Annotated in this window: 54 protein-coding genes and 2 pseudogenes (2 of these 56 cut by a window edge); 27 read left to right on the top strand and 29 right to left on the bottom strand. The window is 73.8% G+C overall.

The genetic code is table 11. The features are described 5' to 3' along the window. Both OG715_RS02625 and OG715_RS02620 read left to right on the top strand, forming a co-directional pair. Positions 1–384 carry the end of a lipase family protein gene (locus OG715_RS02625; protein ID WP_327063854.1) on the top strand. The gene continues 438 nt to the left of window position 1, outside the view, so only the last 384 of its 822 coding nucleotides appear in the window; its start codon lies off the left edge, out of view; its stop codon occupies positions 382–384. Positions 385–488: 104 nt separating this feature from the next. Further along, positions 489–1,208, top strand: coding sequence for a hypothetical protein (locus OG715_RS02620; RefSeq protein WP_327063853.1), 720 nt, complete (start codon positions 489–491; stop codon positions 1,206–1,208). A 44-nt stretch (positions 1,209–1,252) separates the two neighbouring features. On the opposite strand, the gene OG715_RS02615 is transcribed toward OG715_RS02620, so the two are convergent. From OG715_RS02615 to OG715_RS02605, 3 genes and pseudogenes are all read right to left on the bottom strand, one after another. Then, a complete protein-coding gene (locus OG715_RS02615) occupies positions 1,253–1,846 on the bottom strand; it encodes a TIGR03086 family metal-binding protein (protein WP_327063852.1) in 594 nt (197 codons plus the stop codon). 183 nt (positions 1,847–2,029) lie between these two features. Next, a pseudogene (tnpA, locus tag OG715_RS02610) lies at positions 2,030–2,272 on the bottom strand (IS200/IS605 family transposase); the annotation flags it as partial. Between the two features lie 45 nt (positions 2,273–2,317). Then, positions 2,318–3,349, bottom strand: coding sequence for a medium chain dehydrogenase/reductase family protein (locus OG715_RS02605; protein ID WP_327063851.1), 1,032 nt, complete (start codon positions 3,347–3,349; stop codon positions 2,318–2,320). 261 nt (positions 3,350–3,610) lie between these two features. Between OG715_RS02605 and OG715_RS02600 the strand changes: the two genes are divergently transcribed. Next, positions 3,611–4,342 (top strand): dienelactone hydrolase family protein, encoded by a 732-nt coding sequence (locus tag OG715_RS02600; protein WP_327063850.1) that lies wholly within the window; start codon positions 3,611–3,613, stop codon positions 4,340–4,342. Between the two features lie 172 nt (positions 4,343–4,514). Continuing rightward, a complete protein-coding gene (locus tag OG715_RS02595; protein WP_327063849.1) occupies positions 4,515–5,714 on the top strand; it encodes an FAD-dependent monooxygenase in 1,200 nt (399 codons plus the stop codon). 266 nt (positions 5,715–5,980) lie between these two features. Here the strand turns inward: OG715_RS02595 and OG715_RS02590 are convergent, their stop codons facing one another. The 8 genes from OG715_RS02590 to OG715_RS02555 all read right to left on the bottom strand — a co-directional run bounded on the left by OG715_RS02590 (position 5,981) and on the right by OG715_RS02555 (position 15,777). Further along, positions 5,981–6,403: a GlcG/HbpS family heme-binding protein gene (locus OG715_RS02590; protein ID WP_327063848.1), complete on the bottom strand. Its 423-nt coding sequence runs from the start codon at positions 6,401–6,403 to the stop codon at positions 5,981–5,983. A 30-nt stretch (positions 6,404–6,433) separates the two neighbouring features. Then, a complete protein-coding gene (locus OG715_RS02585; RefSeq protein WP_327063847.1) occupies positions 6,434–7,636 on the bottom strand; it encodes an MFS transporter in 1,203 nt (400 codons plus the stop codon). Positions 7,637–7,856: 220 nt separating this feature from the next. After that, entirely contained in the window at positions 7,857–8,324 is a 468-nt protein-coding gene (locus OG715_RS02580; protein WP_327063846.1) for a MarR family winged helix-turn-helix transcriptional regulator, read from the bottom strand. A 91-nt stretch (positions 8,325–8,415) separates the two neighbouring features. Next, positions 8,416–9,573: an RNA polymerase sigma factor gene (locus OG715_RS02575; protein ID WP_327064213.1), complete on the bottom strand. Its 1,158-nt coding sequence runs from the start codon at positions 9,571–9,573 to the stop codon at positions 8,416–8,418. A gap of 8 nt (positions 9,574–9,581) precedes the next feature. Next, positions 9,582–9,989, bottom strand: a complete 408-nt coding sequence (locus OG715_RS02570; protein WP_266315444.1) for a YciI family protein — start codon at positions 9,987–9,989, stop codon at positions 9,582–9,584. A gap of 166 nt (positions 9,990–10,155) precedes the next feature. Beyond that, complete coding sequence (locus OG715_RS02565) at positions 10,156–12,246, bottom strand: galactose-binding domain-containing protein (protein ID WP_327063845.1); 2,091 nt, start codon at positions 12,244–12,246, stop codon at positions 10,156–10,158. Between the two features lie 213 nt (positions 12,247–12,459). Next, positions 12,460–13,860 (bottom strand): MFS transporter, encoded by a 1,401-nt coding sequence (locus tag OG715_RS02560; protein WP_327063844.1) that lies wholly within the window; start codon positions 13,858–13,860, stop codon positions 12,460–12,462. Positions 13,861–13,935: 75 nt separating this feature from the next. Next, entirely contained in the window at positions 13,936–15,777 is a 1,842-nt protein-coding gene (locus OG715_RS02555; protein WP_327063843.1) for a glycoside hydrolase family 15 protein, read from the bottom strand. A 226-nt stretch (positions 15,778–16,003) separates the two neighbouring features. Here OG715_RS02555 and OG715_RS02550 point away from each other — a divergent pair, with 226 nt between their 5' ends. After that, on the top strand, positions 16,004–16,204 hold the full coding sequence (locus tag OG715_RS02550) for a hypothetical protein (protein WP_266309134.1): 201 nt from the start codon (positions 16,004–16,006) through the stop codon (positions 16,202–16,204). A gap of 21 nt (positions 16,205–16,225) precedes the next feature. Here OG715_RS02550 and OG715_RS02545 read toward each other — a convergent pair whose 3' ends face one another. After that, the gene (locus OG715_RS02545; RefSeq protein WP_327063842.1) at positions 16,226–19,054 is read right to left on the bottom strand and encodes a LuxR C-terminal-related transcriptional regulator; all 2,829 of its coding nucleotides are present in this window, start codon (positions 19,052–19,054) and stop codon (positions 16,226–16,228) included. Positions 19,055–19,318: 264 nt separating this feature from the next. On the opposite strand from OG715_RS02545, the gene OG715_RS02540 reads away from it, so the two are divergent. Continuing rightward, complete coding sequence (locus OG715_RS02540; protein WP_327063841.1) at positions 19,319–19,867, top strand: hypothetical protein; 549 nt, start codon at positions 19,319–19,321, stop codon at positions 19,865–19,867. Between the two features lie 45 nt (positions 19,868–19,912). Here OG715_RS02540 and OG715_RS02535 read toward each other — a convergent pair whose 3' ends face one another. From OG715_RS02535 to OG715_RS02525, 3 genes are all read right to left on the bottom strand, one after another. Further along, on the bottom strand, positions 19,913–21,532 hold the full coding sequence (locus OG715_RS02535; RefSeq protein ID WP_327063840.1) for an MFS transporter: 1,620 nt from the start codon (positions 21,530–21,532) through the stop codon (positions 19,913–19,915). A 2-nt stretch (positions 21,533–21,534) separates the two neighbouring features. After that, on the bottom strand, positions 21,535–21,816 hold the full coding sequence (locus tag OG715_RS02530) for an SHOCT domain-containing protein (protein ID WP_327063839.1): 282 nt from the start codon (positions 21,814–21,816) through the stop codon (positions 21,535–21,537). 61 nt (positions 21,817–21,877) lie between these two features. Continuing rightward, positions 21,878–22,363 carry a DUF6325 family protein gene (locus OG715_RS02525; protein WP_327063838.1) on the bottom strand — a complete coding sequence of 162 codons (486 nt, stop codon included), beginning with the start codon at positions 22,361–22,363 and terminating at the stop codon, positions 21,878–21,880. 320 nt (positions 22,364–22,683) lie between these two features. On the opposite strand from OG715_RS02525, the gene OG715_RS02520 reads away from it, so the two are divergent. Beyond that, a complete protein-coding gene (locus tag OG715_RS02520) occupies positions 22,684–24,114 on the top strand; it encodes a hypothetical protein (protein ID WP_327063837.1) in 1,431 nt (476 codons plus the stop codon). 34 nt (positions 24,115–24,148) lie between these two features. Here the strand turns inward: OG715_RS02520 and OG715_RS02515 are convergent, their stop codons facing one another. Next, positions 24,149–24,547, bottom strand: coding sequence for an SHOCT domain-containing protein (locus tag OG715_RS02515; RefSeq protein WP_327063836.1), 399 nt, complete (start codon positions 24,545–24,547; stop codon positions 24,149–24,151). A gap of 180 nt (positions 24,548–24,727) precedes the next feature. Continuing rightward, a complete protein-coding gene (locus tag OG715_RS02510) occupies positions 24,728–25,366 on the bottom strand; it encodes an HD domain-containing protein (protein WP_327063835.1) in 639 nt (212 codons plus the stop codon). Positions 25,367–25,483: 117 nt separating this feature from the next. Here OG715_RS02510 and OG715_RS02505 point away from each other — a divergent pair, with 117 nt between their 5' ends. From OG715_RS02505 to OG715_RS02475, 7 genes are all read left to right on the top strand, one after another. After that, the gene (locus OG715_RS02505; protein WP_327063834.1) at positions 25,484–26,461 is read left to right on the top strand and encodes a GlxA family transcriptional regulator; all 978 of its coding nucleotides are present in this window, start codon (positions 25,484–25,486) and stop codon (positions 26,459–26,461) included. Between the two features lie 260 nt (positions 26,462–26,721). Continuing rightward, positions 26,722–28,089, top strand: a complete 1,368-nt coding sequence (locus OG715_RS02500) for an ABC transporter substrate-binding protein (RefSeq protein ID WP_327063833.1) — start codon at positions 26,722–26,724, stop codon at positions 28,087–28,089. Next, positions 28,086–29,027, top strand: coding sequence for a carbohydrate ABC transporter permease (locus OG715_RS02495; protein WP_327063832.1), 942 nt, complete (start codon positions 28,086–28,088; stop codon positions 29,025–29,027). Before OG715_RS02500 ends, OG715_RS02495 begins: the two co-directional genes overlap by 4 nt. Then, on the top strand, positions 29,027–29,875 hold the full coding sequence (locus OG715_RS02490) for a carbohydrate ABC transporter permease (protein ID WP_327063831.1): 849 nt from the start codon (positions 29,027–29,029) through the stop codon (positions 29,873–29,875). The genes OG715_RS02495 and OG715_RS02490 overlap by 1 nt, the downstream gene beginning before the upstream one ends. Continuing rightward, positions 29,872–31,788, top strand: coding sequence for a glycoside hydrolase family 36 protein (locus tag OG715_RS02485; protein ID WP_327063830.1), 1,917 nt, complete (start codon positions 29,872–29,874; stop codon positions 31,786–31,788). Before OG715_RS02490 ends, OG715_RS02485 begins: the two co-directional genes overlap by 4 nt. 49 nt (positions 31,789–31,837) lie before the next feature. Further along, entirely contained in the window at positions 31,838–32,857 is a 1,020-nt protein-coding gene (locus tag OG715_RS02480; protein ID WP_327063829.1) for a LacI family DNA-binding transcriptional regulator, read from the top strand. 84 nt (positions 32,858–32,941) lie between these two features. Continuing rightward, positions 32,942–33,382 carry a hypothetical protein gene (locus tag OG715_RS02475; protein WP_327063828.1) on the top strand — a complete coding sequence of 147 codons (441 nt, stop codon included), beginning with the start codon at positions 32,942–32,944 and terminating at the stop codon, positions 33,380–33,382. 183 nt (positions 33,383–33,565) lie between these two features. Here the strand turns inward: OG715_RS02475 and OG715_RS02470 are convergent, their stop codons facing one another. Further along, entirely contained in the window at positions 33,566–34,147 is a 582-nt protein-coding gene (locus OG715_RS02470; RefSeq protein WP_327063827.1) for a TetR/AcrR family transcriptional regulator, read from the bottom strand. A gap of 71 nt (positions 34,148–34,218) precedes the next feature. On the opposite strand from OG715_RS02470, the gene OG715_RS02465 reads away from it, so the two are divergent. From OG715_RS02465 to OG715_RS02455, 3 genes are all read left to right on the top strand, one after another. Next, complete coding sequence (locus OG715_RS02465) at positions 34,219–34,704, top strand: FBP domain-containing protein (RefSeq protein ID WP_266309119.1); 486 nt, start codon at positions 34,219–34,221, stop codon at positions 34,702–34,704. Between the two features lie 228 nt (positions 34,705–34,932). Further along, a complete protein-coding gene (locus OG715_RS02460) occupies positions 34,933–36,171 on the top strand; it encodes a tetratricopeptide repeat protein (RefSeq protein WP_327063826.1) in 1,239 nt (412 codons plus the stop codon). Positions 36,172–36,249: 78 nt separating this feature from the next. Further along, entirely contained in the window at positions 36,250–36,744 is a 495-nt protein-coding gene (locus OG715_RS02455; protein WP_327063825.1) for a hypothetical protein, read from the top strand. Between the two features lie 61 nt (positions 36,745–36,805). Here the strand turns inward: OG715_RS02455 and OG715_RS02450 are convergent, their stop codons facing one another. Continuing rightward, positions 36,806–38,101: a YncE family protein gene (locus tag OG715_RS02450; protein WP_327063824.1), complete on the bottom strand. Its 1,296-nt coding sequence runs from the start codon at positions 38,099–38,101 to the stop codon at positions 36,806–36,808. Between the two features lie 282 nt (positions 38,102–38,383). Between OG715_RS02450 and OG715_RS02445 the strand changes: the two genes are divergently transcribed. The 3 genes from OG715_RS02445 (at position 38,384) to OG715_RS02435 (ending at position 40,603) form a co-directional block, all read left to right on the top strand. Beyond that, entirely contained in the window at positions 38,384–39,094 is a 711-nt protein-coding gene (locus OG715_RS02445) for a Tat pathway signal sequence domain protein (protein WP_327063823.1), read from the top strand. A 193-nt stretch (positions 39,095–39,287) separates the two neighbouring features. Further along, positions 39,288–39,938, top strand: a complete 651-nt coding sequence (locus OG715_RS02440; RefSeq protein ID WP_327063822.1) for a hypothetical protein — start codon at positions 39,288–39,290, stop codon at positions 39,936–39,938. 53 nt (positions 39,939–39,991) lie between these two features. Continuing rightward, on the top strand, positions 39,992–40,603 hold the full coding sequence (locus OG715_RS02435; protein WP_327063821.1) for an RICIN domain-containing protein: 612 nt from the start codon (positions 39,992–39,994) through the stop codon (positions 40,601–40,603). Positions 40,604–40,714: 111 nt separating this feature from the next. On the opposite strand, the gene OG715_RS02430 is transcribed toward OG715_RS02435, so the two are convergent. Then, complete coding sequence (locus tag OG715_RS02430; RefSeq protein WP_327063820.1) at positions 40,715–41,689, bottom strand: hypothetical protein; 975 nt, start codon at positions 41,687–41,689, stop codon at positions 40,715–40,717. A gap of 159 nt (positions 41,690–41,848) precedes the next feature. Further along, complete coding sequence (locus tag OG715_RS02425) at positions 41,849–42,271, bottom strand: hypothetical protein (protein ID WP_327063819.1); 423 nt, start codon at positions 42,269–42,271, stop codon at positions 41,849–41,851. Between the two features lie 479 nt (positions 42,272–42,750). Between OG715_RS02425 and OG715_RS02420 the strand changes: the two genes are divergently transcribed. Further along, the gene (locus tag OG715_RS02420) at positions 42,751–43,107 is read left to right on the top strand and encodes a VOC family protein (RefSeq protein ID WP_327063818.1); all 357 of its coding nucleotides are present in this window, start codon (positions 42,751–42,753) and stop codon (positions 43,105–43,107) included. Between the two features lie 108 nt (positions 43,108–43,215). Here OG715_RS02420 and OG715_RS02415 read toward each other — a convergent pair whose 3' ends face one another. From OG715_RS02415 to OG715_RS02405, 3 genes are all read right to left on the bottom strand, one after another. After that, a complete protein-coding gene (locus tag OG715_RS02415; protein ID WP_327063817.1) occupies positions 43,216–44,277 on the bottom strand; it encodes a methyltransferase in 1,062 nt (353 codons plus the stop codon). Between the two features lie 150 nt (positions 44,278–44,427). Beyond that, entirely contained in the window at positions 44,428–45,090 is a 663-nt protein-coding gene (locus OG715_RS02410; protein ID WP_327063816.1) for an SGNH/GDSL hydrolase family protein, read from the bottom strand. A 67-nt stretch (positions 45,091–45,157) separates the two neighbouring features. Continuing rightward, complete coding sequence (locus tag OG715_RS02405) at positions 45,158–46,609, bottom strand: MDR family MFS transporter (protein WP_327064212.1); 1,452 nt, start codon at positions 46,607–46,609, stop codon at positions 45,158–45,160. Positions 46,610–46,818: 209 nt separating this feature from the next. Between OG715_RS02405 and OG715_RS02400 the strand changes: the two genes are divergently transcribed. Beyond that, positions 46,819–47,391: a TetR/AcrR family transcriptional regulator gene (locus tag OG715_RS02400; protein WP_327063815.1), complete on the top strand. Its 573-nt coding sequence runs from the start codon at positions 46,819–46,821 to the stop codon at positions 47,389–47,391. A gap of 141 nt (positions 47,392–47,532) precedes the next feature. Further along, complete coding sequence (locus OG715_RS02395) at positions 47,533–47,967, top strand: VOC family protein (protein WP_327063814.1); 435 nt, start codon at positions 47,533–47,535, stop codon at positions 47,965–47,967. Between the two features lie 179 nt (positions 47,968–48,146). Here the strand turns inward: OG715_RS02395 and cspE are convergent, their stop codons facing one another. After that, positions 48,147–48,359, bottom strand: coding sequence for a transcription antiterminator/RNA stability regulator CspE (cspE, locus tag OG715_RS02390; protein ID WP_327063813.1), 213 nt, complete (start codon positions 48,357–48,359; stop codon positions 48,147–48,149). 414 nt (positions 48,360–48,773) lie between these two features. Between cspE and OG715_RS02385 the strand changes: the two genes are divergently transcribed. Then, complete coding sequence (locus OG715_RS02385) at positions 48,774–49,268, top strand: DUF4232 domain-containing protein (protein WP_327063812.1); 495 nt, start codon at positions 48,774–48,776, stop codon at positions 49,266–49,268. 80 nt (positions 49,269–49,348) lie between these two features. Continuing rightward, a pseudogene (gene ligA / locus OG715_RS02380) lies at positions 49,349–51,416 on the top strand (NAD-dependent DNA ligase LigA). A gap of 9 nt (positions 51,417–51,425) precedes the next feature. Here the strand turns inward: ligA and OG715_RS02375 are convergent. After that, on the bottom strand, positions 51,426–52,328 hold the full coding sequence (locus OG715_RS02375; protein WP_327063811.1) for a phosphatidylinositol-specific phospholipase C: 903 nt from the start codon (positions 52,326–52,328) through the stop codon (positions 51,426–51,428). Between the two features lie 100 nt (positions 52,329–52,428). Between OG715_RS02375 and OG715_RS02370 the strand changes: the two genes are divergently transcribed. Continuing rightward, the gene (locus tag OG715_RS02370) at positions 52,429–52,707 is read left to right on the top strand and encodes a VOC family protein (RefSeq protein WP_327063810.1); all 279 of its coding nucleotides are present in this window, start codon (positions 52,429–52,431) and stop codon (positions 52,705–52,707) included. Between the two features lie 60 nt (positions 52,708–52,767). On the opposite strand, the gene OG715_RS02365 is transcribed toward OG715_RS02370, so the two are convergent. From OG715_RS02365 to OG715_RS02355, 3 genes are all read right to left on the bottom strand, one after another. Beyond that, positions 52,768–53,304 (bottom strand): hypothetical protein, encoded by a 537-nt coding sequence (locus tag OG715_RS02365; protein WP_327063809.1) that lies wholly within the window; start codon positions 53,302–53,304, stop codon positions 52,768–52,770. Positions 53,305–53,320: 16 nt separating this feature from the next. Then, positions 53,321–54,124 (bottom strand): class I SAM-dependent methyltransferase, encoded by an 804-nt coding sequence (locus OG715_RS02360; RefSeq protein WP_327063808.1) that lies wholly within the window; start codon positions 54,122–54,124, stop codon positions 53,321–53,323. A gap of 122 nt (positions 54,125–54,246) precedes the next feature. Further along, positions 54,247–54,516: a hypothetical protein gene (locus tag OG715_RS02355; RefSeq protein WP_327063807.1), complete on the bottom strand. Its 270-nt coding sequence runs from the start codon at positions 54,514–54,516 to the stop codon at positions 54,247–54,249. Between OG715_RS02355 and OG715_RS02350 the strand changes: the two genes are divergently transcribed. After that, a protein-coding gene (locus OG715_RS02350) for an ATP-binding protein (protein WP_327063806.1) crosses the window boundary here: on the top strand, positions 54,476–54,671 show its start. The gene runs 2,555 nt beyond the window's last position; only the first 196 of its 2,751 coding nucleotides appear in the window; its start codon is at positions 54,476–54,478; its stop codon lies beyond the right edge, outside the window. The genes OG715_RS02355 and OG715_RS02350 overlap by 41 nt on opposite strands.

The raw sequence follows: 54,671 nt of genomic DNA, 5'->3' as shown, positions 1-54,671 counted from the left end.
GCGCTGGCCATGCTGGCCGCCGCCCGGCTCCTGCTGGAGGACCCGCGGGTGGCGGTCGACGGCGTGGTCACCTTCGGCCAGCCACGCACCTGCGACCGCCTGCTGGCCGAGGCGTACAACAAGGGCCTCAGGAACCGGATGTACCGCTTCGTCAACAACAACGACCTCGTCCCCCAGTTGCCGCCGGAGCCCGCCTACACCCACGTCGACGCGCTGCGGTACATCGACTCCGGCGGGAAGCTGCACGACTCGGTCGGCCTGCTCGGCGGCCTGGCGGACCGGGCGAAGGGCCTGACCGCCGATGCCTTCGCGCCGGCCAGTGACGGCATGCGGGACCACTTCATGCGCAACTACCTCGCCGCGCTGGAGAAGAACCTCGCCTGACGGCGGCGGGAATCCGCCCTCCCCGCCGACGAGTTCTGGAAGCATCGACCTCGTTCCGGACCGAGCCCGTTCCGGGAGGTGCGGTAGGAGAGGGGCCCGGGACCATGAGTGCGACGCGCAGGAGCCGGTCGGGAGCGGCGGTCCTCGCCGGGGCGGTGGCCGCCGCCCTGGGGATCGCGGGCTGTACGTCCGGCGGCTCCACCGGGGCAGCGGGAACGCCGTCGCCCCCGGGCACGGTGAACACCTCGGCACCCGAACCGACGGCCACCCCGACGGCAGCGACCGCCAGCTCCTCGCCGCCCGCAGCACCGGCGCCGAGCCCGACCTGCTTCGACACCACCATGGTCGGCGACACGACGGTGGCCGGCTACCTCGCCCGGCTCCCCGGCTCCGCGCGGATCATCGATCCGGGAATCTTCATGGCCCTGGACGGTCTGCATCTGGACACCACGGGGGACCAGCGGCCCTGCGGACCGGTGACCGTGCGGATCACCCGGTTCACCGTGCGGCTGTCCCACACCGGTTCGGACACCGTCACGCGCCCCTCGTACGCCTACAGCCCGCTGGACAGCACCGAGGTGACGGTCGGTCCGGCCAACGGCCTCGCCCCGGGCAGCGCGCCCCCGGCGACCTCGCACTGCTCGGGGGTGCTCTCCGTGGTCCAGCTGGGCGCGCCGGTCAAGGACACCGACCTGCCGCAGCAGCTGAATCTGGTGACCCCGAGCCCGGCGCCCACCGGGCCGTACCACCAGAACGTGAAGGTGATCGGCGAGCGCCAGGTGGCCGCCGGCCTGGCCCTCCCGGCCGACGCCGCCACCTGCTGAGGTCTCCACCTGCCGGCGCCGGCCCGTCCCCTGTCGCAGCGGTACTACGCGGCCGGCGGCGCCCACTGCGGGTCGCGGCCGGTGAAGCCGAGCAACTTCGCCGCCGGGCCCGCGTCGGCGGGTACCTCGACCACGGGGCCGAACTTGCCGAAGCTGTCCCGGACGAAGTCCACGATCCGGTCCGCCGGGCTCTCCAGCCCCTCCGCCAGGGCATCGGTGAGCGGGGCGTCCTGACCGGTCGCGCGGGCGATGTCCCAGGCGTGCACGGCGGCGTCGAGCGCCGCGACCGCGGCCCCGGCCCCCGCCGGCATCGGCCCCATCGGCGTCGGCACGCTCTCGGCGTCCCGGACCGACTCCCAGGCCTTCGCCGCCCCTTCCAGCAGTGCCGCCAACTCGGCCGCCACGTCGCCGCCGCCCGCCGGAGCGTCCGCCGGGTCGAACGGGTCCCCCGCGGGGGCCTCCTCGGTGATCTGCATGACCAGCGCCTGCTGGTCGAGCCGCGCGTGGTTCAGCACCTGACGCACCGTCCACTCGCTGCACGGCGTCGGCGCCCCCCAGGCGCCCTCCGGCACCCCGCGCACCACGGTCAGCAGGTACTCGTGCGCCTCGGCCAGCAGCGTGAAACCGTCGACGGACATCCGGAACTCCCCCAAGAATCGTTCGGCACCGACCCCGGCGGCAGCACCGGCCGCCCCGAAGTCGTTCACCCTCAACTATCTCTTGATCTTCGCAGAGAATCCCGGCCTTTGGGTCGGGCGGGAATGCGATCCCTGGCAGGAGGGCGCTGAGCGACGTAGGTCTCTGCGCCTCGATGGTGACGATCAGGTGGGCCGCTTCTGGCTCTCGATGTAGTCCTTGACGATGCTCAGGGGCGCTCCGCCGCAGGACCCCGCGAAGTACGAGGGTGCCCAGAGGACGGACCCCGTGCCGATGCGGTCGATGCGACCGGTGTACTCGGCGTGCAGGTAGCGGGAGCTGACGCCCTTGAGGGAGTTGACGAGCTTGGAGACGGAGATCTTCGGCGGGTAGTGCACCAGCAGGTGGACGTGGTCGCCCTCGCCGTTCGGCAGCTCCGGCGGTTCCGGGCGGCCGGGGGCCGCGCGGGCCGCTCAGGGCGTCAGGACGATCTTGCCGCCGACCGTGCCGGACTCCGCGAGGCGCAGCGCCTCCGCGGCCCGGGTCAGCGGGAGTTCGGCGGCGACCCGGGCCGTCACCTCGCCGCGGCGCACGGCGCCGAAGACCTCGCCGAGGTCGGTCCGCAGCCGGGCGCGGAAGCGGTCCTTGCCCAGCCCCCGGCCGGCCCAGATGTTGTAGAAGTGGGCCCGGCGGCCGTTCGGCAGGGTGTTCCAGAGCCAGGTGCGGGCCAGGATCTTGAGCACGGGCCACTGCTTGGAGCCGCTGTCGTCCCGGGTCGAGGCGCTGCCGTAGGCGATCAGCGTGCCGCCGGGGGCGAGCAGGCCCCAGGAGTCGATCACGCTGCGCCCGCCGACGTGGTCGAACACCGCGTCCACCCCGTCCGGTGCCAGCTCCCGGACCCGGGCCGCGACGTCGCCCGCCCGGTAGTCGACCGGCTCGACGCCGAGCTCGCGCAGGGCCTCGTGGTGGCGGGCGGAGGCGGTGCCGATCACCCGGACGCCCGCCGCGCCGGCGAGCTGGACCAGCACGGAGCCGACGCCCCCGCTCGCGCCGTGCACCAGGACGGTCTGTCCGGCGCGCACCCGGGCCCGGCGGTGCAGCATCTGCCAGGCGGTGATGCCGTTGACCACCACGGTCTCCGCCTCGGCCGGGGTGAGGCCGTCCGGCACCGGCACGGCGTCGGCGGCGTCGACCACCACGTGGCTGGCCCAGCCGCCGACCTTGACCAGTGCGGCGACCCGCTGTCCGAGCAGCCCCGGGTCGACGCCCTCGCCGGTGGCCAGCACCCGGCCGACCAGGTCGTAGCCGGGTACGAAGGGGAAGGGCGGCTGGTCGTAGTACCGGCCGCGGCGCATCTGCTGCTCGGCGAAGGAGACGCCGGTGGCCTCGACGCCGACCACGATCCGGCCGCGCTCGGCCTCCGGCACGACCCCGTACCGGAGCTCCAGGCCCTCCGGGGCCACGACACCCGGCAGTACGACCTCAAGCAGGCGCTCGTTACCCATGATCGTGCTCTCCTTCTTCGTTCGGCAGATGCTTTCGCGTTCGTTATAAGTTATAACTCCATCGGGTCGTGAGCGTCAAGAGCGAACGTGAGACCCTCTAACTGCGTGCACCGTTCAAGATCGCCGTGATACTTTCGCTCCCGCCGTGCACCGCTGCGACCCGAGGAGGTGGGACCGATCAACACTGCAACCCGTCGGGCACCCCTCCCTCGCATGGCTTGAGGGCTGCCCGTACCAGGCACCCCGAAAGGCCCGAACGCTATGCACTTCACCTCCGAGACCTCCTCCGACGGCATCCGCGAGCAGCTCTTCGTCGTCGACGACACCCCCGCCGCGCTGTGGACGCCGGACGGCCCCGTCGCCACCCGCCCGCTGGTCCTGCTGGGCCACGGCGGCGGCGAGCACAAGAAGGAGCCCGGCATCCTCGCCCGGGCCCGCCGGCTCGTGACCGAGTGCGGCTTCGCGGTGGTCGCGCCGGACGTCCCCGGACACGGCGACCGCCCGGCCGTGGAGGAGTACAACCGGCTCGCGATCGCCAACCAGGAGCGGATCGCGGCCGGCGCGGACCCGGGGCCGCTGCTCGCCGAGTTCCACGCCCTGGTGGCGCGGCGGACGGTGCCCGAGTGGCGGGCCGTCCTGGACGCCGTCCAGCGGCTCGACCACGTCGGCGCCGGACCGGTGGGCTACTGGGGGGTCTCGCTGGGCTGCGGGCTCGGCGTGCCGTTCGTCGCCGCCGAACCCCGGGTCCGCGCGGCGGTCCTGGGCCTTGGCGGGGCGCTGGCCTCGGCGGCGGAGGCCGCGCGGATCACCGTCCCGGTGGAGTTCCTGCTGCAGTGGGACGACGAGCGGGTGCCGCGCGAGGCGGGCCTCGCCCTCTACGAGGCGTTCGGCTCCGCCGAGAAGACCCTGCACGCCAACCCCGGCGGGCACGGCGACCTCCCGGCCTTCGAACTCGACAGCACCCTGCGCTTCCTCGCCCGCCACCTCGGCTGACCGAGCCTCCGCCGACCGCTGTCGGCATGCTGTCGGCGGACCGACAGCGGCACCGGCGAGCTGCCGGTGGACCGACAGCGGCACCGGCGAGCTGCCGGTGTCCTGACGGTGCGCCGACGGCGGCCGGGAGCAACCTGGTTCGTGGCAGCACACGAACCAGGGGAGGCCCGCCATGCCGAACAGCACGCGACCGCAGCACTCGCGCCCGACCACGGTCCTGATCTCCGGTGCCGGGATCGCCGGCACCGCCCTCGCCCACTGGCTGGACCGCTACGGCTTCCGCGTCACCGTGGTCGAGCGCGCACCGTCCCTGCGCGGGGGCGGCCAGCCGGTGGACATCCGCGGCAACGCCCTCGAAGTCGTCGACCGGATGGGCCTGTTGGCCGAGGTCGCGGAGCGACGGACCGGCCTGCGGGGGATGTCCGTGGTCGACGGCGACGGCCGGGAGCTGAGCCGCACCACCGAGCGGACGGCCAGCGGCGGCCCGGTCGACGGCCCGGACGTCGAGATCCTGCGCGACGAACTCGCCGAGCTGATCGCCGGAGTGGCGGGCAGCGGCGTCGAGTACCGCTTCGACGACTCGATCGACACCCTGGTCCAGTACGAGGAGGGGGTCCAGGTCCGGTTCCGCGACGGCGAGGAGAGCTCCTTCGACCTCGTGGTGGGCGCCGACGGCCTGCACTCCAACACCCGCCGGCTCGTGTTCGGGCCGGAGGAGGACTACCTGCACCCGATCGGCATGTATGTGGCGGGCTGGAGCGTGCCCAACCACCTCGGGCTGGACCGCTGGGAGGTCGTCCACCGGCCGGGCGACTCCTCGGAGCGGATGTGCATGGTGATGACCGTCCGGGACAACGCCGAGCTGCGCGTCTTCGTCGGCTTCGGCTCGGACGAGCCGGTCGGGCGGATGCTCCCGCGCGACCTCGCCGAGCAGCGCCGCCTGGTCGCCGGGATCGCCGCAGACCTGCGCTGGGAGGTGCCGCGCTTCCTGGCGGCCCTGGACGACACCGAGGTGTTCCACTACGACGTCGTCGCCCAGATCAAGATGGACCGCTGGTCGAACGACCGGGTCGCGCTGCTCGGTGACGCCGGGTACTGCTGCTCGCCGCTGACCGGGCAGGGCACCAGCGTCGCCCTGACGGCGGCGTACGTCCTGGCGGGCGAGCTGCACCGGGCGGACGGCGACCACCGGGCCGCCTACCCCGCCTACGAGCGGCGGCTGCGCGAGCACGTGGCCGCCAACCAGGCGATCCTCGAACTCACCGGCGACCGGCTGAAGGCGGACGGCGCGGAGGGCGGCTTCGAGGAGATCGGCCCGGAGCTGGACGCGGTCTACCGCGCGGCCACGGTCTTCGACCTGCCGGACTACTGACGGACTGCTGGACCCTGGTGGACCACTGACGGACTGTGCACCGGTGGCCCCGGCCCGCCGAGGAGGCGGGCCGGGGCCGCGGTGGGCTTCGGCTCACGGAACACTTTGCAAAGTCGCCGACGACTTTGCAAAGTGTTCTGCTTTGCAAAGTGCGCTGCGCGCGAGGGGGTGCGAGGGGTGTGAGGGACTCGGTGCGCGGCCCCGAGTGCGCCCCCGGCCCCCGGCCCCCGGCCCCCGGCCCCTCGGCAGGGGAGCGGGAGCGCCCGTCAGCCGGCGAGTTCCCGGAGGGCGGCGGTGGCGAAGCCGTGGTCCTGCTCGGGGGCGCCGCCGCCGATGCCGAGGGCGCCGATCAGTCGGCCGTCGCGGTGGACGGGGACGCCGCCGGCGATGAACAGCAGCGGCCGGTCGAGCGCGGTCGGCAGCGAGTGGAACGGCCCGTCGGGCTTCACCAGGTCGACCAGGTCGGCGGTCGTGGCGTTCAGCTGGAGCGCGGTGTAGGCCTTGCGGGTGCTGGTCTCGCCGGAGACGAGGACGGCCCGGTCGTCGCGGCGGAAGGCCAGCAGATGGCCCCCGGCGTCGAGGACGGTGACGCTGACCGCGACCCCGGCCGCCTCGGCGGCGGTGCGGGCGGCGGAGACCAGGGTCTCGGCGTCGGCGGTGGTCAGCGGGGTGACGGCGGTGGTGCTCATGGTTGCGCTGCTCCTTGGAGGAAGTGGGGGTCAGTGGTGGACGGGAACGGGGGTCGGGGACGGCGCGGTCACGGCCGTCGGGGCCCCGGCGGTGCGGCGCTCCAGGGCGGCGGACCAGAGGGCGAGCAGCAGGGCCGCGGCCGCGAGCAGCGCGCCCACCCAGTTCGGCGCGGTGTAGCCGAGGCCGACGGTGATGACCATGCCGCCGAGCCAGGCGGCGAGGGCGTTTCCGAGGTTGAAGGCGCCGATGTTCACGGCGGAGGCGAGGGTGGGGGCGCCGTGCGCCTGGTCCAGCACCCGCTTCTGCAGCGGCGGGACGGTGGCGAAGCCGAGCGCCCCGACGAGCACGACGGTGATCGCGGCGAGGACCTTGTTGTGGGCGGTGAGGGTGAACAGCGCGAGCACCAGGGCGAGGCCGCCGAGGGTGGTGTAGAGCAGCGGCATCAGCCGCCGGTCCGCGAACCGGCCGCCGAGCAGGTTGCCGAGGAACATCCCGATGCCGAACAGCACCAGCAGCCAGGTCACCGCGCCGTCCGAGTAGCCGGCCACGTGGGTCATCATCGGGGCGATGTAGGTGATCGCGGCGAAGACGCCGCCGAAGCCGAGCACGGTCATCGCCATCGCCAGCAGCACCTGGGGGTTGCGGAAGGCGGTCAGCTCGCGGCGCAGGTGGGCACCCTCGGGGCGGGGCTGCTCCGGGACGAGCCTGGCGATCCCGGCCATGCCGACCAGGCCGAGGGCGGCGACGATCACGAAGGTGGTCCGCCAGCCGACGGCCTGCCCGATGTACGTGCCGAGCGGGACGCCGACGATGTTGGCGACGGTGAGTCCGGTGAACATGGTGGCGATGGCGCCGGCCTTCTTGTCCGGGGCCACCAGCTCGGCGGCGACGACGGAGCCGATGCCGAAGAACGCGCCGTGGGCGAGCGAGGCGACCACCCGGCCGGCGAGCATCGTCCCGAAGGAGGGGGCGGCGGCGGACAGCACGTTGCCGACCACGAACAGGCCCATCAGCAGCATCAGCATCCGCTTCCGGCTGACCTTGGTGCCGAGCACGGTGAGCAGCGGCGCGCCGAGGACCACGCCGAGGGCGTAGCCGGTGACCAGCAGGCCCGCGGTCGGGATGGAGACGCCGTAGTCGGCGGCGATCTCGGGCAGCAGGCCCATGATCACGAATTCGGTGGTGCCGATGCCGAAGGCGCCGACGGCCAGAGCGAGCAGTGCGAGTGGCATTGGGCTCGACCCTCCTGTGATTGCTTGAGTGAGCTCCTTGCGTGTCTTCACAATAGTTGCAGACGCGCGATAACTGCAAACGCGGGATGTCGCTGTGATCTGGATGTCGGCTGGCGCAAGCCGTGAAGCGGGCCCACGACGCGGAGGACCGGTCCCAGCGCAGTGCTGGAACCGGTCCTCGGGGTGCCGATGGGAAAAGCGGCCCTGAAAAGCGGGCGGGCTACCGCGCTGCCGCCGGCGCGTCCACGGCCTCGACGGCCTCGACCAGCGAGGCCAGCTCGGGATTGCGGGCCGCCTCGGTGAGCGCCTCGCGCAGGGCGGCGTCGTTGGTCGGCCGCGCCTCCGCCAGCAGCTTCAGCCCGGCCTCGCTCACATTGGTGTAGATCCCGCGCCGGTCGGTGGGGCACAGGTAGCGCGCGAGCAGGCCCCGGTCCTCCAGTCGGGTGACCAGTCGGGTGGTGGCGCTCTGGCTCAGCACGACCGCGTCGGCGACCTGCTTCATCTGCAGGTGGCCGCCCTCGCCGTCGTGCTGGCGGCTGAGCACGTCGAGCAGCGAGTACTCCCGCACGCTGAGGTCGTGCCCGCTCTGCAGGGCGCGTTCGATGTGCCCCTCGATCCGGCTGTGCAGGAGGGAGAGCGCGCCCCAGCCGCTGGCCAGGGCGGTGAGCGCGGGGTCCGTGGCGGTCATGGGTCCGGGTCTCCTTCCGGGGGTGGCCGTTCCAGGATAAGCCATCGGAGTAAATACCAGCCAGGGCTGCTAGAAGGCGGATGCAAGTATTTCAGGGGCGGCTGTCCCCGTCCGACGCCGTGTTGAGCCGGGCCGCCTGCCGGGTCAGATGGTCCCGCTCGGCGAGGTTGGACGCCGCCCGGGCCGCCTCCGCGTACAGCCGGGCCGCCGTCGCCCGGTCGCCCGCGCGCTCGTGCAGATAGGCCGCCGCCGCCGTGCGGCGCGGCACCGCCGCGTCGACGTCCGCGAGCGCCGCCAGCCCCGCGCGCGGCCCGTCCGCCTCGCCGACGGCGACCGCCCGGTTCAGCCCCACCACCGGGCTGTCGGTCAGCCGCAGCAGCTCGTCGTACCACTCGACGATCTGCACCCAGTCCGTCTCCCCGGCCGTGGGCGCGTCCGCGTGCAGCGCCGCGACCGCCGCCTGCGCCTGGAACTCGCCCAGCCGGTCCCGGGCCAGCGCGGCCTGGAGCACCGCCACGCCCTCGGCGATCGCCGAGGTGTCCCACCGCGAGCGGTCCTGCTCGGCCAGCGGCACCAGCGCGCCGCCCGCCGTCGTCCGGGCCGCCCGCCGCGCGTGGTGCAGCAGCATCAGCGCCAGCAGCCCCGCCACCTCCGGATGGTCCACCCGGGCCGCCAGCTGCCGGGTGAGCCTGATCGCCTCGGCGGCGAGGTCGACGTCCCCCGAGTAGCCCTCGTTGAACACCAGGTAGAGCACCCGCAGCACGGTCGCGACATCGCCGGGGCGGTCCAGCCGCACCCCGGACACGGTGCGCTTGGCCCGGCTGATCCGCTGCGCCACGGTCGCCTCGGGCACCAGGTAGGCGCGGGCGATCTGCCGGGTGGTGAGCCCGCCGACGGCGCGCAGGGTGAGCGCGACCGCCGAGGCGGGCGACAGCGAGGGGTGGGCGCACAGGAAGTACAGCCGGAGCGTGTCGTCGACCTCGGCCACCGGTCCCGGCGCGGGCTCCTCCTCGACCCGGTCCTCGCGCCGCCGCCGGGCCGTGTCCGCCCGGGAGGAGTCCAGGAACTTCCGCCAGGCGACCGTGACCAGCCAGCCCTTCGGGTCGCGCGGCGGGTCGTCGGGCCACACCCGCAGCGCCTCGACCAGCGCGTCCTGGACGGCGTCCTCGGCCGCCGCGAAGTCGGCTCCGCGGCGGACGAGGACGCCGAGCACGCCCGGGGTGAGACCGCGGAGCAGTGCCTCGTCCATGGGAACGGTCACTCGGTGACGGTGGGCGCGGCGCCGTAGAAGGGGCGCAGCTCCAGCCACTCGTGGATCGGCCGGCCGCCCGCGCCGGGGGCGGCGGACAGCTCGCCGGCCAGTTCGACGGCGCGCTCGTAGCTGTCGACGTCGATCACCATCCAGCCGGCGATGAGGTCCTTGGTCTCGGCGAACGGGCCGTCGGTGACCGGCGGGCGGCCCTCGCCGTCGTACCGGACCCAGGTGCCCTCGGGGGCGAGCGCCTGGCCGTCGACGAACTCGCCGGTCTTCTCCAGCGCGGCGGCGAAGTCGTTCATGTACTGGATGTGGGCCGAGACCTCCTCCGGCGTCCACCGGTCCATCGGCACGTTGTTGACCGCCTCCGGCGCGCCGCGGTAGTGCTTCAGCAGCAGGTACTTCGCCATGGTGTCCCTCTCCTCGGGGGTGGTGCGGCCCATTCTGGCCGCGCTCACCCCTGGGACGGAGCAGGCCACGGGTTCTCGACACCGCCGACGAAGATTCTTCGGGGAATTTCGCAGGGCCCGTCGGCGGGTGGTCGCACCGACCACCCGCCGACGGGCCCGGTGCAGGTCAGGCCCGGTACACGCCCACGTCGTACAGCGAGTACCCCCACGAGGTGGCCCGCTGCTCGCCGTGCACCCGGACGTACCGCGCCGGGACGCCGGCGAACCGGGCGGTGTCCAGTCCGCCGTCACCGGAGGTGGTGGACCAGACGGTCCGCCAGTTGCTGCCGTCGGTGGACACCTCGATCCGGTACGCCCTGGCGTAGGCGCGCTCCCAGTCCAGGGTGACCCGGGAGACCAGGGTGGTGGTGGACAGGTCGAGCTGCAGCCACTGGTCGTCGCTCCAGTCGCTGGCCCACCGGCTGGACGTGCTGCCGTCGATCGCCCGGTCCGCCGCGTAGCTGACGAACGGGTTCCACTCGGTCGAGCTGGCGGTGGCCGAGGCGCCCACGCCGAGGTTGACGGCCGCCTGGTGGTGCTCCGCGGCGCCCAGCGTGGTCAGGTAGGACTCCGCGCCCCGGAACAGGTCGTCGACCACGCCCTGACCGCCGACCTGCCGGATGTCCTCGATCCAGTCCGGCACCAGGCCGTAGTGCGCGGCCCCGTCGGTGTTGAGGTCCCAGGTGCGGCTGCCGGCGGTGGCGCGGTCGACCAGGGAGCCGCCGTCGGCGGTGCGGAACGGGTAGCGCACCGGGTTGGGGGTGTCGGCCCCGCGCGGTCCCGGCCAGCCGCCGACGCCGTTCATGTCGGTGCCGTAGCCGTACCCGACGCCGTACTTGTCGCGCAGCGCGTCGGTGCGCTTCGCCTCCGCGCTGAACGCCTCCGCGCCGTTCATGTACTGGGCGACGAAGCCGCCGAGCTTGTAGACGCGCTCCATCCAGCCGAGGTCCATCCAGCTGTGGGAGGAGACGACGCCCGGGTAGGACTGCGATTCCAGGATGTCCAGGGCCCGGCCGGCCGCCTTGACGCTCATGTGGTCGAGCTCCAGGACCATGCCGCGCCGCATCATGCCGCGCAGGGCGTACTCGCCCAGCTCGGTCAGCCCCCTGGTGTTGCACTGGGCGTCCCCGGCGTACGAGGGGACGGTGACCCCGGCGGGCAACTGCTGCTGGATCGAGGCGGGGGTGGGTGCCAGCCCGATCGGATTGTCGTGCTGCGGGCCGGGGCACTTCTCGGTCTGCCAGAAGGTGCCGGTGGACAGGAACTGCCCGGCGTTGATCGCCGTGCCGAGCGCGCCCTCGTCGAACCGGACGCCGCACAGCGCGTTGTCGAACTTGTGGCACAGGAACATGCTGCGCACGCCGAGCCCGTACAGCTCGTCGAGGCCCCGGTCGATGTCCGCGCGGCTGCACTGGGCGATGTCCAGGACCTGCTTGCAGCCGAAGGGCTCGGAGGTCTCCACCCCGAGCACCACGGCCAGTTTGCCCTGGCGGACCACCTCGCGGGCCTGCGCGCTGTCGGTGACGATCCGGAACCAGCCCTTGCCGGGCCCGCCGTACATCTTGTCGATGTACGCCTGGAGGTCCCAGGACTTCTGGGCCTCCAGCCGGATCGCGGTCATCTCGTCGCAGCTGCGGTCCTTGAAGAAGTAGACCGAGCAGATCACGCCGTTGGTGACCAGGTCGTTGACCAGCACCCGCTCGCCGCCGCGCCAGGCGCGCTCGATCCAGGCGTAGTAGTTCTGCTGGTGGGTCAGGGAGTCGTGGGCCGGCCAGTCGGCGAAGGTCGGCCAGCCGACCGGGTCGTGCTTGCCGTCTCCGCCCTTGGTGATGAGGTCGAAGATGGCGAGGGAGCCGTCGGGGTAGTGCTCCGGACAGTCCTTGAGGGCGTCCTCGACCCCGGCCTCGGAGAAGGCCTTGCCGCAGATGAGGCGGCCGCCGAAGCCCTCGGCGGCCATGATGTGGTCGTGGGCGTCGACGAAGCCCCGGACCTTGCCCTGGGCGTCGGTGCCGGTGAACGGCGCGCCGGTGACGCCGATCGCGGCATCGGGGGCGGGCCGGGCGACCGGGTCCCACCAGTTCGGCCCGGCGGCGCCGTGTGCCGGCGCGGCGAGGGCCGCGGCGACCAGGGCGAGCAGCGTGGCGATCAGGGTGGCGATCCGGCGGCGGGCGGGGAAGCGCTGTGCGTGGGGACGACGTGGGTGGGGGAGTCGCGTCATGTGCACCCCAGTTCCGGGTGGCGGGCGGACGACGCGGACGACGCCCGCCCGCGGCACGGAGCGCCGCCCGGGCGGGCTGTCATGTCCTGCGTACTCGGTGGGTCGAGAATCGCCACTGTTGGATTTTTCGTCAATAGCCGTGGCACAACCCGCCCGTGCCAATACCGGCGGGCACCCCGCCGAGGGCACCCGCGGGGCCCGGCCGTCGGGCGCTCAGCCCTCCGGCGCGCCCGTCGTTCGGTCGTGCGGCAGGAACAGCGCCGCGCCGAGGCCGACGACCCCGAACGCGGCGAGGACGATCATCGCGGCCGCGTACCCGCCGTTGGTGAGTTCGGCGACCAGGATGGTGCCGGCGATGGCGGTGCCCAGCGAGGAGCCGAGGTTGGAGATGCTGCGGGACAGGCCGGAGATCTCGCCCTGCCGGCTGTCGGGGAACGCCGACTGCACCACGTTGACCGAGGGGGTGAGCATCAGTCCGAGGCCCAGCCCGATCAGCAGCAGCCCGGGGGTGAAGGCCCAGATGTCGTCGACGGCGCGCACCAGCAGCAGCAGGACGACGATGCCGGCGGTGGCCGTCGCGAAGCCGGTGACGATCAGGGTGCGCTGGGACCAGCGCTTCGCCAGTCGTTCGGCGCCGAGCGAGGAGGCGAGCAGGCCCAGGGTGGCGGCGGTGAAGACGCCGCCGGTGGCGATGGCGCTGTAGCCGCGGACCACCTGGAGGTACGCGCCGACCGTGAACGAGACGCCCATCAGCACCAGCCACTGCGCGTTCTGGGTGACCAGGCCGAGGTTGGACACCCGGTCGCGGAACAGCGAGGTGGCCAGCAGCGGCTCCCGGCCGGAGCGCTCCAGCCGGCGGATCCAGCCGAAGAAGCCCGCCAGCACGGCCGCGCCGGCCGCCAGCAGACCGGCCATCAGCCACACGTTGTCGTCCGCGGCGAGGATACCGGTGACCAGCAGGACCAGGCCCGCGGCCGACAGGACGGCGCCGACGGCGTCGAACGGCCGCTCGGGGTCGGGCGGCAGCGGGTCCTCCAGGGTGCGGGTGAGGAGGAGGATCAGCGCCACCACCACGACCTGGAAGCCGAAGTTGGCCCGCCAGCCGATCGCGGTGGTCAGCAGGCCGCCGATCAGCGGGCCGGCCGCCGCGCCGATGCCGCCGAGGGCCATGATGGCGCCGAACGCCTTGGCCCGGGCGGCGGTTCCGGTGAACAGCAGCGTGGTCAGGATGTAGACCGGGGGGATCAGCAGGGCGGTGCCGACACCCTCCAGGACCGAGTTGCCGAGGATCAGCACGCCCAGCCCGGGCGCCGCCGCGCTGAGCAGCGCGCCGACCCCGTAGACGGCGAGGCCCAGCATCAGGCAGCGCTTGCGGCCCCAGCGGTCGGTGAGCTTGCCGCCGGGGATCATCAGCGCGGCCATCACCAGCAGGAAGACGGTGATGGCGACCTGGACGCCCTGGACACTGGTGTCGAGGTCGGCGCTGATGTCGTTGATCATCACATTCATGCTGGAGCCGGCGAAGCTGCAGATGAACTGGGCCAGGGCCAGCGGGACGAGGACGTGCCGCCCGCCCGTCGTGCTCGTGCGGGCCCCCGGTGCGGCGGTGGTCATGCCGGGCTCCTCTCGAACGTCCGCGTTCCGCGAGCCTGGTGCGAGCCGGCCGGCCGCCGGTCGGCGGCCGGCCGGTCAGGCGATGCCCCGCCGGTCGAGCTCCTCGTCCAGGGCGAGGGCCGCGTCGATCAGCGCGAGATGGGTGAACGCCTGCGGGAAGTTGCCCAGTTGCTCGCCGGAGGGCCCGATCTCCTCGGCGAACAGGCCGACGTGGTTGGCGTAGGTGAGCATCTTGTCGAAGGCGTACCGGGCCCGCTCGATCCGGCCGGCCCTGGCCATGGCCTCGACGTAGAGGAAGGTGCAGAGGTTGAAGGTGCCCTCGGAGCCGCGCAGTCCGTCGGGGGAGGCGGCCGGGTCGTAGCGGTAGACCAGGCTGTCGCAGACCAGTTCGCGGTCCATCGCGTCCAGGGTGGACAGCCAGTCCGGGTCGGTGGGGGAGAGGAAGCCGACCTTGGGCATCAGCAGCAGCGAGGCGTCCAGCACCTCGGTGCGGTAGTGCTGGGTGAACGCCCGGCGCTCGGGGTTCCAGCCGCGCTGCACGATCTGGCGCAGGATGTCGTCCCGCTCCGAGGTCCAGCGGTCCAGGTCGGCAGGGCGGGCGTGGGCGCGGGCGAGCCGGATCGCGCGGTCGAAGGCCACCCAGCACATCAGCCGGCTGTAGGTGAAGTCCTGCCGGCCGCCCCGGGTCTCCCAGATCCCCTCGTCCGGGCGGTCCCACTGCTCGGTCAGCCAGTCGACCATCCGGCGGAACGCGTCCCAGCCGCGCAGCGCGCCCATGTCGCCGCGGCCGTCGCCGTTGTCGGCCGCGAACGCGTACGCCGCCTCGCCGTAGATGTCCAGCTGGAGCTGGTCGGCGGCGCCGTTGCCGACCCGCACCGGGGCGGAACCCCGGTAGCCCTCCCAGTGCGGCAGCGTCTCCTCGCCCGTCAGGCGTTCGCCGTCCACCCGGTACATGATCCGCAGCCCGTCACGCTCGGCGCCGGCGCTCCCGATCCGCTCCCGGACCCAGCGGCGGAAGGCCTGGGCCTCCTCCTGGAAGCCGAGTCCGATCAGGGTGTGCACGGACAGCGAGGCGTCACGGATCCAGGTGTAGCGATAGTCCCAGTTCCGCTCGCCGCCGATCTGCTCCGGCAGGCCCATGGTCGCGGCGGCGATCGGCGCGCCGGTCGGGTGGTAGCTGAGCAGCTTGAGCGTGATCGCCGAGCGGTCCACGATCTGCCGCCAGCGGCCCCGGTAGGTCGAGGACCTGAGCCACTCGTACCAGAACGAGCGGCAGGCCTCGAAGGCCGCCCAGTTCGCCCCGTCGTCCGGGGCGGCGGGCGGATCGGCGCCGGAGGGCAGGGCGGTCAGGCACACGGTCGCCGTCCGACCCGCGTCCAGGACGAACCGGGCCGTCACATCGGCGCCGTCCGGCCGCAGTTCCACCGGCCCGGTGGCCTGCACGCAGAGGTCCTGGCCGGGCCCGTGCAGGCGCACGCCCCGGTCGTCGAGCACGGTCAGGGTGTGGTCGGCGCGGCCGTAGTCGAACCGGGGCCGGCACTCCAGGACGAACGGCACCCGGCCGCGGACCACCCGGGCGGCCCGGACGATCCGGTGCCGGTCGCTCGGGGTCGGCGAGGTGTCGGGCGGCATGAAGTCGACCACCTCCGCCACCCCGTCGGGGGAGAGGAAGCGGGTGACCACGATGGCCGTCCCGGCGAGGTAGAGCTGCTTCACCGTGACCTCGGGCACCGCGTCCCGGTCGACGGCGAGCCGGCACCGGCCGCCCCCGGCGTCGTCCAGCAGGGCGGCGAACAGGCTGGGGGAGTCGAACCGAGGGGCGCACCACCAGTCGATGTCGCCGGCCGTGGAGACGAGGGCGGCGGTCTGGAGGTCGCCGATCACGCCGTGCTCGGCGATCGGGGGGTAGGGACTCATGGCGGGGACTCCCCTGGCGGACGGAGGTACTGCCGGCGCCGCCACCGTACGGACCGCCGCCGGGCCGGCGGATCATCCGCCGTGGGTGACCGCCTGCCGCGCCGCCGGGCAGCCGGTCGGTCCGCCGCGGGCCGCTCCCCGCGCGGTCACCTCACGGGGGTGATGCGGTGGCCTCCGCGCGGCGGCGAGACTGGACGCCACCGCCGAGGCGAAGGGAGCCGGCCCCATGCGCTACGAGATCCGGGTGTCCGGCGTACTGCAGGAGACGACCCGCCGGGAGGGCTTCCCGGAGCTGGCGAGCACGGTCGTCCCGGACCAGACGGTGCTGGTCGGCGAGGTGGTCGACCAGGCGCACCTGTACGGGCTGCTGAACCGGTTCCAGGCGCTCGGGCTGACGGTCACCGAGCTGCGGCGGCTGCCGGAGTAGCCGTCCGGGCCCCGGCCCGCCTCAGGGCGCGTCCAGCAGGCGCAGCCGGGTGGCGGTGCGCACCGCGTCCCGGCGGTTGGCCGTCCGGAGTTTGCGGTTGACGCTCTTGAGGTGCGTCTTGACGGTGTTCGGCGACACGTACAGCTCGTCGGCGATCTCCTGGGTGGACAGCAGCCGCGCGGCGCAGAGCAGGATCTCCCGCTCCCGTCCGGTCAGCGGCTCGACCGGCGCACCCGCCGCCGGCACCGGCCCGGCGGCCGTCCGGGTGTTCGTACCGGTGTCCGGGCACCGCTCCGGGGCCGGGTCGTGGGCGGGCGGCCGCAGATCGGCGGGCAGCCAGCCGTGGGCGCGCGCCAGGTGCGGCAGTCCGCGCAGCCGCCGGCGCACCCAGGGCGCCGACTCGCGGAACGGCCGGCACAGCCGCTCCGGCTCGGCGGCGGCGAGGGCCTCGGCCAGCAGCCGGGCGCTGTCGGGACCGTCGCGCTCGGCCCCGGCCTGCGCCAGCAGCAGCAGCGCCCGGGTGCGGGTCGCGCTGCCCACGGCCGGGTCGTCGCGCAGGGCCCGCAGCCCGGCCAGGGTGCCCTGCTCGTCCCGGCCGGCCGCGAGCCGGGCCCGGGCCGCCACCACCAGGGAGTCGCGCGCCCGGACCGGCACGTCGTCCAGGGCCGCCACCGCCGCCCCCGGCCGTCCGGCGGCCAGGTGCGCGGCGCAGGCCGTGACGGCGAGGCGCTCGCGGCTCCAGTCGGAGGTCCGGTCCGCGAGCCCGTGCCGCCGGGTCTCGTCCAGCAGCCGCAGCGCGCTGTCCGGACGGCCCTGGGCCAGGAGCAGCCTGGCCCGGATCACGCCGATCCCCAGCGTGACCACCGGGTCGTGGCCCGGCGCCCGCCCGCCGGCCGTCCGCTGCAGCGCCGCCCCGGCCTCGGCCGGCTCGTCGCGCTCCAGGGCGGTGGCGGCCAGCACGAGGTCCCGGACCTCGGTGCGGCTCTCCGGCGGCAGGCTGGACCGGTCGGCCTCCTCGTCCGCCTGGCGCACCCGGCGCTCGGCCCGCCCCGGCCAGCCGCGCAGGTAGTCGACGAGCGCCAGCCGGCACAGGGCGTCGTGGCGCAACCGGGCGGTGGCGGGCGAGGCCGGCGCCCGCGCCGCGCGTTCCAGCGCCCGGCAGGCTTCGTCCAGGCGCCCGTGCCAGAGCAGCGTCGAGCCGAGGTCGGCGGCCATCAGGGTGAGCAGTTCGGGGTGCCGCTCCGGCAGGTCGGCGGGCACCCGGTGTTCCAGCTCCCCGGCCCGGCGGGCGGCGCGGTCGGCGAGCGGGGCCGAGCCGAGCAGTCGGGCGGCGCCGGTGCGCACCAGGACGGCCGCCAGCTGGAGCGCGGTCCGCTCGGCGGGCAGCAGCGGTTCGACGCGCTCCAGGATCGTCAGGGCGCTCGCGGCCTCGTCGCGGGTGAGGTGGACGGCCGCGCGGACCAGTTCGGCGGCCGGGCTGTGCTCGGTCGGCGGCATCCGGGCGAACAGCGCGCACAGCCGGGTCGCGTCGCGCCCGGCCAGCAGCTCGCCGAGGGCGAACTCGTCGACCAGCAGCCGCGCGGCCAGCGCCCAGGCCCCGGCCTCGGCCGCGTGGTCCAGCGCGGCCCGGTACTGGCCGTGCCCGGCGAGCCAGTGCGCGGCCCGCACCCGCAGCTCGTCGACCCGCTCCGGGGCGGCGGCGCGCAGGTGCAGGCGCAGGATCCCGGCGAACATCGGGTGCAGCCGGTACCAGCCGTCGGGCAGGGCGTCGGTGAAGGCGTTGTCCTGGTGCAGCCGCTCCAGGATCCGCCGCCCGTCGCGGCGGCCGGTCAGCGCGTCGGCGAGGTCGGGGTGGACCCGGCCCAGGATGCTGCAGCGCAGCAGCAGGTCCTGGGTCGGCGCGGGCTGCGTGCGCAGCACCTCGGCGAGCAGGAAGTCCGACAGCGCGGTGGGACCGGCGTCGATCCGCCCGAGGTACGCCTCCGGGTCGTCGGCCTCCTGGGCGGCGAGGGCGAGCAGCCGGACCCCGGCGGTCCAGCCGGACAGCGCGTGGTGCACGGCCCCGACGGCGGCCGGGCCGACCCGCAGGCCGTGCCGTTCCAGCACGGCGGCGGTCTCGGCGCGGTTCAGCGCGAGCTCGCCGGCCCGGATCTCGGCCAGCTCGCCCGCCGCCCGGTAGCGGTGCAGCGGCAGCAGCGGCTCGCTGCGGCCCACCAGGACGAGGCGCAGCCGGCCGGCGGTGTGCCGGACCAGGTCGTGCAGCTGTTCGGCGAGCCGGAGGTTGTCGAGGTGCTCGCACTCGTCCAGGACCAGGACCGTCGGCCGGGGGCGGGCGTTGATCCAGGCGGCCAGCCGCAGCAGCAGGGACGGTTCGACGTGCTCGGCCCGGGCGGGGGCGCCGACCTCCGCGGGGAGTCCGGCGACGCCGGTCTGCAGGGCCTCGCGGACATAGGCCCAGAAGGTGCCGGGCTGGTTGTCGCTCGGCTCCAGGGTGAGCCAGCCGGCCGGGCCGGGGAGGCTGCCGCGGGCCAGCCAGTCGGCCACCAGCAGGGTCTTGCCGGCCCCGGCCGGGCCGTTGACCAGGGTCACCGGACGGAGCGCCGCCGCGTCGAGGCGGCCGAGCAGCCGGTCGCGGTGCAGGAAGGCGGCGGCGGGCGGGCGGGGCGGCCGGACCCGGGTGGCGAGCATCGGGTCGCCGTTGGGAAGCCGCGCCGGGGCGGGCGGGTCCGCCGGGGCGGGCGCGCCCGTCGTCGGGACCGGGGCGGCGGGCGCGGCTGCGGGGGAGAGCACCGGTGGGGAGGCGTGCCCGGTCGGGACGAGGGGTGCGGGTGCTGCGCGGGTGTACGGCATGGGGCCACCGCCTGGTGGTTCGGCCCTCGGGAGGGCACGTCCGGGCGCGACGCCTCCCGGGACGCGTCCCCGGCGGCGGGCACCGCCGGACCGGCCGGAGGAACGTCCCTTCGACCGTAGTACGGCTCTGCGGCCGGGTGCCATCCGAGCCGGGCCCGGCCGGTGCCGGGCCCGCCCGCCGGAGGTGGCCGGGCGGACCCCGAGCGGCGAGGATCGCGGCAAGGACTCGGCGAGCCGGCCGAGCACAGCCCTCAGGAGGCCGCCGTGAGCGTCCCCGGACCGGCACCCCGCCGCCGCGTCCCCGACCCGTCCGAACCGGGCGCGGCCGTCCCGGGCTCGGACTTCCCGCAGAAGCGGACGGACTACGCGGGCGCGGTCTACGGCTCGATGCTGGCGGCCTCCGTGATCGCCGCGTCCAGCACCCAGGAGGACCACCCGAGGCTGTCGCTCATCCTGCTGCTGGTGATCACCGGGCTGGTCTTCTGGGCCGCCCACGTCTACGCGCACGTCGCCGGGCAGCGCGAGGCGGGCAAGGACGTGACCTTCCGCCAGGTGCGCCGGGTCGGCCGGCACGAGTGGCCGATCGTCGAGGCCGCGGCGCTGCCCGCGCTGGCGGTCCTGGTCAGCCCGTGGCTGGGCGCCGGGGAGAACGCCTGGCTCGCGCTGACGGTCGCGATCTGCCAGCAGGTGGCCTGGGCGGCCCTGGGAGCCCACCGGGCCGGTGCCCGGACCCGCCAGGTCGTCGCCGAGGGCGCCGTCAACCTGGTGCTGGGGCTGGTCATCGTCGCGGCCAAGGTCGCCGTCGGCCACTGAGCGTCGGCCACCGAACGGCGCCCGGTGCGGTGGGGAGGACGCGGTTCAGTCACCCGTTCGGCGGGACGGCCGGGCGCCCTTCCGCCGGTCCGGGCGACCGGCCGGCAGGTGGCCGGTGAACAGCACCGCGCCGGCCGTGATGCAGGAGCAGGCGAGCACGGCGGCCTTGAGACCGTCGATCTGCGCGTCCTGGTAGTTCTCCACCACGGCGGCCGCCTCCTCCGGCGGCACGTCCGGACGCGCCGCCAGCGCCGACGCCACCTGGTCGGCCGGTACGAAGGACAGGCCGGCCTCCACCTGGACGGCGGTCTGCTGCGCGACGGCCCCGGAGACCCGGGGATCGCTCTCGATCTGGCTGGTCACGGACGTCGCGAGGGCGCCGATCAGGATCGCCCCGATCAGCGCCGTCCCGAGCGAGGAGCCGAGGTTCTGCGCGGTGTACTGCAGCCCGCCGGCCTCGCTGCGCTCCTCGGGCTGCACGCTGGACTGCACCGTGTTGCCCAGCTGCGAGGCGAGCATCCCCATCCCGACGCCGAGCAGGGCCATGGCCCCGGCGAAGGAGGCGCCGTGCAGGTCGGGGCCGATCGCCGTGATCAGCCACAGGGTGGCGGCGAGCAGGACCAGCAGCCCCGCCCTGGCGATGGTGCGCGGCGAGGCGTAGCGCAGCAGCAGGGTGCCGGACATCGAGGCGCCGAGCATCGTCACGGACACCGGCAGCAGCCGCAGGCCGGTCTCGAAGGCGTTCAGGCCCTGCACGACCTGGAGGTAGAGCGGGATGACGAAGAACAGGCCGAGCAGGACGGTGTTCTGGTTGAAGAGGGTCGTCAGCCCCGAGCGCAGCGTCCGGTTGCCGAACAGGTCGAGCGAGACCAGGGGCGTGCGGCCCCGGCCCTCGCGCCGTCGCTCGTGCACGCAGAACGCGTAGGTCAGGGCGGCGCCGAGGGCGACGACGAACAGGGTCGGCGCGAAGCCGAGCACGGTGAACGGCGGGTTGCGCGGCTGGACCCAGCCCCAGGTGCCGCTCTGCAGCACGGCCAGCACCATCAGGGCCAGGCCCGAGGCGGACAGCACGACGCCGAGCAGGTCGAGCCGGGGCGGGTCGGTCGGCCGGGGCTGGGCCGGCACCCAGCGCATCAGCAGCAGGATCGCCACCACCAGCACCACCTCGCCGGCGAACACCAGCCGCCAGGTCAGATAGGTGGTCACCCAGCCGCCGAGCAGCGGGCCCACCGCGATGCCGGCACCGGCCAGGCCGCCGATCACGCCGTAGGCGACGGCCCGGTCGCGGCCGGAGTAGGAGCCGGCCACCAGGGCGGCCAGCGCGGGCAGCACCAGGGCCGCCCCCAGGCCCTCGATGATCGACCAGCCGAGCGCGAGCACCCCGACCGTGGGCGCGACCGCGGTCAGCCCCGAGCCGACCGCGTACACGACCAGGCCGATCACGAAGACCCGGCGGCGCCCGTACATGTCGCCGATCTTGCCGCCGGTCAGCATGAAGGCCGCCATCACCAGGGTGTACAGGGTGATGACGGCCTGGATGGCGGTCACCTCGGTGTCGAAGTCCTCGACCAGCTGGCTGATCGAGACGTTCATCACCGAGGCGTCCAGCACCATCAGGAACTGGGCGGTCCCGAGGACGACCAGGGGCTTCCAGCGGTTCGCCATGGTCAGCTGCCGAGGATCCGGGCCTTCTGCGCGGCGAACTCCTCCTCGGTGAGGACCCCCTGGTCCTTGAGTGTCGCGAGGTCCTTGAGCTGGTCCAGCTTCTCCTCCATGGTCGGCGCGGCGGGCGCCGCGGCGGCCGGCGGGGGTGCGGCCGGGGCGGGTTCGGCGGCGGACTCCTGTTGCGCCCAGCGGCCGGCCTGGCGGCGGGAGACTCGGTTGGAGACGGCGGTGGCCGTTCCGGCGACGACCGCGGTGCGGGCGACGCCACGTAGCAGTCCGGGCATGGCTTCCTGCCTGGGGTGAGGGAGATCGGGGGTGGGGTGGGGGCGGAGTGGGGCCGCGCGGTCAGCCCGCGGCGTCGAGTTCCTCCAGCGCGTCCAGCACCTCCAGGAGGTCCTGGACCGGGACGCGGCCACTGGCGACCATGCGCGCGTCCGCCCGCCGCAGGGCGGCGGCCAGCGGCGCGGCCCACCGGTTCTCGTAGAGGAGCACCACGGCGGAGTCGCCGGGCTCCAGGAGCAGACCGGCCTCGGTGACGTCGGCGTCCCCCAGCAGACCGGAGGAGGCGCCCTCGAAGACGGTCAGGTCGAGGACCCCGTCGCCGTCCACGTCGGCCAGTTCGACGGCGGTGACCGTGCCGGCCTCGTCCTTGTTGACGAAGATCAGGTCGAGGATCCGGACGATGTCGCGTTCGACCAGGTCGACGAGCAGCGGCAGGCCCTCGCCGCTGAGGTGACTGCCGGGGAACGCGATCACCAGGTAGTCGATGGGGCCGAGGTCGACCGGTTCGGATTCGCCCGCCCCACCGGGCGCATCGGGTGCGTTGCTCACGTCGGCTCCTCCGGGCGTGGGGGGTGCGGTCCGGCCGGTCGGGTGCGCCGGTCGGGGGCCGGTCCGGGCGCCGCCCGGACACCGACCCGCAGCGACGCTAACCCGCCGGCCCCGGCCACCGGCTCACCTGTTCGGGGTGACGGGGGCAGCGGAAGGCGGGGTGACCGGGACCGGTCCGGGTCACCCCGCTGGGTCAGCCCTGCTCGCCGAGTGCCGCGCGGGGCCCTTGGCTGGACGCACCGGTGTTCGCGCCTCGCGGCGCCACCGGTCCGCCCGGGGCGCCCCCGACCCCGGGCCGCCCAGGACGAGGAGCCGCGCCCATGCCACCGACCGAGCCCGGCCCCGGGCAGCCCGGCCCCGCACAGCCCGGCCGCCCGGACAGCGTCGAACTGGACGCGCTGCACCGCCGGGTCGCCGAGCTGGAGGCGGACGTCCGGAGCAAGAAGGAGCACCACCGGCTGCGCACCACCGGCTCGGTCGTCCTGGTCGTGGTGGCGTCGGTGCTGTCGCTGCTCGCGGTCATCGCGGTCTGGGCCCACGACGAGATCACCGACACCGACCGGTTCGTCGCCACCATGGCGCCGCTGGCCCACAACCCCGACGTCCAGAGCGCCCTGGCCAACCGGATCACCGACGCCGCGACGGAGCAGGTCGACGTCAAGTCGCTGGTGAACGACCTGTCCCAGGCCGCCGCCGAGCAGGGCGTGCCGCCCCGGCTGGCGCAGCTGCTGGGCGGCCTGACCGGACCGCTGGAGGGGGCGCTGAACAACCTGGTGCACGCCGCCGCCGAGCGGGTGGTCACCAGCGACGCCTTCGCCACCGTCTGGGAACAGGCGGTACGGGCCGGGCACGCCACCATGGTCAAGGCCCTCACCGGTGAGGGCGGCGGCGCGGTGGTGCTGAAGAACGACGAGGTCGTGATCGACATCGGGCCGATGGTGGACCGGGTGAAGACGGCCCTGGTCCAGGCCGGGTTCGCGCCCGCCGCCAAGATCCCGGAGGTGCACACCGAGTTCGTGGTGTTCTCCTCGCCCGACCTCGCCAAGATCCGCGGCGGCTTCCGGCTGCTGGAGATCCTCGGCTGGTGGATGCCGGTGATCACGGTCCTGGTCGCGGCCGGCGCGGTGTTCACGGCCGTCAACCGCCGCCGGGCGCTGGCCGGCGCCGCCCTCGGAATCGCGGCCGCGATGCTGCTGCTCGGCCTCGCCCTGACGGTGTTCCGCTCCTACTTCCTGGACCATCTGCCCACCGACGCCTCGCCCGCCGCGGCCGGCGCCGTCTACGACGCGCTGGTGACCTATCTGCGCACCTCGGTGCGGGTGGTCGGCTTCCTGGCCCTGGTGGTGGCGCTCGGGGCGTTCCTGATCGGCCCCTCGCGGGCCGCCGTCACCGTCCGCTCGGTGGCCGGCCACGGGGTGGCGGCGCTGCGCTCGGCGGCCGACTCGGCCGGCTTCCGGGCCGGTCCGGCGGAGCGCTTCGTCCGTCGCTACAAGCGCTGGACGGGCGTGGCGATCCTGGTCGTCGCCGCCGTGGTGTTCGCGTTCTGGGAGCACCCGACGGCGATGGTGGTGTTCTGGTTCGCCGTGGTGGTGCTGGCGGCGTTCGCGGTCCGCGAGTTCCTCGCGCCCGCCTACCGGACCGCTGCCCCGGCCGAGCCGCCCCCGGCACCCGGGCCGCCGCCCGGGCCGCCGACGCCGCCGGTGCCGCCCGCGCCGCCGGGACCCCCGACCGTGACGGTCCAGGGCCCCTGACGGCACCGTTCCCCCTGCCTCTCCGGCGGGCCGGTCACTCCAGCACGAGCGCCTTGGCGCGCTGGTACTCCTCCTCCGTGATGGAGCCGTCCCGCCGCAGGTCCGCCAGCCGGGCCAGTTCCTCGGTGGGGCTGGTCCGCTTGCCCTCGGACCCGGCCGCGTCCCGTACGTAGTCCCGGAACTCGGCGTCCGCCTGCTTCACCCGGGCCGCCTCCCGCATCCCCATGCCCTTGCCGCGGGCGATCAGGTAGATGAACACGCCCAGGAACGGCAGCACGATCAGCAGCACGCACCAGCCGGCCTTGCCCCAGCCACCGACCGAGTCGTCCCGGAAGAGGTCCCCGAAGACCCGGAACAGGAGCATGAACCAGAGGATCCACAGGAAGAACCACATGGTCGTGAGGAAGATGTTCAGCAGTGGGTAGTCGTCCATCGCCTGCCTCCGGAGAACGAGCCGACCGGCCCCCGGGCACCGGGGTCCGACCCCCCGTGGCCCACGGTGACGCCCGCCGCCCGCGCGCGCACCACCCCGGGCGGGTGAGGCGGGACCGGGTCGGGGCCCGGATGCCCCGCTCACCCCGCGGGCACCGGCCTCACCCGGACCGGGCCGCTCTCACTCGGACCAGTCCGAGCCGAGGATCACCTCGACGAAGTCGCCCCGCTCGAAGCCCGGGACGAAGTGCGCCAGGACATCGGCCTTGACGTTGCCGAAGGTGGTGGCCGGGCGGTCCCTGGTGCCCGCGGTGAACGCGGCGAGGATCCGGTTCTTGAAGTCCGGCCGGGGGTGCGCGGCCGTGACGGCGGCGCGCTGCTCGTCGCTCACCGCGTGGTAGCCGACGCCGAGGACGTCCAGCTCCACGCCCCGGGTGACCAGGGCGATCTCGGACGCCATGTGCAGCGGTACCTCCGGGGTGGTGTGCAGGGCGATCGCCGTCCACACCCGGTCGGCCGGCTCGCCGGTGATGCCGTGGGCGTGCAGGAACCGCCGTGCCTCCTCGGCGCCGTCGATCTCGAACCGCCGGTCGGTGCGGGCGAAGCTCCCGGTCAGCCCGAGGTCGTGGAACATCGCCCCGACGTAGAGCAGCTCGGGGTCGAAGTCCAACCGCTGCTCGGCGCCGCGCAGCGCCCCGAACAGGAACACCCTGCGGGAGTGGTCGAACAGCAGCGGCGGGGCGGCCTCCCGCACCAGCTCGGTCGCCTCCTTGGCCAGGGCGCTGTCCGGGATCCGCACTCCGGCGATCGTCTCGCTCATCTCAGTTTCCCTGCTTCCACTGGTACTTCGACGCTCTCTCGGTGAACTCCTCCACTGTCGTGCGGTGACGTAGGCTGGCGCCATGTCCTTTCTGCCCTCCGCACCACGGATCCGGACATGACGGCGCGGGACCCGGCCGGCCGGGTCGCCTTCCTGGTGTTCGACGAGCTGACCCTGCTCGACCTCAGCGGCCCGCTGGAGGTCTTCCACCTGGCCGGCGCGCTCGGCCACCCGTACCCGACCGTCCTGGTCTCGCCCCGGGGCGGCACCGTCACCGCCTCCAACGGCGTCGCGCTGGCCGGTACCGTCGCCCCGGCGGACGCCGGCCCGCTGGACACCCTGGTGATCGCCGGGGCCGACCACCTCGCCACCCGGGGTCCCGACCGGGAGCTCCTCGCCGCCGCCCGGGACCTCACCGCGCGGGCCCGGCGGGTGGCCACGGTCTGCAGCGGCGCCTTCGTGCCGGCCGCGCTGGGACAGCTGGACGGTCGCCGTGCCACCACCCACTGGCGGCACGCCGCCGCGCTGGCCCGCCGCCACCCCGAGGTGCGGGTCGAGCCCGACGCCCTGCACGTGCGCGACGGCCGCTTCCACACCGGTGCGGGCATCAGCGCGGGCATCGACCTCGCCCTCGCCCTGGTCGAGGACGACCACGGCGCCGACACCGCCCGGGGCATCGCCCGCGAGCTCGTGATGTTCCTGCGGCGCCCGGGCGGCCAGTCCCAGTTCTCCACCGCCGAGGCCACCCCGCCGCCCGGGGGCGAGCTGCTGCGCGCCGTCACCGGGGCCGTCCTGGCCGACCCGGCGGCCGACCACGGCCTGCCCGCGATGGCCGCCACCGCGGCGGTCAGCACCCGCCATCTGACCAGGCTGTTCCGGGCCGAGCTGGGCACCACCCCGGCCCGCTGGGTCGAGCGGGTGCGGCTGGACCGCGCCCAGCAGCTGCTGCTGGACGGCCACAGCGTCACCTCGGCCGCCCGGCGCAGCGGGCTGGGCAGCGACGAGAGCCTGCGCCGGGCCTTCGCCCACCATCTGGGCACCACCCCCTCCGACTACCGCCGGCGCTTCGGCACCGCCCGGCTGCCACCGCGCTGACCTGCGAAGCCCGTGCCGCCGAGGACCGGCGGCACGGGCTTCTGCGTGCCCGGACCGGGCTCCGCCGTCACGTTGTAACGTTTTCGCTCTGTGCGACGAAAATTTTTCGAAAACTGTTGTTAACCCTCTGTGGCCTGGCTAGATTCACTCCCGTTCCCGCGATCGGCGGGACGGCGGCGGCACCGATCGGTGGTGCGTCGCGGTCGGTCGGGACCGCCGCGTGCGGCGGCGGTCCCGAGCAGAGCGAAGGAGCTCCGGGCATGGGTGGCAGAATCGTGGGCGGGCCGAGTCGGCGCGGTTTCCTCAAGGGGATCGGCGCGGCCGCGGTGGCCGCCGGCGGGGGCTCGGTCCTGGCCGCGTGCGGCGGCTCGGACTCCGGCGGGGGAGACGCGGGCGGCTCCGGCGAGCTGTCCGGCTCGGTCGCCGTGTGGAGCTGGAAGAACCCGGCGGCGGAGCTCAAGGCCCTGATACCGGCCTTCAACGCCGTCCACCCCAAGGTCAAGGTGACCGTCCAGGACATCGGCAACCCGGCGATCTGGGACAAGATCACCATCGCGATGGCCGCCGGTGGCCAGGGTCTGGCCGACGTGCTGCACATCGGCGTCGACTACCTGCCCGGCTACATCGAGAAGTTCCCGGGCGGCCTCGCGGACCTCGGCGCGCTGGGCGCCAACAAGTACGCCGACGCCTTCGCGCCGGGCCTGTGGCAGACCGTCTCCCGCCAGTCCAAGGTCTACGCCCTGCCGTGGGAGGCCAACGCGAGCGGCTTCTTCTACCGCGACGACCTCTTCCGGAAGGCCGGCGTCGACGCCGCCTCGCTCGCCACCTGGGACGACGTCATCGCCGCGGGCAAGAAGGTCAAGGACGCCACCGGCACCGCGCTGCTGGCCGTGGACCGCTCGGCCTCGCAGGCCGACTCGGCCAACCTCTTCCAGCTGCTGCTCCAGCTCCAGGGCACCTTCTACTTCAACATCGACGGCAAGATCACCATCAACTCGCCGGAGGCCGTCCGGGCGCTCACCCTGATCAAGGAGATGAACGACGCCGGGCTGCTGCTCGACGTCCAGGGCTCGCCCGGCGCGCCCGGCTACGACTCCGCGGTCAAGGCCGGCAAGGTCGCCGTCTGCCCCAACCCCGCCTGGTACGGCGGCTACATGGAGTCCCTCGCCGCCGACCAGAGCGGCAACTGGCGCCTGATGCTCCCGCCGGCCGTCACCCCCGGCGGCTCGCGCTCGGCGATCGTCAACTCCACCCACCTGGCCGTCGCCGGCTCCAGCAAGAACCAGCGGGCCGCGTTCGCCTTCGCCGAGTTCGCCCTCACCCGGCCCGAGTCCCAGGTCCCGATCTACAAGAACAAGGGCATCTTCCCGGCCCTGCTCAAGGCCTACGACGACCCGGCCTTCCACACCGAGAGCGCCTTCTTCGGCGGCCAGAAGTACGCCGAGGTGCTCCTGGAGGAGCTGTCCAAGCCGTCGGTGCCGACCAACTACACCGCCGACTACGCCCGGGCGCTGAAGGTCATCGACGACGCCCAGACCAAGGTCCTGCTCCAGGGCGCCGACCCGGCCACGGTGCTGCGCGCCGCCGCCGACCAGCTCGTCCAGCAGACCCTGAGGGCCCAGGCATGACCACCGCGACCCCGGCGCGGGCGGGAGCCGGATCCCGCCCCGGACCCGCCGCCGCCCCGGCCCGCCCGCGGGCGGGCCGGGGCGGCGGCGCCCGCCTGGCGCCGTACCTGTTCGTCCTCCCGGCCCTCGCGCTGTTCGCCGCCTTCCGGCTGTACCCCGTGGTCTGGTCCTTCGTCCTCAGCCTGTACCGGACCGAGGGCACCACCCAGACCTGGACCGGCCTCGGCAACTACGAACGGCTGCTGCACGACCCGCTGTTCTGGAAGGCGCTCGGCAACACCGCGCTGATCCTGGTGGTCCAGGTGCCGGTCATGCTCGCCCTCTCGCTGGTCCTGGCCGTGGCGCTCAACTCGGCGCTGCTGCGCTGGAAGCCGCTGTTCCGACTGGGCTTCTTCCTGCCGGTGGTGACCGGCCTGGTCACCTACGGCCTGATGATGGGCGCCCTGCTCAACCAGGACTCCGGCGCCGTCAACTGGCTGCTCCAGCTGGTCGGCCTGCCCGAGGTGCACTGGCTCAACGACCCGTTCTGGGCCCGGGTGTCCATCATGCTCGCGCTGACCTGGCACTACACCGGCTACAACGCGGTCATCTACCTGGCCCGGCTCCAGTCGATCCCGGCCGAGCACCACGAGGCCGCCGCCGTCGACGGCGCCGGCCCCCTGCGCCGGTTCTGGCACGTGACCCTGCCCGGACTGCGCCCGGCCCTGCTGCTGACCGTGGTGCTCTCCACCATCGGCACCCTGCAGCTGTTCGACGAGCCGTTCATCATGACCGGCGGCGGCCCCGACAACGCCACCACCACCATCGGCGTGTACCTGTACCAGACCGGCTTCCGGTACTTCGACTTCGGCTACGCGTCCGCGATCGGCTACGCGCTGGTCCTGATCATCTCGCTGTTCGGCCTCGTCCAGGTCAAGCTCGCCAAGGAGGAGGACTGATGGCAGCCACCACCAGCCCCGCGTTCCGCGCGTCCCGACGCGGCCAGGTGCTGCTCACCGCCGGGATGCTCGCGCTGCTCGCCTTCACGGTCGCACCGCTCTACTGGCTCGCGATCGCCTCCACCCACACCTCGCACGACATCTTCGGCCGGCCGCCGCAGCTGCTGCCGGGCGGTGAGCTCGGCACCAACCTCGGCCACCTGGAGGAGTCCGTCGGCTTCGGCCGGGTGGTGCTCAACTCCCTGATGCTGTCCGTCACCTACACCGTGCTCGGCGGGATCGTCTGCACCCTGGCCGGCTACGGCTTCGCCAAGTTCCGCTTCCGCGGCCAGGGCCTGATGTTCTCCGTGCTGCTGCTCGCCCTGGTGGTGCCGACCCAGCTCACCATCGTCCCGCTGTTCAAGATGATGGTGAACCTGGACTGGCTCAACACCTACCAGGCCGTGCTGCTGCCCAACCTGGCCCTGCCGTTCGGCATCTTCCTGATGCGCCAGTCCATGAGCGCGCTGCCGGACGAACTGCTCCAGGCCGGCCGGATCGACGGCTGCGGCGAGCTGCGGCTCTTCCTGCGGATCGCGCTGCCGACCATGCGCCCGGCGCTCGCGGCGCTCGCCATGTTCCTGTTCCTGTTCCAGTGGAACGACTTCCTGTGGCCGCTGATCGCGCTGCGCGACCCGGCCTCGTACACCGTCCCGGTCGCCCTGGCGGCGCTCACCGGCAGCTCCGACGTCGACTACGGCCAGCTGCTCACCGGCACCGCCGTCGCCGCGGTCCCGATGGCCGTGCTCTTCCTCTTCCTGCAGAAGCACTTCGTCTCCGGGATGCTCGCCGGGGCCGTCAAGCAGTGACCACGGCAGCGCCGCACCCCGGCAGTACCCCCGGCACCCCCGGCACCGGCCCCACCGGTACGACCCCCGACCCGACCCCGACCCGAGAGAGGCCCGCCGTGCAGACCGGCTCCATCGACCTCGCCGCGCTGCCCACCTTCACCCCGGACCAGTGGGAGGGCGGCACGCACGAACTGCTGGTGCACGGCGCCCGGATCACCGTCCAGGCCGCGCCCGGCACCGTCGACACGGCCCACGAGGCCGACGACACCGCCTGGAACACCGCCGGGATCACCGCCACCGCCGACACCGAGGTGACCGTCCGCCTGGACGTCCCGCTCGGCGACGCGGCCGGCTTCTGGCACCCCAACGCCGGCTGGGAGCGCACCCTGCCCGCCGACTGGTCGCCCTGGCGCCCGGTCTCCCTGGTGGACTCCGCCCCGGTGGGCTGCCTGTACGACACCGCCGGGCGCACCGTGCTCGCCTTCGCCGCCGACCGCACCGTCCGGCAGACCGCCGTGCGGTTCGGCGTCAGCGAGGAGCACAAGCGCTTCGGCGTCTGGCTGCGCTTCCCGCTCACCGCGGGGGAGACCTTCCGGCTGCGGCTCACCGCTCCCGGCGCGACCCTGGCCGCCGCCCTGCGGGACCTGCGCGAGTGGTTCGCCGCCCTGCCCGGCGGCACCCCGCTGCCCACCCCCGACTTCGGCCGCACCCCCGTCTACTCCACCTGGTACGCCTTCGCCCAGGACGTCACCGCCGCCGGCGTCGAGCGGGAGGCCGTGCTCGCGGCCGAACTCGGCTGCGGGCAGCTCTTCCTGGACGACGGCTGGCAGCTGCACGGCGACGGCCGGGGTTACGCCGGCTGCGGCGACTGGACCGCCGACCCGGTCAAGTTCCCCGACCTGCGCGCCCACGTCGAGACCGTCCGGGCGGCCGGACTGCGCTACACCGCCTGGATCGCCCCGCTGCTGCTCGGCGAGCGCGCCGAGGCCCACCGCACCTGGGCCCGGTTCGCCCCGCACCACGTGCACCGGCTGGACTGCCGGATCCTCGACCCGCGCCACGCCGAGGTCCGCGAGCACGTCGTCCGGGTCTGCCGCGACGCCGTCGCCGACTACGGCCTGGACGGGCTGAAGATCGACTTCCTGGACGAGGCCGTGGCCTACGGCGCGGCCACCGTGCCCGAGGACGCCGGCCCGGGCTTCGTCGCCGACGTCGGCGAGGCGATGGCCCTGCTGCTCGGCCTGCTGCGCGAGGAACTCAGGGCGCTGCGCGGCGACGAGTTCGTGATCGAGCTGCGCCAGCGCTACACCGGCCCGGCCATGACCGCCTACGGCAACCTGCTGCGCGCGATCGACTGCCCGGCCGACGCGGTCGCCAACCGGGTCCGCACCCTGGACATCGCCATGCTGGCCCCCGGCGGCGCCGTCCACTCCGACATGCTGATGTGGGACCCGCAGGGCGCGCCCGAGGTGCTCGCCCGGCAGGTCCACGGCGCGCTCCACTCGGTGCCGCAGATCTCCGCCCGGCTCAGCGAACTCCCCGCGCCGCACCGCGAGGCGCTGGCGTTCTGGCTGGCCGCCTGGCGTCGGCTCGCACCCGCCCTGACCGGCGGCCACTACGAGCCCGGCCGCCCCGACGAGCTGTACCCGCAGGTCACCGCACGGCACGGCGACCAGTGGGTGGTCACCGCCTACGACGAGCGCCCGGTCGTCCTGCCCGACGGCCCCTGGCAGGCCCTCACCCTGGTGAACGCCTCGACCGCCGGCCGCCTGCTGCTGGAGGTCGAGGGGCCCGCCCGCCGGGTCCGGATCGCGCCCCACGACGCGGCGGGCCGGCCCTGCCCCGAGCTGCTGCTGGACCTCGCGGCGGGCCTGCACCCGGTCGCCGTTCCGGCCGGCGGTCTGTGCGACGTCACCGAGGCCACGGGATGACATAGTTACGGCCGACCGGCCAAACGATCAACGCATTGGGGGCAGGGAAATGGAGCAGGAGAAAATCGGGATCACCGAAGTCGCGCAGCACGCCGGTGTCAGCGTGGCCACCGTCAGTCGGGTGCTCAACCGCAAGGCCGGCGTGTCGCAGAAGACCCGTCAGCTGGTCGAGCGCGCCATGGAGGAGGTCGGCTACGAGCGCGGCGCCGCCTCCGGCGGCATCGTCGGGGTGGTCACCCCCGGGCTGTCGATCCCGATCTTCGGCGCGATGGCGGAGCGGATCGGCCTCGCGCTGGCCCCGCACGGCCTGCGGGCCGTGGTCTGCCCGGCCCTGCCGGGCGGAGTCCAGGAGCGCGACTTCCTGAAGTCCCTGCTGGACCTCGGCGCCAGCGGAATAGTGTTCTGCTCCGCCAGCAACACCCTGGAGAACTTCGACCCCGAGGTCCTCCAGCTGCTGGAACACCGCCCCGTCCCCTATGTCTGCATCAACGGCCGGTTCGAGGACAGCTCCTCCGTCGCCTTCTCCACCGACGACGTCTACGCGGCCGAGCTGTCGGTGCGCCACCTGCACGGACTCGGCCACCGCCGGATCGCGATGGCGGCCGGCCCGGTCGGCAACCGCCCCACCGACCGGAGGGTGGCCGGCTACCGGTCCGCGATGACGGCGCTCGGCCTCGGCGAGGACGAGCAGCTCGTGGTGCACCAGACCTACTCGGTCGAGGGCGGCCAGTTCGCCGCCGAGCAGCTGCTCGCCCGGGGCGTCACCGGAGTCATCGCCGCCAGCGACCAGATGGCGCTCGGCGCGATCCGGGCCATCCGCCGGCAGGGGCTGTCCGTCCCCGAGGACATCTCCGTGATCGGCTACGACGACGGCCCGCTGATGGAGTTCACCGATCCCCCACTGACCACGGTGCGCCAGCCCGTCGACCGGCTGGCCGCCGAGGTCGCCCGGGCCCTGGTCGGCCTGCTCTCGGGCCACCAGGTCCCGGTCGGCGAACTGATGTTCCAGCCGGAGGTGGTCGTGCGCGGCACGACCGCTCCTCACCACCCCCGCCGGCCGCCGGCCTGAGGCCGCCGGGGGCGCCCCTTCCACAACGATGTCGGAGGATACGTCTTCTTCGCCCACAACCGGCCCGCGAACGGCTGGAAGTGGATGCGCTACGTCTACGACCGGGCCGGCGCCACCCACAGCACCGGGCGCTTCCTCAACGGCGACTACCCCGAGATCGCCTTCACCCTGCTCGGCCAGACCGTCCAGGGCCTGCTGGGCGTCCAGCCCGACGCCGCAGGCCAGGCGCTCACCACCGCCTCCGGTCTGCCCGCCGGCATGGGCTGGCTGCAGCTCAGCTCCGTCCCCGTGGGCACCGGCACGGTGACCCTGCGCCACGACGGCGGCACCCGGTCGACGCTGACCGACACCTCCGCCGCCGGAAGCCTGACCTGGACCGCCCGGTTCACCGGCGCCCACAGCGGCATCACCGTCGACGGCGCCGCGCAGACCGCCCGCACCGTCACCGTCGACGGGACCCTGTACACGTACGCCACCGTCACCGTCCCGGCCGGTCGCACCTCGGTCGTCGAGGTCACCGGCTGACAGACCCCCGGCCGGGGCGCGGGATTCCCCCACGCCCGCGCCCCGGCCGGGCCTCCGCAGCCTGTACCCGCCCGTCCTGGTGCGGGGGCGGGCCCGCGGACGACAGGGCTCCACCGGCCTGCGCCGGGTGGGGCCCGTCGTCGTCCGCCCTGCCGCGTCCTCGGTGGTGCTGTCCGGCGGGGGTCAGCCGGCGGGTCGGGCGGCGGGCCAGGCCCGCAGCAGCGCGTCCAGCGCGTCCAGGATCCGGGTCCAGCTTTCCTCGGCCGTGCGGGGGGTGTGCTGGAACCCGCCGGAGCGTTCGAGGGCGACGTAGCCGTGGAAGGTGCTGCCGAGCAGGCGGACGGCGTCCGTCTCGTCGGGCTCGGCGAGGTGGTAGCCGCGCAGGATGGCCCGGGTCATCTGCGAGTGCCGGACGGCCGCACTGGCGCGGGCGGTCTCCGGGTCGAGCTCCAGCTGCGCGGCGGCGTAGCGGCCGGGGTGCTCGTGCGCGTAGTCCCGGTAGGCGTCGGCGAAGGCGGTCAGGGCGTCCTTGCCGGCCCGGCCGGCCAGAGCGGCGGCGGCGCGGTCGGCGAGTTCCTCCAGGGCCAGCAGGGCGATCCTGGTCTTGAGGTCCTGGGAGTTCTTGACGTGGGAGTAGAGGCTCGCGTCCTTGACGCCGAAGCGCCGCGCGAGCGCGGAGACGGTCACCTTGTCGAAGCCGACCTCGTCGGCGAGTTCCGCCCCCGCCGCCGTCAGACGCTCGGTGTTCAGTCCCACGCGTGCCATGCCCGTCCTCTCGCTCGCCTGGAGCAATAATACATTTGCCTAGGACGTCTAGGTAATTTACGTTGCTTCCTATGAAGCCATTGACCGAACCCGAGATCCGCGCCGCCTTCGTCAACTGCACCAAGGGTGAGGCCTCGCGGCTGAACGTCCCGCGCGACCTGGCCGAGCAGCCCTGGGACGACCTGGACTTCCTCGGCTGGCGCGACCCGCAGGCCCCCGACCGGGCCTACCTCGCCGCCGTGATCGACGGCCGCCCGGTCGCGGTCGCGCTGCGCTCCTCCGGCGCCGCCTCCTGGCAGGCCCGCCGCAGCCTGTGCTCGCTGTGCGTCACCACGCACACCGGCGGCGTCTCGCTGCTGGTGGCGCCCCGCGCCGGGAAGGCCGGCAAGCAGGGCAACTCCGTCGGCGCGTACATGTGCGCCGACCTCGCCTGCTCGCTCTACGTGCGCGGTAAGAAGGAGGTCGGCACCAAGCTGCACGAGTCGCTCACGCTGGAGGAGAAGATCGAGCGCACGCTCGCCAACCTCGCCGCCTTCGTCGCCAAGGTGACGGCGTGACGCTCCCCGGCGCCGTCGCCGGGGTGACGGCGTGACCCTGCCCGCCGCCGTCCCGTACCGGTGTGCGCCGGTGGCCGGAGTAGGCCGTTCGACGGTACGGGAGCGGCCCGGCCGGGCATACTGAGGAGACCGCCGGGCCCGCCCGGCGGAGATCCGACGAATCGTCAGTTCCCTTCAGTGAGCGGCGGTTCGACCACCCGGCGGCCGCTCCCGAACCCAGGGAGGGCCATGTCCGAGGAGATACCGGGCGCCGAGCAGCCGCGACCGCAGGACGGACCGTCCGGGGCGGCCGGAGCGTCCGGGGACGCGCAGGCGGCTTTCGAGGCGTGCGCCCGGTTGGTGATCGCCGGCCGCTACGAGGAAGCCCTCACGGCGACCGAGGAGACGGCCGCGCTCCTCCGGGGGCACACCACCGGCAGCCGCCCCGCGAACCGGGCGGCGGCGGCCGCACTCGCCTACGTCCTGGTGCTCCGCTGCGAGGCGCTGTCCAAACTCGGCCGCTGGGACGAGTGTCTGCGCACCGCCTCCGAGGCGGTCGACCTGGGGCGCGGGCAGGCCGTGACCGCGCCGTTCACCGCCCCGCTCGGCGCCACCCTGCTCGGTCTGGGCACCGCGCTGTGGGGCCTCGGGCGCCCGCAGGAGGCGGTCGCCGTGACCCGGGAGTCCGTCGACCTCCACCGCCAGCTCGCCCGCGCGGACCACGCCTTCCGCCCGCAGCTCGCCAACGCGCTCAGCCAGCTGGGCGTGGTGCTGTCCCGGCTGGGGCGGCACGCCGAGGCGCTGGACGTCACCAAGGAATCGGTGACCCTCTACCGCCGGCTGGTCGCGGCGGACCGGGCCGGCCACACCCACGGACTCGCCCAGGCGGTCAACAACCTGGCCCGCCGCCAGTCGGTGCGCAACCAGCACCGCCGGGCGCTCAGGAGCATCCAGGAGGCCGTGGCGCTCTACCGCGGGCTGGCCGAGGCCAATCCGGCGGTCCACCGCCGGGACCTCGCGATGGCGCTGGGCAACGCGGCCCGGATGCACAACGGCCGGGCCGAGTCGCTGGCCGCCGTGGCGGAGGCGGTCGCCATCCTGGAGGAGCTGGACCTGGCCGAACCGGGCGTCCACGGCGGCCTGTTCGCCGACTCGCTGTCCCTGCACGCCGCGGCGCTCGCCGACCTGGGGCGGTTCCGGGAGGCCGCCGAGGTCACCACCAGGGCGGTCGCGATGATGCGGGAGCAGGCCGCGCTCAACCCGGTGGCGCGGCGCGGCGACCTGGCCGTGGCGCTGGCCTTCCACGCCCGGGTGCGGGCCGAGGCCGGGTTCGACCTGGCCGGCGGCCTGGCCGCGGCGACCGAGGCGGTCGCGCTGATGCGCGTGCTCGTGGCCGAGATCCCGGCCCTCTACGCGTCCTCGCTCGCGGAGGTCGTCGCCCTGGAGAGCCGGCTGCGCGCGGCCGTGCCGCGCGGGGACGCGCCCTGACCGTCCTCCCGGCAGATGCCCCGCCCGACCACCCGGGCGGGGCCGCGTCGGATCGGCGGCCGGCTCGTTGGACGGGGCATGGCGGACGACGCGGACGAGACGGACGGCCCGGGCGACGGTGGCTCGGTGCCGATGGTGTGGGCCCTGGCGGTGCGGGCGGTGGAGCTGGGGCCACCCTTCGCCGAACTGATCGTGGAGATCGGCCCCAACCTGTTCGAGGCCTTCGTCGACAACGCGGTGGACAGCGGGTTCGTCCTGGCCGCGGGGGAGCCGCCCGCCACCACCGCCGTGGTCGAGCTGGCGGGGAACGCCCTGGTCCGGCTGGTCATGGTGGGAGGGCGGCAGGCCTGGGAACCGGCCTCCGACGTGCTGGCCTCGCCCGGCTGGCTGACGGCCGCGGCCGGACGGCGCGCCGTCGTGGTGCTCGTCGTCCCGCCCGGTACCTGGCCGCCCGGTCTGATGGACCTCGACCCGGCGGCCGGCGCCATGCTGCTGACCCGCAGTCTGGAGTCGGCCCGGGCCGCCGGAGCGGTGCTGCACGGCACGGTCGGGTACCGGCGGTACGAGGACTGACCGGACCCCGCCCGGGGCGGAACGGGGACCGTCGGCCTCGGGCGGCGGGCGGGCTCGGCGGTCAGTGCGCCGCCGGGCCGCTCCACTCGGCGGGTACACGGCCGAGCCGGACGCGTTGCGGGTGGTCGCCGACGTCGACCGAGGAGGTGCGCAGCCCGCTGGCGAAGTCGATGGCGCTGACCCGGTCGGCCCCGGCCTCGGACACGATGCAGGAGGTCCCGTCGCCGTTGACGGTCGCCCAGTAGGGCTTGACGGCGGGCACCAGCGGCCCCTCCCGGAGGGTCGCCCGGTCGACGACGGTGGCGTAGTCGTCCATCGTGCCCGCGACGCAGAGCCGGTCCCCGGCGGGGCTCATGGTCAGGCCGTGGTGGCGGGAGTCGTTGACCCAGGTGGTGCGGTCCTCACTTGTCGCGGGGTTGGTGGGGAGGGTCCTGATCCGGGTGATCCGGTCGGTGGTGACGTCGTACTCGACCAGGCCGTTGAAGAAGGAGACCTGGAAGTACAGCGTCGAGCCGTCCGGACTGAACGCGGCGGGGCGGACGGCGTCGGACAGGTCGGGGCGGCCGAAGGCGTCCAGCCGCTCCCGCATGTCGATCACCCGCACGGTGCGGAAGGTCGTCGCGTCGGCCACGGTGATCCGGCGATCGCCCTTGGTCCAGTCCAGCCAGGGGGCGTCGAGGGCGGTGTTGACGTCGCCGATCGACATGTTCCAGATGTACCGGCCGCCGTCGGTGAAGAGGTTCTCGTGCGGCTTGTCGCCGGTCCGGAACGAGCCGAGCTGGCGGCCGGTGGCGATGTCGAGCACGTGCACGGTGTTGGCGGTGGAGGCGGAGACCACGACCCGGGTGCCGTCGGGCGAGAGCGCCATGTGGTCGGACCGGTAGCCCGCCACCGGGAAGCGCCAGTTGATCCGGCCGCTGGCGAGGTCGATGGACACCACGTCGGCGAAGCTCGGCCGGGAGACGACGACGGCCGTGCCGTCCGGGGTGGAGTACATGTCGTCGACGAACTGGTCGTGGCCCTCGCCGGGGCCCAGCCTGATCCCGAGGAAGTAGCCGAGTCTGATCGGGTCGAGGGAGATCTCGGTGAGGCGGCGGTCCTTGTCGGGGACGACGTCGATCCGGCCGATCCGGGCCAGGTCGCCGCGCGAGGTGATGACGTCGGCGGTGCCGTCCCAGTTGTTGCCGACGAACATCACCTCCCGCAGCGCGGTGGTGGCACCGGGCGACACGGTCCGGCCTGCCGCGCCGGTGGCTGTGGCGGTCGCGGTGGTGCTCGGCAGGGCGAGGCCGAGTGCGGCCGCGATGCCGAGGAGGGTCCGCAGGCGCCGCGGGCGCCGGGTGTGGGGGAGGGGCATCGAGGGCTCCTTGGAGGGCGGTGCTCGGTCAGGACTCGGGCAGTACGCGGGCGCTACTCGGTCGGTTCTCGGGCGCTACTCGACGGTAGGGAGCAGCTCGCCACCCTGGCAAGACCTCGGCGGGGTCTTGCTGACAATTCGTCAACAAGTCGCGCTCGGCTCCTTGACGGTGCATGGACACGGCTCTACAACGTAGTCAGCTCCCGGAAACCCCCACCTCCGCCCCTGCCGGGGCTCCGGAAGCGTGCCCGCTCGCCGTCCCCCACCGAGAACGAGGCCCCCATGCGTATCCGCACCTGCCTTGCCCTGGCCGCGGCCGCCGCCACCCTGGCCGTCGGCGCCGTCCCGGCGTCCGCCGCCCCCGCCGCGTCCGCCGCCCCCACCGCGCCCGCCGCGCCCGCCGCCCCCGCTGCTGTCCCGGTGCTCACCACCGGCGACGCCGCCGGTGCGGCCGTGGCCGCGGGCGACATCCTGGTGGCGTCGCTCGCCGCCGGGACCAAGGCCACCTTCTACTCGGCCACCACCGGTGCCACCGGCGTGACCTGCGGTGTCTCGCCGTTCACCGCCCGGGCCCTGACCAACCCCGACGCACCGGGGACGGCGACCGCCTCCCTGACCGGCATGAGCTTCGGCTCCTGCACGGCCAATGTCACCGGTGTCACCTCGGTGAAGAGCCTCACGGTCGGCAACCTCGCCTACAGCCTCTCGCTCGGCGGCGGCCAGCCGGTCGTCCTCGCCGCCGGAGCGGCCGGCCCGATCCAGGCCTCGGCCGTGCTGAACAGCTGGTTCGGCACCCTCACCTGCACCTACCAGCTCAGCGGTGCCTTCACGGGCACCTCCGACAACGCCACCCACACCCTGAGCTTCCGCAACGAGCACTTCGTCAAGAGCGGCGGCTCGGGCCTCTGTCCGGGCGAGGGCTACTTCTCGGCGACCTACGGCCCGCTGGCCGATTCCAGCCGGGCGGGCTCCCCGGTGGTCCAGGTCAACTGACCGCACCCGCGTCGGCGCCCCGGTCCCGGGTGGGGGCCGGGGCGCTCGCACTTCGGCCGGATGCGCCCCGATTTGCGCCCCCAGCAACTTGGGATGGAGCGGACCGCACTGCGAACGCGAGGATTCCCTCACCGCGTTCACGTCATGGGCATGACGTTTCGCAGCGAATCCCTTCCACCGGAGGAGCACCCTCATGAGTTCGCGCACCACAAGCACCGCGCGCACCAGGCGCGTCGCCGTCACCTCGGGGGTCGCCGCGCTCGTCGCGGTGGCCGGACTCGGCCTCGGCGCCGTGCCCGCCCATGCCGACCCCGTGCCGCCGACCTCCAACTGCGACCCGACCAGGGACTTCTACTGGGACGAGATCGCCTCGGTCCGGGTCGAGCCGACCGTCACCGACTTCCTCGCGGTCGCGATCGCGCCGGGCACCACCGGCAGCTACACCAAGACCCTCAGCGAGGTCACCTCGGTCAGCACCACGATCAACTCCAGCGTCGAGGTGGGCATCGAGTTCAAGGCGATCTTCGCCAAGGTGAGCACCAAGGTCGGGTTCTCGGTGTCCGACACCAAGGCCACCACCCGGACCACCACCGTCACCGACACGGTGAACTTCAACAGCCCGGGCTACTACGGCCTCTACCGCGGCACCCGGAAGGTCACCGGTCAGTGGGTGCGCTACGTCTGCGCCCGCGCCGGCACCGGCGGCCTCTGGATCAACACCAGCCCGAACGGCCCGGGCACCTTCACCACCTTCGACGTCCCGGAGCAGGGCACCGTCGCCTGCTCCTTCCCGGAGCCGGCCGGCACCCTGCGCGCGGCCGCCCGGGCGCGGCTCGTCTGCTGATGGCCAGGACCGCCGAACCCCTCCCGCCCGCCCCCTGCGAAAGCGAATCCACGATGCCCCGCGAGTACCGTCGGCACTCCCGCGCCCGCCGCCCGCTGAACGTCCTCGGCGCGGTGGCCGCCGCAGGCGCCCTGCTGTTCACCGCCGCCCCGGTCGCCACGGCCGCCCCCGCGTCGGCCGGGGCCCTCGCCGCCGACCCGTCGAGCAACTACACCTGTGACGCGCGGCTCTACCGCATCGACACGGCCGGTACCGACGTGGACGGCAAGCGCCGGCCGCTGACTGTCGCGCTCTCCTCCGGGAACTACGGCACGATCCTCCAGTACAAGTGGGAGAACCAGGCGAACCAGAAGTGGCGCATCTGTCGCAAGCGCGTCTCCGACGGCCGTGAACTGGTGTACCTCCAGGACGCCATGCGGCGCTGGTGCATGGCGGTCGACCACTGGGGCCAGCAGAACGGCGACCTGATCACCACGTACGGCTGCGTCGACGAGGACGTGCCCCTGAACCAGCAGTTCTGGATGACGACGCCGCCGGGCACCACCCTGATCGCGCTCCAGGCCCAGCACTCCGGCAAGTGGGTCGCCTCCTCGGACCACACCGACCAGATCCGCCAGGTGGTCCAGGACAGCAGGCCGGACCTCTTCTCCCTGGAGGTCGTCTGACCACCCGTCCGGGAGACCCGTCGGCGGGGTGACGGTGCCACCGGGCCGGGCTGTCCGGGTGGTGCGGGGGGACCGACCGCCGTGCTGTCGGTCCCCCCGTGCGGAGCCGGCTCAGGCGCCGGCGGCCGTCACCGAGGCCGCGACCGCCAGCATCGCGTCGTTGGCGGCCTTCGCGGCGGTCAGCTCCGGCAGCCGCTGCCGGATCAGTTCCTGCTCGTACGCGGACTCGACCGTGAACCAGACGCCCAGCACGTTGACCCGCGCCTTGCACTCGATGTCCGCGGTGGCCGTGGCGATCTCGTCGGCGGACGGGGTCGCCGCGGCGCCCCAGCGCGGGTCCTTCAGGGCGTCGCCGGGCGTGCCGTAGGAGTACCCGCGCTCGGCCATGCAGCGCGACCATTCCCCGAAGACGGCCTGGACCCGCGGGTCCTGCCGGGAGCGTTCGAAGCCCTCGTAGTTGACCCCCACCGCGATGTCGGCGTCCCGCCCGGTGCCGCCGCGCGCGGCCAGCTGCCGCTGGGCGTCGGCGATGCACCCGCCGGACGGCAGCTTCTTGCCCCGGTACTCGGTGGCGGTGCCGGGGGCGGGCCTTCCGTCCGGGCCGAGGCCGGCGCCGAGGACGGCGGTGACGTCGGGACCGAGGGACGGCGCCGCGCCCGGCTTCTTCCCCCGGCCCGGGTCCGGCGAGTGGTAGCCGTTCGCGGAGACGTCGGAGATGTCCACCGGGTCGTACCGGTGGGTGGTCTGGGTCGCGGCGGGCGCGGTCGGGGTCGGCGCGGAGTAGTCCAGGCCGAACCCCCGGACGCACCGGGTGACCAGGACGCCCTGGGCCGCGTCGAGCTGCCGGAACTGCTCCCCGCTCAGCAGGTACGCCTCGATGGGCAGGGCCCGGTCGTCGACCCGGCTCAACCGGGGGACGTCCCCGATCGGCGGCGGCTCCATCGGGGCGAGGGTGGCGGACGGCGACGGCGCGGCGGTGGTTCCGCCGGTACCGGAGGCGCAGCCGGCGGTCAGGGCCAGGGCGGCGGTCAGAGTGGCGGTCAGCAGCAGGACCGGCAGCGGGCGGCCGCGGCGCGGGCGTGTCATGCGGGGCTCCTCGGGCACCCGCCCGCGTGGCGCCGCGCGGGCGGACGGTCGGGCGGTTCGGTTCGGGCGGTTCGGTTCGGGCGGTTCGTTCGGCGGGGTGGGTGCGACCCGGTTGCCGGGCCCCGGTGGAGCGGGGCCCGGCAACCGGGTCGGCGCAGGCTAGAGGGTTTCCCAGCTCTGCGAGTGGTTGTTGTTGCGCATGTTGATCGAGCCGCCGTTCCACGACACGTTGCCCAGGTTCGCCCACTGGTCGTGCGGGATGAACTGGCTCGGGCCGGAGTCGCGGATGCTGAACTCGCGGTAGTGGACGCGGAGGTTGTGGTAGTGGTCCAGGTTCGACACCGAGGCGGCGTTGTTCAGGACGGGCTGGCCGTTGCCGGAGCCGCCGCCGCCGAAGTTGCCGTCGTAGTTGCCGAACTCGCCCTTGCCGAACTTCGCGCCCTGGAGGTTCGGGCTGTAGTAGAGGCAGGCGTCACCGCTGACGCAGCCGCCGCTGCTGGCGAAGGCCGGCGCGGAGGCGCCCAGCAGCACCGAGCCCAGGGTGGCCGCAGCGAGTACGCCGGCCGCGATCTTCTTCTTCATGTCCATGCCTCTCTATCGGTGGATCGGGAATTCCGAACGCTTTCGTCGTCGAGGGCGCCGGTCGATTTCCCGGATCGGCGTCGGGCTGTGCACCGTCCGACGAGGAACGACTGTGCCGGATCTGCCGGGCCTGTTCGAGAGGGGAAGCAGGCTTTGAGACGTCTCACTCGTCCGTGAGCCGCTGACCTGCGATTTGAGAAATGGTCTGGACCAATTTTGAGACGCCGTCATTCTGGATCGAGGGCGATTCGTTCGATTGCTCCCCGCTTTCCGTATTCGCCACGGGTGTTCCGTCGTGGGAGAACTTCTGACGGAATTTCAGGTCGCCCGGGCGGGGGAATTCCTTTCGGTTCGGGAAGTGGAATCAAATATTCCGGGCCCCGGGGAACGCGCCGTCGTCACCGGCCGTCGGCCGGCGGCGGGTCCACCGGTGCGAGGATGGGCGACCGCCACCACCCCGACAGAACAGGAACCGGAACATGGAACGCGTCCTCGGTATCGGCGGCTACTTCCTGCGTGCCACCGACCAGGCGGCCCTGGCCGCCTGGTACCGCGAGAGCCTGGGCCTGGACACGGACGAGCACGGCCTGTGGCAGCAGGAGCAGGGGCCGACCGTCTTCGCGACCTTCGAGGCCGACACCGACTACTTCGGCGCCCGCAGCCAGCAGAGCATGCTGAACTTCCGCGTCCGCGACCTCGACGCGATGCTCGCCCAGCTCCGGGCCGCGGGCGCCGACGTCGCGGAGGACGTGCAGGAGATGGAGGGCGTCGGGCGCTTCGCCTGGGTCACCGACCCGGAGGGCAACCGGATCGAGCTCTGGCAGCCCGCCGACTGAGCCGCCCCGGCGTCGCGGCGTCGCGATGTCGCGATGTCGCGGCGTTGTGCCGGAGGGGGCGGGCCGGCCCCGGCCCGTCCCCTCCGTCTGTTCACCCGTCGGGTCGGCTCAGGCCACGACCCCCTCGACCACCGACAGCACCGTCGAGGTCGGGATCACCCGGGACAGCCGCAGACCGGCCCGCCCGAAGAGCTCCGCGAAGTCGGCCTCGGTCCGCTCGCGCCCGGTGAGGGAGGCCATCATCATCAGGTCCAGCGTCTTCGACTGGTGGGGGCCGTTGCCCGGCGGCACCACGGCGTCCAGGACCAGGATCCGGCCGCCCGGTCGCAGGGCGCGCCGGCAGTGGCCGAGCAGGGTCACGCAGGTGTCGTCGTCCCAGTCGTGGGTGATCCGCTTGAGCAGATGGACGTCTCCGGACGGCACGGAGGAGAAGAAGTCGCCCTCCTGCGGCGTCCAGCGGCCCGCGATCTCGCCGTGCGCTTCCAGCCGGTTCCCGGCGAGCACGTGCGAGCGGTCGTAGAGCACGCCGTCCAGGCCGGGGTTGCGGCGCAGCACCTCCAGCAGCAGTCCGCCGTGGCCGCCGCCGATGTCCACGACGGTCCCGCTCGCGGGGAAGTCGTAGGCGGCCGCGATCGGGGCGTTCTCCGGATCGGACATCGCCGCCATGCCCACGTGGAAGACGGCGGCGGTGCGCTCGTCCTTGGCGAAGTGGTCGAAGAACGGCATGCCGAAGAGCTTCTCGAACGCCGAGGTGCCCTCGGTCAGACAGTGCGTCAGCTCTCCGGCGGGCCCCCACATGGTGCGGTCGGTCAGCATCCGGATCGCCGTCCGCGCGGAGTGCGGGACGTCGCTCCGCAGCGCCTGCCCGGCCCCGGTCAGGGCGAAGCGGCCCTGCTCGTCCTCGGCCACGATGCCCCGGGTGGCGAGCAGCCGCAGCACCCGGTGCAGATTGCGGGCGTCCGTGCCGGTCGCGGCGGCGAGGTCGGCGGGGAGGGCGGGCCCGGCCGCGAGGTGGTCGGCGACCCCGACCTCGGCGGCGGCCCGGAGCGCGGCGGGGAACAGGAATCCGAGCGCCTCGTCGACGAGGAAGGCGGCGGAGGCCCGCAGTGCCTCCTCCTGTCCGCCCGTCCCGGCCTGCTCGCGGATCGTCCGACCGTCGTCGTCACTCATGCCGTCCTCCTGTCGCCGGTGGTGTCGCGGAGGCCGGTGTCCGGCCGCCCGCCCGCCCCGGAGACTGCCCATGAGTAACCGGCTCGACACCCACCGCGACCGATACCGTTCCGGCGTCCGCCGCGCCGCGCTCTCCGTTCGCCGGAGCGCTCACTCGACCAGGCGCAGCCAGGCCGAGGCGAGGGCGGCATGGCCGGCCGGCGTCGGGTGCACGCCGTCGGCCGACCAGTGCTCGGGGCCGGTCCGCGCCGCGAGCCCGGCGAACATGCCGTCCGCGGCCAGCAGTCGCGCGCCGTACGCGCGGGCGAGTTCGCGGACGGCCTCGATCTTCGGGTCCAGATCGGCCCGCCACAGCTTCCGCACCTCGTCGTCGACGAGGGCGTGGCCGGCCCGGAGGGTGCCGCCGACCGGGAGGAGGAACGGTTCGACGAGGATCAGCGCCGTGCCCGCCTCGGCCAGCGGGGCGAGCAGCCGGTCGTAGCTCGCGGCGAACTCGGCGGCGGGGACCGGGCGGCCGTCCGGTGCGGTCGTCTGCCAGGTCGTGTCGTTGGCGCCGACGAGGACCGACACCACGTCCGGCCCCGGGTCGAGCACGTCCGTCCGCCAGCGGGCCTCCAGATCGCTCACCCGGTGGCCCGCGATCCCGGTGTTGAGCCAGGTCACGGGTCGGTCGGGGTGCCGGAGGCCCCATTCGCCCGCGATGCGCAGCGGATAGCCGAACCCGAGGCCGTCCTCGCTCGCGAGGCGCGCGCCGTCGGTGATGGAGTCCCCGGTGAACATCACGGTGCTGCCCGGGCGGAGTGCGATCGTCATGGTTTCCCCTTGGGTGGGAGTGCGGAAGGCGGCTGTCTGTCGGGGAGGGTTGCCGGAAACGCGCGTTTCAGACCTCGGCGGCGGCGCCCGCGCCGACTGGTCCGTCCGCGCTGCCGTCCGCTGTTCCGTCCGCAGCGGTGGGCGCGGCACCGTCCGCCGGTCGGGGGCGGCCCGGCAGCAGCAGGCAGAGCGGTACGGCGACGGCGGTGAGGGCCGTCGCCCACCGGAAGGCGGTGCCGAAGCCGTCGGCGAGGGCCTCGGGGGAGTGGGCGCCGGACGTGGCGTGCTGGAGGACGACGGCGATCAGGGCGATGCCCACCGAGCCGCCGAGTTGCTGCGCCAGGCGGGTGATCATGCTGGCGTCGGGGATCTCCCCGCGGTCCAGCCCGACGTAGGCGGCGCCCATCGGCGCGATCATGGCGGCGCCCAGTGCGAGGCCGCGGAGGAACAGCGCCGCCAGGAGCAGCCACTCGCCGGTCCCGGCGGTGACGAAGGCGAACGGCACGGTCGTCGCGGCGACGAGCGCGAACGCCGCGACGGCGACCCGGCGCGCACCGAGGCGGTCGGTGTACCGCCCGGCCAGGCCGCGCGCCAGCAGCGCGCCGAGGCCCTGCGGGACCAGCAGCAGCCCGGCTCCGAGCGCGTCCTCGCCCCGGACCTGCTGGAACCAGAGCGGCAGCAGCATCATCGAGCCGTACAGGGCGATGCCGCCGAGGAACAGCAGGGTCGCGGAGGAGGCGACCGCGCGGTGGCGGAACAGCCGCACGTCGACGACGGAGCCGCCGCCGGTGCGGGTCAGCGCCCGGGCGGCGAAGCCGCCGACCAGGGCGAGCCCGCAGGCCAGCGGGGCGAGGACGGCGGCGTCGGCGAGGCCCGCGCTGCCCTCGATCCGGGAGAGCCCGTACACGAGGACGGCGCAGCCGGGGGAGAGCAGGAGCAGCCCGACCGCGTCCAGCGGTGCGGCGGGACGGCCGGGGTCGGGCCGGTCGTCGGGCAGATTGCGCAGGGCGAGCCGCGCACCGAGGGCGCAGAAGGGGATGTTGACGAGGAACAGCCAGCGCCAGTCGGCCAGATGCAGGATCAGACCGCCGAGCACGGGGCCGAGGATCGGACCGAGGGCGGTGGGCACGGTGATGATCGCCATCACCTTGCCGATGTTGCGGCCCCCGGCCGCCTGTACGAGCAGCGTGGCCATCAGCGGCATCATGACGCCGGCGGCGGCGCCCTGGAGCACGCGGAAGGCGATCAGGCTGGGCGCGTCCCAGGCCAGCGCGCTCAGCAGTGAGCCGAGCAGGAACCCGCCGAGGGCCGCGACCCACAGCCGCCGCCCGCCGAACCGGGCCTGCGCCCAGCCGGCCACCGGGACGGTGACGAACACGGCGAGCAGGTAGCCGGTGCCCACCCACTGGACGGTGGACAGCGGGGCGCCGAGGTCCTTCGTCAGGTCGTCGAGGGCGACGCTGACGATGGTGGTGTCCAGGACGACGGCGAGGGCGCCCACCATGAGGGTGACCGCCATCCGCCACACGGCGGGGTCCACGCGGTCGGGGTCTGTGCGGTGGGGGTCTGTGCGGTCAGGATCCGTGCGGTCGGGGTCCGTGCGGTCCGGGTCGGACCGCTCGGGGGTGCTCATGGGCGACAGCCACCTTAAGATACAGAGGTCTATCTTACGGTCGCCAGGCTAGGCCGCTAGGATAAGAAAGGCAAGTCTTTCCAAAGGAGCAGCGCATGGCCGAACGACGCCGCGGACCGGCACTGGAGAAGGCACTGCTCGACGCCGCCTGGGAGGAGCTCGCGGACCACGGCTACGCCCGCTTCACCATGGACGCCGTCGTCAAGCGCGCGGGCACCAGCCCGCCCGTCCTCTACCGCCGCTGGGCCAACCGCGAGGAACTCGTCCGCGCCGCCGTCGCCCACACCCTCAAGGTGTCCCCGCTCCTCCAGCCCGACACCGGGACCCTGCGGGGCGACGTCCTCGCCCTCATGCGCGAGCTCAACTCCCCGACCCGGGTCCGCCTGGTCACGGTGATGAACCTCCGCCTGGCCGACTTCCACCGCGAGACCGGCATCAACCCGGCCGACCTGCGCGACCCCCTGGTGACCGGCCGCGCCGAAGCCCTCGACGAACTCTTCGCCCGCGCCGCCGCCCGCGGCGAGGTCCGGCCCGAACACCTCACCCCGCGCCTCAAGTCGCTGCCCTTCGACCTGCTGCGCCACGACATCCTGACGACCTTCGCCCCCGTCCCCGACGACACCCTCGAAGAGATCGTCGACACGGTGTTCCTCCCCCTGGTCCGCTGACGCTCCGTCGGCCGACCGGCCCGCCGCGTTCCCGGGAAAACCGTTTGAGCCCGGACCGCCCCTGTGGCAGGCTCACCCGCCGTGAACGATCACCGGGGGAGCGCTCCGGCGGACAGCGGCAGTGTGTGCGACGGAGGACGGATGGCATCGGTCAAGCAGGTCCAGATCACCTTCGACTGCGCGGAACCCGAGCGGGTCGCGCGGTTCTGGTGCGAGGTGCTGGGCTATGTGGTTCCGCCGCCGCCGGAGGGCTTCGCCTCCTGGGCGGACTACGACCGCAGCCTGCCGACCGAGCGCCAGGGCGCCGGATTCGTCGCACAGGACCCCGAACGCGTGGGCCCGCGCCTCTACTTCCAGCGCGTCCCCGAGGGCAAGGTCGTCAAGAACCGCCTGCACCTCGACGTCCGCGTCGGCACCGGCCTCGTCGGCGAGGAGCGCGTCGCCGCCCTCGAAGCCGAGTGCGCCCGCCTGGAGGCCCTCGGCGGCACCCGCCTCCACCTGCTGCGCGCCGACGGCTTCAACGAGTCCTGCCTCGTGATGCAGGACGTCGAGGGCAACGAGTTCTGCCTCGACTGACCCTCGCTGCGCGCCCCGTGCCACCCGTCGGAGGACGGGTGGCACGGGGCGGCTCACGGTCGGTGCTCCGGAAGTCGCTTCCGGCCCGTCGGGTTCCCGGCTGCTGCCCGACGACGGGGGTGTCCCAGCGCTGGGCGTTCTGTCTGTCGGGAGTCGCGTAGATGTCGTCGTCGGACCCGTCAGACGACGACGACGTTCGCGGCGGACGGACCCTTCTGTCCGGCCTCTATCTCGAACTGGACGTTCTGGCCCTCGACGAGGGTCTTGAACCCGGCGCCCTGGATCGCCGAGAAGTGGACGAACACGTCCTTGCTGCCGTCCTCGGGCGTGATGAAGCCGAAGCCCTTGGCCTCGTTGAACCACTTGACCTGTCCGTTGACCTTCGACGACATCCGCATCCCCTTGATCGAGTCCCGAAGCCCGGCCCCGAAGCGGTCGGACCTCTTCGTCGTGCCCACGCCATGGATCACGCAACCCTGGAATCACGTCAATCTGTTGCAGCCACAGCGCGGGTACCGGGACCCGGGTCCGAGGGTGCCCACCGGAGCGGTGAACCCGCCTTCTGCGGTCGGTGCACGTTCCTGCCCGTCGGTCGGACACGATGCGGGGAAGCCGCCACGTGTGCCCTTCGAAGGAGTGAAAGCCGGATGCCGGACCGCTCCGAGGTCCACTCGAAAGAAATGCGCGCGACGGTCCGTAATCGGTCGGTAGCATTGCGTCGACGAACCATCGGGAATCCGTGCGGGACCTTGCCCCCCGCCCGAGTGCCCGCAGCCAGTTCCCCGCAGCACGAGGAGAGTTCCACCATGCGTACGAACCGGATGCTCGTTGCCGCCGCCACCGCCGCCCTGGCGGTCACCGCCCCGGTAACCGCCCGGGCCGCGACGGTCGACGCGACCGCGCCGTCGGCCTGCCGCCCCGCCAACCATCTCGCGAAGATCGCCCAGGACCAGTCCAGCGCCGGTCACCTCCACTTCCGGGTGACCTTGACCGCTCCCGCCGGCTACGCGCCGTGCGTACTGGCCGGTTCGCCGACCGACCTCAGCTTCTCCGAGCGCGGGACGACGCTGCCGGTGACCGCCGGATCCTACGGCGACCAGATCGGCGCGGTGACCTTCGGACCGGGCCGACCGGTGCACTTCGACATCCAGGTCCGCAACAACGGCCGCACCAGCCCGGCCGACGAGGCCTCGTTCACCCTCCGCGGACCCGGCGGTGCGATCCCCGGCACCTCCGTCGCCGAGGGCGCCTTCGTCGTGTCCGAGGGCACCCTCATCGGCCCCGTCCAGCCCGGCGCCTGACCACTGCTCCCGCTGCGGCGCGCGACGCCTCCCGGGCCGGAGCGGCGGGCGTTGTCGGTGGTGGGGGCGATGATGCTGCCATGATCGACGCATCCGCTCCGCTGTTGTCCTCGTCCGCCTATGCCGACGCCGTCGGCGCCGCCGTCCGGGGGGCCGCCGCGTACTACACCGACGGGGCCACCCCGCTCGGGGACGACGAGTACGACGCCCTCGTGCGCGCCATCGCCGCCTACGAGGAGGCGCACCCGGACGAGGTGCTGCCCGACTCGCCCAGCGGGAAGGTCGCCGGTGGGGCGGTCGTCGGGGATGTGCCGCACAGCGTGCCGATGCTGTCGCTGGACAATGTGTTCTCGGGCGAGGAACTGGACGCCTGGGCGGCCGGGCTGGAGCGGCGGCTCGGTCGCCCCGTGGCCGCCTGGTGCGTCGAGCCCAAGCTCGACGGGCTGGCGGTGGCCGCCCGCTACCGGGCCGGACGGCTGCAGCAGGTCCTCACCCGGGGGGGACGGGCTCGCCGGTGAGGACATCAGCCACGCCGCCGACGCCGTCCTCGGCCTGCCCGCCGCGCTGGCCGAGCCCGTCGACGTCGAGCTGCGCGGCGAAGTACTGCTCACCCAGGAGCAGTTCGAGGCCGCCAACCGGCTCCGTACCGAGCACGGCGCGGAGCCCTTCGCCCACCCCCGCAGCGGCGCGGCCGGCACCCTGCGCGCCAAGGACCGCCCCTACCGGGTCGAGCTGACCTTCTTCGCCTACGGTGCCGTCGGCCTCGACGAGGACCTCACCCACAGCGCCCTCCTGGAGCGGCTCGCCGCCCTCGGCGCCAACACCGCCGCGAGTACCGACGCCCACCCCCTGCGCTGCGCGACCACCGAGGAGGTGCAGCGGCGGATCGAGGAGATCGTCGCCCTGCGCGCCGCGCTGCCCTTCGGCATCGACGGCGTCGTGGTCAAGGCGGACGCCGCCGCGGACCAGCGCGACGCCGGTTCGGGCTCGCGCGCGCCGCGCTGGGCCGTCGCCCGCAAGCTGGCCGCCGAGCACAAGGTCACCCGGCTGCTCGACGTCGAGTGGAACGTCGGCCGCACCGGCATCATCGCCCCCCGCGCCGTCCTCGAACCCGTGGTCATCGACGGCGTCACCATCACCTACGCCACCCTCCACAACCCGGCCGACATCACCCGGCGCGGCCTCATGATCAACGATCAGGTCTTCGTCCACCGCGCCGGGGACGTCATCCCGCGCGTCGAGGCCCCGCTGACCGAGCAGCGCACTGGTGACGAGCGCCCGATCGTCTTCCCCGAGGTGTGCCCCCGCTGCGGCGACGCCATCGACACCACCGAGCAGCGCTGGCGCTGCGCGCGCGGACGCAACTGCCAGGCCGTCGCGTCCGTGGTCTACGCGGCCGGCCGCGACCAGCTCGACATCGAGGGACTGGGCGGCACCCGCGCCGTCCAACTGGTCGAATCCGGGCTGGTCGCCGATATCGCGGACCTCTTCACGCTCACCCGCGAGCAGCTCCTCGGCCTGGACCGGATGGGGGACACCAGCACCGACAACCTGCTCGCCGCCCTGGAGGAGGCCCGTGCGCGCCCGCTCGGCCGGGTGTTCTGCGCGCTCGGCGTGCGCGGCACCGGGCGCACCATGTCCCGGCGGATCGCCGCCCACTTCGGCTCGATGGCGGCGATCCGCGCCGCCGACGCCGACACCCTGGCCCGGGTCGACGGCATCGGCCCGGAGAAGGCCCGGCTCATCGTCTCCGAACTCGCCGAACTCGCCCCACTGCTGGACCGGCTCGCGGCCCAGGACGTCGGCACGGCCGTCACCGAGCCCCAGGCGCCCGCCGCGGTCGCCGTCGACGGGCCGGGGGACGACCCGGCGTCGGCCCCCGAGGGCGGCCCGCTCACCGGTGAGGCGGTGGTCGTCACCGGCAGCATGACCGGGCCGCTCGCCGCGCTCTCCCGCAACGAGGTGAACGAACTCGTCGAACGCGCCGGCGGCAAGGCCTCCTCGTCCGTGTCCAAGCGCACCACCCTCCTGGTCGCCGGCGAGAAGGCCGGGTCCAAGCGGGCGAAGGCGGAGGAGCTCGGCATCAGGGTCGTCACTCCCGAGGAGTTCGCCGTCCTGGTGGCCGAGCACCTGCCGCCGCAGGGCTGAAAGGCTCGCTCAGGCGCCGAAGTTCAGCGCGTACAGCGAGCGCGCCAGGTCGGCAGTGACGAAGTCCGTCGGGACGGTGCCGAGCACCGGGCGGGTGGAGCGGTCCAGGCCGCCCAGGTAGCCGCGCAGCCTGGGGGTGATCGCGTCGGCCGCCTGGCGGGGCCAGAGGCCCCAGCCGGAGCTGGAGGTGAAGGTGAGGAAGAGCCGCTGCGGGTCGGTGGCGGCCCGGGCGGCGGTCAGGTGGGCGGAGACCTCGGGCCACTTGCGGGAGTCGAGGTCGAAGATCGTGCCGATGTCGTAGTCGTCCTCGATGTCGGTGCGCCCGCCGCCCCAGCGGATGCCCGGCAGGCCGGGGTTGTCCGCGAGAAGGACGACCCGGCCCCGGACCTCGCCGATCGCGGGGATCCGGTCCTCCGTCCGGAACAGGTCCGGCCAGCGCCGCTGGTAGTCGGCGAAGAGGGCGCCGAACTCGGCGTCGGGCACGGTGGAGTACTCCTGCTTGACCCGCATCACCAGGGCCTCGCCGGGGTGGGCGGCGAGAAAGGCCCGGCACTGGTTGAGCACGTCGCCGAAGAAGGTCTGCTGGAAGACCGGCCCGTGGTGGATCGCGAGCACCCCGTCGATCGCCCGGCAGCGGATGTCGAGGAACCGCACCCCGGCCGTCAGCTGGTCGGGCAGCGCCAGGGTCTGAGTCTGGGTCAGCGGCCCGCCGTACAGCGAGCAGGTGTCGTGGGTGCCGGGCAGGGTGAGCCGGGCGAGCGACAGTCGCGGGTCGACGGCGGCCAGCCAGTCGGCGCCGCCCGGCACGTCGGCCGCCCGGGCACCCGGCGACCCGACGGTCAGGCCGCCGGCGGCGAGCGCTCCGAGCACGGCCCCGCGGGCGAAGGCCCGTCGGCTCATCGTCGTACGCATGGCCGTACGTATGGTCAAGGACATGGCGCGGTAACCCCGTTGGGTGTGAGGGGACAGGGGAGGAACAGGGGCAGAACGGGAGGAACGAGGAACGACTGACATGGCCATTGTCGGCACCGCGCCCCGGTTTGCCCAGAGGCGGAGCGGACCGGCTGCCGCAAACCCGCAGCTGCAGCAGGTCCACCTGGACGCCGGATCGACCTCCGAATGGCACCCCTGCTTCGAGGTCGAGGACTGCGACGCCGCCCTGACCCGGGCCCGGGAACTCGGCGCCACCGTCATCATCCCCGCCATGGACGCCGGCGGAGTGGGCCGCCTGGCGATGTTCCTCGACCCGTTCGGGGCCCCGTTCGCCGTCCTCCGGAGCGCCGGGCGCTGACCCCGGACGGATCGCCGGCGGCCTGCCGGCCCCGCGCCGGCAGGCCGCTGCGCCGGTGGACTACGGGAGCGTGGCGACATGCTCCCGGAGGAAGGCTCCGGCGTGGGCGGCGGCCTCCTCCTTCGTCGCGTACCGGGTGCCCTCCTCGGCGGCGCCGCGCGTCTCGTCCGCGCCCTCGGCCGTCCAGGCCCATCCGCCGGACTGCGGGTCCTGCGTCAGTTCGGCCGTGCCGCCGAAGAGTCCGAGCGGCGCGCCGGTCTGCGCTCCCGCGGCCGCGGGGCGGGGGACGGCGTCCGGCCACTTCTTGCGCGCGCCCTGGCGGGTCATGCCCCAGACCGCGCCCAACTGCTCGTAGTTGGCGCCGTAGGAGCCGGCCGTCGCCGCCGCGAGCGCCGTCAGCCGCTTGACCTCCGTATCGACCACCTTCCAGGCGGCGAGGACGGACAGCGTCACCTCGACCGGGTCGGCGTCCCACATCCGGCCCGTGGACAGCCCCGACCGGCGGGAGCGGACGGCTGCCGCGAGCGGGTCGAGGGCGTCGGTGAGGGCCTTGACCAGCTCGGCCCGTTCTTCGGGGGTGATCTCGATCGACGTCATGCGACAACTCTAGTTGTCACATACTCATCTCGACAACCTTTGTTACCGGGTCGGTTCGGTCGGACCGTCGGCGCGCGAGGTGGACGACGATGTCGGCGGCGATCCCGACCGTGCCGGGCAGCGCCCGCTCGATCGCCTCGAACGTCCGCCGCCGGTCCGCCGGGGGCAGTTGGAGGTACGCCGAGACCGTCGACAGGTAGCCGATGTAGTCGGCGGCGCTCGCGGTCCAGCGCCGCTCGACGACGGCCTGCCGGACGTCCTCGAACAGCGGGGACCGTTCCAGTTCCGTACCCGGCCACTGCATCGCCGCCTCGGGCGCGGTGCCGTCGGGGGACGGGATGTCGTCGCTCTCCAGGAACGGCGCGCGGGCCGACCGAACGGCCTCCTCCACGGCCGGGTCGGCCAGTCGGACCGGGCCGCCGAACGAGGCGAACACCCCGCCCGGCTCCAGCAGCGCGGCCACCCGCGGCCACCGGCCGTCGGGGCGGGTCCAGTGCAGGGCCGCCGCCGCGTAGACCAGGCCGTACGGCCCGCCCGGCCGCAGGTCCTCGAACGCGGCCCGTACGGTCGTCACGTTCGCGGGCGCCGTCCGGTCGAGCTCGGCGAGCATGCCGGCGTCGGGCTCCGTGGCCGTGACCGCGATTCCGTGCCCGGCGAACAGCCGGGTCGCCTTGCCCGTCCCCGCGCCGATCTCCAGCGCCGTCCGGACCGGCCGGCCCGCGTACCCCGTCACCAGGTCGGCCAACTCCTCGGGATACCCCGGCCGGAACCTTTCGTAGGCCTCCGCGACGACGCCGAAACCCAGTGCGCGAGCAGTCATGGGGAGCATCCTGGCACGACCGGGGCCGTGGCGGTGCCGGGTTCGGTGCGCAGCCGCGCCCGGTTCCCGTCCGGGGGTGCGGGGGTCCGGGACGGGAACCGGCCGCGGCTGCGGTGGTTCGGTCAGGCCATTTCCAGCACCCACAGGTCGGGCGAGTTGCTGAGGACGACCTGGCTGCCGTTGTTGTCGAAGCTCTGGGCGGCGAGCCACTTGCCCGAGCTGACCGCCCGGATCGCGGTGTAGTTGGTGCTGGGTACGGTGAGAAGCGTGAACTTCTGCTGGTCGGGCACGTTGTCGTCGTCGCAGCCGACCGTGATCAGCCAGACGCCGACGTCCCTCCCGTCGTGGTCGATGTCCGCGCACCAGTGGCGCCAGGCGTCGCGGAAGACCACCTGCTGGGTGCCGTCGGACAGGGGCTTGCGACAGACCTGCCACTTCTGGTTGGACTCGCCGCTCCACTGGTACTGGATCACCGAGCCGTGGTTCCCGGGGGACAGGGCGACGGTCAGGGCTGTGTACCCGGGTCGGGCGAGGGTCGAGCGTGGCC

It is taken from the genome of Kitasatospora purpeofusca (assembly GCF_036010405.1).
Classification (GTDB): Bacteria; Actinomycetota; Actinomycetes; order Streptomycetales; family Streptomycetaceae; genus Kitasatospora; species Kitasatospora purpeofusca.
The sequence above is the reverse complement of the archived record's forward strand: the minus strand, read 5'-3'. Positions and strand labels throughout refer to the sequence as shown.

What these genes read in the sequence shown, in the direction of transcription:
- OG715_RS02475 (WP_327063828.1), top strand. Translation starts at nt 32,942, where the DNA reads ATGCGCTACGTCTACGACCGGGCCGGCGCCACCCACAGCACCGGGCGC.
- OG715_RS02505 (WP_327063834.1), top strand. Translation starts at nt 25,484, where the DNA reads ATGACGGCGCGGGACCCGGCCGGCCGGGTCGCCTTCCTGGTGTTCGAC.
- OG715_RS02385 (WP_327063812.1), top strand. Translation starts at nt 48,774, where the DNA reads ATGCGTACGAACCGGATGCTCGTTGCCGCCGCCACCGCCGCCCTGGCG.
- OG715_RS02420 (WP_327063818.1), top strand. Translation starts at nt 42,751, where the DNA reads ATGGAACGCGTCCTCGGTATCGGCGGCTACTTCCTGCGTGCCACCGAC.
- OG715_RS02405 (WP_327064212.1), bottom strand. Translation starts at nt 46,609, where the DNA reads ATGGCGGTCACCCTCATGGTGGGCGCCCTCGCCGTCGTCCTGGACACC.
- OG715_RS02560 (WP_327063844.1), bottom strand. Translation starts at nt 13,860, where the DNA reads ATGACCACCGCCGCACCGGGGGCCCGCACGAGCACGACGGGCGGGCGG.
- OG715_RS02585 (WP_327063847.1), bottom strand. Translation starts at nt 7,636, where the DNA reads ATGCCACTCGCACTGCTCGCTCTGGCCGTCGGCGCCTTCGGCATCGGC.
- OG715_RS02410 (WP_327063816.1), bottom strand. Translation starts at nt 45,090, where the DNA reads ATGACGATCGCACTCCGCCCGGGCAGCACCGTGATGTTCACCGGGGAC.
- OG715_RS02620 (WP_327063853.1), top strand. Translation starts at nt 489, where the DNA reads ATGAGTGCGACGCGCAGGAGCCGGTCGGGAGCGGCGGTCCTCGCCGGG.
- OG715_RS02580 (WP_327063846.1), bottom strand. Translation starts at nt 8,324, where the DNA reads ATGACCGCCACGGACCCCGCGCTCACCGCCCTGGCCAGCGGCTGGGGC.
- OG715_RS02465 (WP_266309119.1), top strand. Translation starts at nt 34,219, where the DNA reads ATGAAGCCATTGACCGAACCCGAGATCCGCGCCGCCTTCGTCAACTGC.
- cspE (WP_327063813.1), bottom strand. Translation starts at nt 48,359, where the DNA reads ATGTCGTCGAAGGTCAACGGACAGGTCAAGTGGTTCAACGAGGCCAAG.
- OG715_RS02490 (WP_327063831.1), top strand. Translation starts at nt 29,027, where the DNA reads ATGGCAGCCACCACCAGCCCCGCGTTCCGCGCGTCCCGACGCGGCCAG.
- OG715_RS02370 (WP_327063810.1), top strand. Translation starts at nt 52,429, where the DNA reads ATGGCCATTGTCGGCACCGCGCCCCGGTTTGCCCAGAGGCGGAGCGGA.
- OG715_RS02600 (WP_327063850.1), top strand. Translation starts at nt 3,611, where the DNA reads ATGCACTTCACCTCCGAGACCTCCTCCGACGGCATCCGCGAGCAGCTC.
- OG715_RS02435 (WP_327063821.1), top strand. Translation starts at nt 39,992, where the DNA reads ATGCCCCGCGAGTACCGTCGGCACTCCCGCGCCCGCCGCCCGCTGAAC.
- OG715_RS02365 (WP_327063809.1), bottom strand. Translation starts at nt 53,304, where the DNA reads ATGACGTCGATCGAGATCACCCCCGAAGAACGGGCCGAGCTGGTCAAG.
- OG715_RS02550 (WP_266309134.1), top strand. Translation starts at nt 16,004, where the DNA reads ATGCGCTACGAGATCCGGGTGTCCGGCGTACTGCAGGAGACGACCCGC.
- OG715_RS02450 (WP_327063824.1), bottom strand. Translation starts at nt 38,101, where the DNA reads ATGCCCCTCCCCCACACCCGGCGCCCGCGGCGCCTGCGGACCCTCCTC.
- OG715_RS02425 (WP_327063819.1), bottom strand. Translation starts at nt 42,271, where the DNA reads ATGAAGAAGAAGATCGCGGCCGGCGTACTCGCTGCGGCCACCCTGGGC.
- OG715_RS02615 (WP_327063852.1), bottom strand. Translation starts at nt 1,846, where the DNA reads ATGTCCGTCGACGGTTTCACGCTGCTGGCCGAGGCGCACGAGTACCTG.
- OG715_RS02480 (WP_327063829.1), top strand. Translation starts at nt 31,838, where the DNA reads ATGGAGCAGGAGAAAATCGGGATCACCGAAGTCGCGCAGCACGCCGGT.
- OG715_RS02605 (WP_327063851.1), bottom strand. Translation starts at nt 3,349, where the DNA reads ATGGGTAACGAGCGCCTGCTTGAGGTCGTACTGCCGGGTGTCGTGGCC.
- OG715_RS02520 (WP_327063837.1), top strand. Translation starts at nt 22,684, where the DNA reads ATGCCACCGACCGAGCCCGGCCCCGGGCAGCCCGGCCCCGCACAGCCC.
- OG715_RS02430 (WP_327063820.1), bottom strand. Translation starts at nt 41,689, where the DNA reads ATGACACGCCCGCGCCGCGGCCGCCCGCTGCCGGTCCTGCTGCTGACC.
- OG715_RS02575 (WP_327064213.1), bottom strand. Translation starts at nt 9,573, where the DNA reads ATGGACGAGGCACTGCTCCGCGGTCTCACCCCGGGCGTGCTCGGCGTC.
- OG715_RS02400 (WP_327063815.1), top strand. Translation starts at nt 46,819, where the DNA reads ATGGCCGAACGACGCCGCGGACCGGCACTGGAGAAGGCACTGCTCGAC.
- OG715_RS02445 (WP_327063823.1), top strand. Translation starts at nt 38,384, where the DNA reads ATGCGTATCCGCACCTGCCTTGCCCTGGCCGCGGCCGCCGCCACCCTG.
- OG715_RS02545 (WP_327063842.1), bottom strand. Translation starts at nt 19,054, where the DNA reads ATGCCGTACACCCGCGCAGCACCCGCACCCCTCGTCCCGACCGGGCAC.
- OG715_RS02470 (WP_327063827.1), bottom strand. Translation starts at nt 34,147, where the DNA reads ATGGCACGCGTGGGACTGAACACCGAGCGTCTGACGGCGGCGGGGGCG.
- OG715_RS02510 (WP_327063835.1), bottom strand. Translation starts at nt 25,366, where the DNA reads ATGAGCGAGACGATCGCCGGAGTGCGGATCCCGGACAGCGCCCTGGCC.
- OG715_RS02515 (WP_327063836.1), bottom strand. Translation starts at nt 24,547, where the DNA reads ATGGACGACTACCCACTGCTGAACATCTTCCTCACGACCATGTGGTTC.
- OG715_RS02395 (WP_327063814.1), top strand. Translation starts at nt 47,533, where the DNA reads ATGGCATCGGTCAAGCAGGTCCAGATCACCTTCGACTGCGCGGAACCC.
- OG715_RS02415 (WP_327063817.1), bottom strand. Translation starts at nt 44,277, where the DNA reads ATGAGTGACGACGACGGTCGGACGATCCGCGAGCAGGCCGGGACGGGC.
- OG715_RS02495 (WP_327063832.1), top strand. Translation starts at nt 28,086, where the DNA reads ATGACCACCGCGACCCCGGCGCGGGCGGGAGCCGGATCCCGCCCCGGA.
- OG715_RS02375 (WP_327063811.1), bottom strand. Translation starts at nt 52,328, where the DNA reads ATGCGTACGACGATGAGCCGACGGGCCTTCGCCCGCGGGGCCGTGCTC.
- OG715_RS02440 (WP_327063822.1), top strand. Translation starts at nt 39,288, where the DNA reads ATGAGTTCGCGCACCACAAGCACCGCGCGCACCAGGCGCGTCGCCGTC.
- OG715_RS02455 (WP_327063825.1), top strand. Translation starts at nt 36,250, where the DNA reads ATGGCGGACGACGCGGACGAGACGGACGGCCCGGGCGACGGTGGCTCG.
- OG715_RS02555 (WP_327063843.1), bottom strand. Translation starts at nt 15,777, where the DNA reads ATGAGTCCCTACCCCCCGATCGCCGAGCACGGCGTGATCGGCGACCTC.
- OG715_RS02535 (WP_327063840.1), bottom strand. Translation starts at nt 21,532, where the DNA reads ATGGCGAACCGCTGGAAGCCCCTGGTCGTCCTCGGGACCGCCCAGTTC.
- OG715_RS02500 (WP_327063833.1), top strand. Translation starts at nt 26,722, where the DNA reads ATGGGTGGCAGAATCGTGGGCGGGCCGAGTCGGCGCGGTTTCCTCAAG.
- OG715_RS02460 (WP_327063826.1), top strand. Translation starts at nt 34,933, where the DNA reads ATGTCCGAGGAGATACCGGGCGCCGAGCAGCCGCGACCGCAGGACGGA.
- OG715_RS02565 (WP_327063845.1), bottom strand. Translation starts at nt 12,246, where the DNA reads ATGACGCGACTCCCCCACCCACGTCGTCCCCACGCACAGCGCTTCCCC.
- OG715_RS02360 (WP_327063808.1), bottom strand. Translation starts at nt 54,124, where the DNA reads ATGACTGCTCGCGCACTGGGTTTCGGCGTCGTCGCGGAGGCCTACGAA.
- OG715_RS02530 (WP_327063839.1), bottom strand. Translation starts at nt 21,816, where the DNA reads ATGCCCGGACTGCTACGTGGCGTCGCCCGCACCGCGGTCGTCGCCGGA.
- OG715_RS02595 (WP_327063849.1), top strand. Translation starts at nt 4,515, where the DNA reads ATGCCGAACAGCACGCGACCGCAGCACTCGCGCCCGACCACGGTCCTG.
- OG715_RS02570 (WP_266315444.1), bottom strand. Translation starts at nt 9,989, where the DNA reads ATGGCGAAGTACCTGCTGCTGAAGCACTACCGCGGCGCGCCGGAGGCG.
- OG715_RS02590 (WP_327063848.1), bottom strand. Translation starts at nt 6,403, where the DNA reads ATGAGCACCACCGCCGTCACCCCGCTGACCACCGCCGACGCCGAGACC.